Below are 57006 nucleotides of genomic sequence, written 5' to 3'. Positions count from 1 at the left end.
GCGGACGATGTCCTCGTCCAGGCGGTGGCGGTTGTACTGCTGCTTGATCACCGCGCGCGGGTGGATCAGCTGCTTGAGGTTGGCCTTGAGCAGGATGTAGGCGACCTGGAAGCGGAAGATCTTCAGGCCGCCGGCGGTGGAACCGGAGCAGCCGCCGACGAAGCCCAGGTAGAAGAACATCATGCTGGCGAAGGGGCCCCACAGGTGATAGTCGCCGACGGCGAAGCCGGTGGTGGTCATGATCGAGGTGATGTTCACCGCCACATGGCGCAGCGCATCGAGCCAGTGCAGGTCGGTGGAGAGCCATTTCCAGCCGGTCAGCACCAGCCAGCTGCCCAGCAGCAGCACGAGAAAGCCGCGTACCTGCGCATCGCGCGTCAGGGCCCGGTAGTTGCCGCGCAGGGTGGCGACATAGAGCACGAAGGGCAGGCTGCCGAGCACCATCACCAGCACCGCGACCCAGTGCACCGCCGGCTGCTGCCATTTGCCCAGCGAGGCGTCGGAGGTGGAGAAACCGCCGGTGGCGATGGCCGACATGGCATGGTTGATGGCGTCGAACAGGTTCATGCCGGCCAGCCAGAAGGCCAGCACGGCGAAGCTGCTGAGGCCGACATAGGCCAGCACCATGTACTTGGCGACCATGTGCGAGCGCGGCATGACCTTGTCCGAACGGTCCGAGGACTCGGTCTGGAACAGGCGCATGCCACCGATGCGCAGCATCGGCAGGATCGCCACGGCCATGGCGATGAAGCCGATGCCGCCCAGCCAGTGCAGCAGCGAACGCCAGATCAGGGTGCCCGGCGACATGTCGTCCAGGCCGCTGAACACCGTGGCGCCGGTAGCGGTGATGCCGGACATGCTCTCGAAGTAGGCGTCGGTGATGCTGGCGCGTTCGGCGAAGAGGAACGGCAGGGCGGCGAAGATCGACACCATCACCCAGCTCGACACCGTCAGCATGTACATGTCGCGCGGGCGCAGCTGGGTCTGCTGCGGACGCCCCTGGGCGACCATGGCCACGCCGACCAGCGCGGTGATCAGGCTGGACCAGAGGAAGGCATTGATGCCCTGTGGCTGCTCGAACGCCAGCAGGGTGCCGATCGGCACCAGCATGCTGACCGCCAGGGTGATCAGGAAGATGCCGTTGATGAAGGCGAGCATACGCAGGCTGGACAGGGACATCGGCTCAGTGCTTCCAGAAACTGCGGGTGACCAGCACCAGCACGGTGAGGATTTCCAGGCGGCCCAGCAGCATGCCCAGGGTCAGCAGCCACTTGGCCGAGTCTGGCAGGCTGGCGAAGTTGCCGGCCGGGCCGATGGTCGGACCGAGGCCCGGGCCGACGTTGCACACTGCGGTGGCGGCGCCGGTCAGCGCGGTGACCCAGTCCAGGCCGACCAGGGTCAGGGCCAGGGCCAGCACGCCGATGGTGATGGTGAAGAAGAAGGAGAAGGTGATCAGCGAGCGGACGATCTCCTCGTCCAGGTTGTGGTTGTTGTACTGCTGCTTGATCACCGCGCGCGGGTGCACCAGCTGCATCAGGTTGGCCTTGAGCAGCACGTAGGCGACCTGGAAGCGGAAAATCTTCAGACCGCCGGAGGTGGAGCCCGAGCAGCCGCCGACGAAGGTCAGGTAGAAGAACAGCAGCACGGCGAAGCCGCCCCAGGTGGTGTAGTCGCCCAAGGCGTAGCCGGTGGTGGTGACCACCGAGGTGACGTTGACCGCGACGATGCGCACGGCGTCCAGCCAGTTGTGCTCGGAGTGCAGCCACAGCCAGGTGCCGAACACCAGCCAGGTCAGCAGCAGGAAGCCGAGGAAGCCGCGTACCTGATGGTCGCGCAGCAGCGCCTGGCGGTTGCCGCGCACGAAGGCGACGTAGAGCATGAAGGGCAGGCCGCCGAGGATCATCAGCAGCACGGAGGTCCAGTGCACCGCCGGCTGTTGCCAGTTGGCCAGGGACGAGTCGGAGGTGGAATAGCCGCCGGTGGAGATCGAGGTCATCGCGTGGTTGATCGCCTCGAAGGGGTTCATGCCGGCGGCCCAGTAGGCCAGGAAGCCGAGCCCGGTGAGGGCCAGGTAGACCAGCAGGATGTACTTGGCGGCCATGTGCGAGCGCGGCATCACCTTCTCGCCCCAGTCCGAGGACTCGGTCTGGAACAGGCGCATGCCGCCGACCCGCAGCAGCGGCAGGATGGCCACGGCCATGCCGATGAAGCCGATGCCGCCCAGCCACTGCAGCATCGAACGCCAGATCAGGATGCCCGGCGACATGTCGTCCAGGCCGACCAGCACGGTGGAGCCGGTGGTGGTGACGCCGCTCATGGTCTCGAAGAAGGCGTCGGTGTAGCTGATATGGGCGATCATCACCATCGGCAGGGCGGCGAAGCAGCACACCGCCACCCAGCTGCCGGTGGTCAGCAGGTACATGTCGCGCGGGCGCAGCTGGGCGTTCTGCGGGCGCCCGGGAATCACCAGGGCCAGGCCGGCGATCAGGGTGATCAGGCTCGACCAGAGGAAGGCGTCGAGGTCTTCGGGTTGTTCGAAGATCGCCAGGGTGAGCATGGGAATGACCATGCTCACCGCCAGGGTAATGAGAAAGATGCCGATGATGAAACCGATGATGCGCAGCGTCGGCAAGGCCATGGAGTGGGCTCTGGCAGGTTGCAAAAGGCGCCATTCTACCCGCGGACGGGCGGCTGTAAACCGCCGCGGACGGGGCTTTACAAGCGCATGGCGGAGAATAGAATAGCCGCCAGTTGCCGGCGTCCGCCGGTTTCCGAGTCCTCCTCAAATGTCCGACGCTAATCCCTGCCTCACGTGCGGCGCCTGCTGCGCGTTTTTTCGTGTGTCCTTCTTCTGGGGCGAATGCCAATCGGCCGGCGGTAGCGTGCCGGACGAGCAGGTCATCCAGATCAGCCCGCACTACGTCGCCATGCGCGGCACCGAAAGCAAACCGGCGCGCTGCACCCAGCTGCTCGGCGAGGTCGGCTGCGGCGTGCGCTGCACCCTGTACGAACAGCGCTCGAGCAGTTGCCGCGAGTTCGACGCGTCCTGGGAGAACGGCGTGCACAACCCGCGGTGCGACGAGGCGCGCCAGGCCCACGGCCTGCCGCCGCTGACGCCGCCGATCCAGCCGGTGGTGTCGCCCGATCGCGTGGCCTGAGCCGGCGTCGTGCGGCGCGGGCCTGCTAGAATGCCGCCTCTTTGATTCTCGGAGGTGGCCGATGGAGGCTCTCGACGCTCTGCTCAACCGTGTTTCCGTTCCCCGTCTGGTCGACCCGGCGCCGAGCGCGGCGCAGCGCGAGCTGCTGTTTCGCGCGGCCCTGCGCGCGCCGGATCATGGCCAGCTGCGGCCCTGGCGCTTCCTCACCGTCGAAGGCGAGGCCCGCGGGCGCATGGGCGAGCTGTTCGCCGAGGCGCTGCTGGCCGGCGACGCGCAGGCGCCCGCCGAGGCGCTGAGCAAGGCACGCGGCATGCCGTTGCGGGCGCCGCTGCTGGTGGTGGTGATCGCCCGGTTGCAGGCGCATGCCAAGGTGCCGGCGCAGGAGCAGCTGATCGCCGCCGGTTGCGCCGCCCACGGCATATTGCTCGCCGCCCATGCCCAGGGCATCGGCGCGGTCTGGCGCACCGGCGACCTGGCCTACAACGCCCAGGTGGCCAAGGGCCTGGGGCTGGGCGCGGACGAGCGGATCGTCGCCTACCTCTATCTCGGCACCCCGGAGCGCGAGCTGCGCCGGCCGCCGGAGCTGGCGGTCGAGGATTTCGTCAGCGCCTGGAACGGCTGAGCGCGTCCCTGTCCGGCGAGCCTGGCACCAGCCCGGTCGCATCCGGACTACGGGCGATCCTGAGGTTGCAGCGGCAGGCTGAGCGTGGCGACGAAACCGCCCTCCGGGTGGTTGGCCAGCAGCAGTTCGCCGCCATGGCGCTGGGCGGCGCGGCGGGCGATGGCCAGGCCCAGGCCATGGCCGGCGCCGTTCTGCCCCGGCGCGCGAAAGAACGGCTCGCCCAGGCGCTGCAGATGATCGGTCGACACCCCGGGGCCGTGGTCGCGCACGCCGAGTAGCAGACGCTCGCCCTGGCGCCGGACCTCGATCTCGATGGGTTGCCCGCTCGGGTTGAAGCGCAGGGCATTGCGTAGCAGGTTGTCCAGCGCCCGTTCCAGCAGATCCGGCCAGCCGTGCAGCGCAGCGCCGTGCTCGAGGTGGATCTGCAGGCGCTGCTCGGGTGCGATCAGGCTCGCGTCCTCTTGCAGCTTGCCGAGCATTGCGGCGAGGTCGACGGGCTGTGCGGCGCCGAGGTCGGCATCCAGGCGGGCGAGGGCGAGAATCTCGCTGATCAGCGCCTCCAGGCGGTCGCACTCCTGGTTCAGGCGCGGCCACAGCTTGTCGCGCTCGGCCGCCTCCGCGCGTTCGGCCAGGGCCAGGGCGATGCGCAGGCGCGCCAGCGGCGAACGCAATTCGTGGGAGACGTCGCGCAGCAGCTGGCGCTGGCTGCCGATCAGCCCCTGCAGGCGCTCGCCCATGCGGTTGAAGTCCTTGGCCAGCAGGCCCAGTTCGTCGCGACGGGTGGCCAGGCGCGCCAGGCTGTTCTGCTGGTAGGCGGTCTGCCCGAGGTCGTGCACGGCGCCGCGCAGACGATCCAGCGGGCGGGTGATCGACAGCGTCAGCAGCAGGCTGAACAGGGTCAGCACCACCAGGGCGATGCCCAGCGCGCTGAGCGGCCAGAACAGGCTGCCGCGGTGCCAGGCGGCCAGTTCCGGGTGGGGGATGCGGTAGATGAACAGGTAGCTGTCGCCGCTCTCCGGGCTGGTGTACTCGGCGGTCAGGCGACGCCAGGGCAGGCGGCGGGCCTCGCCGTGGCGGGCTTCGAAGGCGGCGGCGCGAGGCGGGAAGGTGCCCTTGACCAGCGGCTGGCCGCTCTCGCCGATTACCTGGGTGTTGATGCGATATTTTTGCTTGCGCTGTTCGAGGAACTGCTGGGCGGCCTGCGGGCCTTGCTGCTCATAGCGTTTCACCCACTTGCGGTCGAGGTCGTCGAGGCCCGGGTGCAGGCTGAGAACCCAGGCGTCCTGGTTCAGCGCGCGGCCGAGCAGCATGGATAACCCGGCGACCAGGGCGATGGCCAGCCAGAAACTGGCGAAGATGCGCCAGAACAGTGAACGCACGGTGATTCCTCATGCGAAAGCCCGCCGCTTCGGGGAAGCGGCGGGCCGTGGGTTGAGTCGGCTCAGTTGCCCTGGCCTTCCTTCTCGGCCTTCCAGGCCTTGAACTCGGCCATTTCGGCGCGGCGCGCCTCCATCTTCTTCTGGTGTTCGTCGAAGGCCTTCTGCTGCTCGGGATTGAGCAGGTCGCGCAGGGCCTTGTGCTGGTCGGCGCGAGCCTTCTCCAGCTCCTTGTGCATGGCCTGCTTGTCGGCCTCCGGCAACTTGTCCAGGTAGCGCTGAGTGATCTCGCGCTTGCTCTTCATCTGTTCGCCCATCAGCTTGCGAAATTCCTGGCGTTGCTCCTGGCTCAGGTTCAGCTCCTTGAACATGCCGTGGCCGCGGTCGTGATGGCGCGGGCCGCCTTCGTGCATGGGCATGGCCATCGCCAGGGTCGGCAGGGTGGCGGCGAGCAGCAGGGCGGTGAGGGTCTTACGCATGGTGGTTCTCCTTGTCTCGAAACCGGTCGTTACCGGATGGGCTCAGTATGCGGCGGTCAAGGTCAAGGGCGGTCAGGCCTGGGTAAAGCTTGGGTAAAGGCATTGTTGCGTGGGCTTTACCGGGGCGCGGCGGTATCGAGTGGCGCTGCAGGTGCCGGGCGGAGCCGCGGGCGGCGCCCTGTTGGGCTTCGCTGCGCTCAGCACCAAGCTACGGCGCGTAGTAGTAGCCACGGCTGCGCAGGGCGAGGATGCGCGGGCGGCCGTCCGGGTGCGGGCCGAGCTTCTTGCGCAGGTTGCTGACGTGCATGTCCAGGCTGCGGTCGTAGAGGGTGAGCTTGCGGCCCAGGGCCAGTTGCGCCAGTGCCTGCTTGTCCAGCGGCTCGCCAGGTTGGCGCAGCAGGGCTTCGAGCAGGCGGCTCTCGGAGACGGTCAGCGGCACGTCGTGCGCGCCGATGCTGACCACGCCGCGGTTGGGGCTGAAGCTCAGGTCGCCCAGCTCCAGCTGGCTGCTGGTCGGCGCCGGCGTGCTACGCCGCAGCACCGCGCGCAGGCGGGCGGTCAGCTCGCGCGGATCGCAGGGCTTGGCCAGGTAGTCGTCGGCGCCCAGCTCCAGGCCGAGGATGCGATCGAGCGGCTCGCCGCGGGCCGAGAGCATCAGCACCGGCAGTTCCGGATGTTCGCCGCGCAGCTGCTTGAGCAGCTCCAGGCCGCTGCCGTCCGGCAGCATCACGTCCAGCACCACGGCGTCTGGCGCCTGCTCGACGAGGGCCTGGCGGGCGCTGCCGGCCTCATGGCAGGCGGTGACCTGGAAGCCTTCCTGGGTCAGCCAACTGGCCAGCAGCTCGCACAGCTCCTGGTCGTCGTCGATCAGCAGTAAGCGGCTCATGGCGCTCAGTTGATCCACTCGCGGCGGGTCTTGCGGCGGCCGCGCAGCAGGGCACCGACCAGCACGGAAAGCAGGCTGAGCCCGGCGCCGAGGGCGAACCAAGTCTGCTCCTCGCTGAGCAGGCCGGGCTGCTGCCGGGCCTGGCTCTCCTTGAGCTGCAGGCGCAGGCGCTGGTTTTCCTGGCGCAGGCGTTGCATCTGCGCGGCGCTGTTGGCCTGCTGTTCGCTACGCAGCTGTTCGCTCTGCGCCAGACGCTGTTCCAGGGTATCGGCCTGCGCCTCGGCCGAGGTGGCCGCGGCGAGCGGCTGGGGAGAGGTTTCCTCGGCTTGCGCCAGGGCGCAGGTCAGCAGCAGGGTGGCCAGCACGGACAGCGGGATCGGGCGCATCGCGATTCCTTGTAAGCGAAAGCAGCGTGGGAGGGATCAGGGCAGCACTTTCTTGAACGGCTTGACCACCACGCTGGCGTACACGCCGGCGGCGCGGTAGGGGTCGGCGTCGGCCCAGCTCTGCGCGGCGGCGAGGGAGTCGAACTCGGCGACGATCAGGCTGCCGCTGAAACCGGCCGGGCCCGGGTCGTTGCTGTCGATCGCCGGGTGCGGGCCGGCCAGCAGCAGGCGGCCTTCCTGCTTGAGCGCCTCGAGGCGGGCGAGGTGGGCGGGGCGAGCGGCCAGACGGTTGTCGAGGGAGTTTTCGACGTCGGTGGCGATGATGGCGTAGAGCATCTCAGTCCTTAGATGGGGTCGATCATGGAGCGGGGGCAGGCTTTTTACTGCGCGGCGGCAGCCAGAAGTCGCATGTGCCGGCATAATAACAAACATCAATCTCAACGAAAGCGCCGCCATGACTGTCGATCTGCACTGCCACAGCACCGCCTCCGACGGCGTCCTGGCCCCCGCCATGCTGGTGAGCCGGGCCTTCGAGCGTGGCGTGCGGCTGCTGGCGCTGACCGATCACGACACCCTGGAGGGGCTGGAGGAGGCGCGCCGCGCCGCCGAGGCCCTGGACATGCAGCTGGTCAACGGCATCGAGCTGTCCTGCACCTGGGGCGGCGCCACCATCCACGTGCTGGGCTACGCCTTCGCCAGCGACGCCCCGGCTTTGCGTGTGGCCATCGAGGCGTTGCACCACGGGCGCTGGCAGCGCGCCGAGGAAATCGACCGGCGCCTGGCGGCCAAGGGCATGCCCGGGGCGTTGCAGGGCGCGCGCGCGGTGCAGCAGGAGTTGGGCGACAGCGGCAATGCGCCGGCGCGGCCGCACTTCGCCGAGTTCCTGGTGCGCGCCGGGCATGTGCGCGACCGCGCCGAGGCCTTTCGCAAGTGGCTCGGTTCGGGCAAGTTGGGCGACGTCAAGCAGCACTGGCCGGCGCTGGAGGACGCGGTCGGCACGTTGCGCGCGGCCAAAGCCTGGATCAGCCTGGCGCATCCGTGGCAATACGACTTTACTCGCAGTAAGCGTCGGCGTTTGGTCGCCGACTTCGTTGCGGCGGGCGGGCATGCCCTGGAAGTGGTCAATGGCATGCAGCCGGCCGAGCAGGTCGGTGGCTTGGCGATTCTGGCGCGCGAATTCGGCTTGATGGCCAGCGTCGGCAGCGACTTCCATGCGCCGGGCGACTGGTCCGAACTGGGCATGTACCGCCCGTTGCCCGACGACCTGACGGCGCTCTGGAAGCGCTTCGAACATGCACAGCCACCCGCTGTCACTTCATGAGCAGGGAGCAAACGTGAGTCAGTTTTTCCAGGTTCACCCGGAGAATCCCCAGGCGCGCCTGATCAAACAGGCGGTGGAGATCATCCGCGGCGGCGGCGTGGTGGTCTATCCGACCGATTCGTCCTATGCGCTGGGTTGCGCCATCGGCGACAAGAACGCGGTGGAGCGCATCCGCCGTCTGCGCCAGCTCGACGACAAGCACAACTTCACCCTGGTGTGCCGTGACCTGTCGCAGATCGGCCTGTTCGCCAAGGTCGATACCGCCGCCTTCCGGCTGCTGAAGAACCACACCCCGGGGCCCTACACCTTCATCCTCAATGCCACCCGCGAAGTGCCGCGCATGCTGCTGCACCCCAAGCGGCGCACCATCGGTCTGCGCGTGCCCGGCCACCCCATCGCCCTGGCGCTGCTGGAGCAGCTCGGCGAACCGCTGATGAGCGTCAGCCTGATCCTGCCGGGCGACGACCTGCCGCTGTCCGATCCCTACGAGATGCGCCAGATCCTCGAGCACCAGGTCGAGCTGATCATCGACGGCGGCTTCGGTGGCCTGGAGGCCTCCACCGTGGTCAACCTGGCCGACGACGAGCCGGAAATCGTCCGCGTCGGCTGTGGCGATCCCTCGCCTTTTCTCAAGCCCTAGAGAATCAGCGCCACCAGTATCGCCACCAGCAAGATGATGATGAAGTCGGTGCCGCTCAGCGCGCCGGCCACCGGCAGGCTGTCGAGGCGCTGCGACAGGCTGGCGATTTCCGCCGGGGTCATGGCGTCGACACGTTCGCGGGCCAGTTGCGGCGGTACGTCCATGGCCTGCAGGGCTTGCTGCACGTCGCTGCGGGCGAGCAGGGCGTCGAGCTTGGCGCGTTCGGCGGCGAGGTTCTGTTCGCTGAGGATTTCCTCGGTACCGATCATCTGCGCCTGGGCCGGCAGGGCCAAGGCGAACAGGCAGGCGAACAGCAGGCTGGCGCAGAGGGAGAGGGCATTGTTGTTCATGGTGTGCTCCCGGTGGGTTGTCGTGAGCCCGGCGCGGCGTGCCGGCGCCGGTATCAGTGATAGGGCCGGAGTTAAGTCGGATCCTCGGTACCCATTTGCTATTTTAGCTCCGAGATATCAAGAGTTGACTCCGTTTGAACGGGCCAGGTCTCTCGTCAACTGGAATCCACAGGTGTGTTCTAAGGGTTTGTAGCGCCGATGGCAGAGATGAGTTGAAAATTTTAGCGGATAGAGCTTTGTTCTTTGCGGAATCGTGGCAGTGCAGAGGCGGGAGGGGCGAGCCGGCAAAACCGGCTCGTACCTACTCAGCTAAAGCGCAAGAGGAAAGTCGCTGTGTTGCTGTTTTTCGGATTGGTGCGCGCGGATGCGTTGGTGGACGCGGCTCAGGAATCCGACCTCGAAGGCCCGTCTCTCCATGGCACAGGGCAGCAGATCGCGCTCGGCAATCATCGTCGCCCAGAGCCAGCCGCTGCGGGCGTTGTCGAGCCAGCTCTGGGCCAGCTTCACGCCCTGGTTGAACGCTTCCCTGCAGTCGGCAGCCCAGATGATCTCGACACCTGGGTGGCCATCGTGAGGTGGCAGGCACGTCATAACGCCCTTGCTCATCTGGCACCTCCTCGCACTTCGGATAGAGCGCGGCGATAGAGCACGACCATCTCATCGAGCAGATCCAGAGCTGAGTAGGCAGCGATCCGTACGCGCAGATCTGCGGGCTGCAGCCCATCAGGTTCAGCCAGTTGATCCAGCAGATTGCCGAGCATTACGCCGCGCAGTTCAGCAGCAGCTTCAGAGGCTAGGGGAGAGCGTTCGGATTCGTGCAGCGGGCTTCGCTGCAGCGGAAAAGGTACAACGCAGGATTCGAACTCAGCCATGGCACACCTCCAGAGCAGAGGTGGACAGCAAGACTTGAAGCCCAAGGCGGAGCTCTTGGGTAAAAAGGGGGTAGCGCATTTTCCTTATGCTCCTTGGACGGGTTAAGGAACCGCCTACCAGCTTTCTCACGAGCATAGGAGGCGGACCGTGCAAGGGTGAGAAACCGGCGTCCAAGGGAACCGGCCAGGCAAAAGCCTGCCTCACACGGCCCGCCATAGGTATGCAGTAGCACAATGGGTGACCATTGGCTTTGCACTATGGCGCTACCGCGCCTTGGGCAACGTCCGGGTTCTCACGCCCGGTCGTGGGATTGACCACGACGGGCGCACTCTAGCCCGAGGGTTTCAGGATGGCAATCAACTGCGGAGTAGTTCTATTGCCGGCTTCTTGCGGTAGCCCCTTGTCAAGCGTATGAATCGTGCGATCCGGTCGCGGTATGGCTCAATATCGATCATGAAGATTCTTTTTGAATGTGTGGCTGGGTGACCTTCGATGATCCAATTGGGCTAGCCGGACGGCGTTCCCATCGGGGTTTTTCCGTTCGGCGCCTGGCTGCCCTATACTTCGCCGCCTTGTCTGTTCGTTTAGGTAAACCGGTTTGAGCCTTATCGACTCCGAGCGGCGCGTGCTGTCGGGCATGCGCCCCAGCGGCCGTCTACACCTCGGGCACTACCATGGCGTGCTGAAAAACTGGGTCAAGCTGCAGCACGAGTACGACTGCTTCTTCTGCATCGTCGACTGGCATGCGCTGACCACCGACTATGCCGAGGTCGGCCAGCTGTCGCAGCACGTCATGGACATGGCGGTGGACTGGCTGGCGGCGGGCGTCAGCCCCAGCTCGGCGACCCTGTTCATCCAGTCGCAGGTGCCCGAGCACGCCGAGCTGCATCTGCTGCTGTCGATGATCTGTCCGCTGAGCTGGCTGGAACGGGTGCCGTCCTACAAGGAGCAGCAGGAGCGCCAGGCCGGCAAGGACCTGTCCACCTACGGCTTTCTCGGCTACCCGCTGCTGCAGGCGGCGGACATCCTGCTGTACCGCGCCGGCGTGGTGCCGGTGGGAGCGGACCAACTGCCGCATATCGAGTTCGCCCGCGAAGTGGCGCGGCGCTTCAACCACCTGTACGGCAGCGAGCCGGATTTCGAACTCAAGGCCGAGGCCGCCATCGGCAAGCTCGGCAAGAAAGCCGGCAAGCTCTACAGCAGCCTGCGCAAGGCCTACCAGGAGCAGGGCGACGGCGAGGCGCTGGAGACCGCGCGGGCGCTGCTCAAGGAGCAGAGCAACATCACTCTGGGCGATCAGGAGCGCCTGTTCGGCTATCTGGAGGGCAGCGCCAAGGTGATCCTCGCCGAACCCCAGCCGCTGCTCGCCGAGCTCGCGCGCATCCCCGGGCTGGACGGGCAGAAGATGGCCAAGTCCAGCGGCAACGCGATCTTCCTGCGCGACGGCGACGCCGAGATCGAGGAAAAACTGCGGCGCATGCCCACCGACCCGGCACGGGTGCACCGCGATGATCCGGGCGAGCCGCAGCGCTGCCCAGTGTGGCCGCTGCACCAGCTGTATTCCAGCGACGAGCAGCTGCATTGGGTGGTCAATGGCTGCCGCAGCGCCGCCATCGGCTGCCTGGACTGCAAGGGCGCGCTGTGCACGGCGCTGCAGAGCGAACTGACGCCGCTGCAGCAGCGCGCCATCGATTACGAGGACAGCCCCGACCTGGTGCGCAGCATTCTCGCCGAGGGTGCCGAGCGCGCCCGCGACGAGGCCCGCGACACCCTGGCCGAGGTGCGCCTGGCCATGGGCCTGAAGTACCGATGAAGGAGCCGCAGCCGATGAGCGAATCCGTCGACAGCCAGGCCGGCGCGCAGCAGGAACTGCCGTTCGCCCTGGTCTACGGCGAGGCGGTCACCGAGCTGCCGCTGGACCTGTATATCCCGCCGGACGCCCTGGAGGTGTTTCTCGAAGCCTTCGAGGGGCCGCTGGACCTGCTGCTGTACCTGATCCGCAAGCAGAACATCGACATCCTCGACATCCCGGTGGCGGAAATCACCCGCCAGTACATGGGCTACGTCGAGCTAATGCACACCGTGCGCCTGGAGCTGGCCGCCGAATACTTGGTGATGGCCGCCATGCTCGCCGAGATCAAGTCGCGCATGCTGCTGCCGCGCTCGGCCGAGGCCGAGGAGGAAGAGGACGATCCACGTGCCGAGCTTATCCGCCGGCTGCAGGAGTACGAGCGCTTCAAGGCCGCCGCCGAGGGCCTCGACGAGCTGCCGCGGGTCGGCCGCGACGTCGTCGTGCCGCGCCTGGACGCCCCCGAGGCGCGGGCGCGCAAGCTGCTACCGGAGGTCAGCCTGGAGGAGCTGCTGCTGTCGATGGCCGAGGTGCTGCACCGCGCCGACATGTTCGAGAGTCACCAGATCACCCGCGAGGCGCTGTCCACCCGCGAGCGCATGAGCGAGGTGCTCGAACGCCTCAAGGGCGGCGCTTTCGTGCCCTTCGTCGAGCTGTTCGCCGCCGAGGAGGGGCGCCTGGGGGTGGTGGTGACCTTTATGGCGGTGCTCGAATTGATCAAGGAATCCCTGGTCGAGCTGGTGCAGAATGAGCCCTTCGCCGCCATCCACGTCCGAGCCCGAGCCGAATGAACCTGACCGACCCCCGCGAACTGGCCCAGTTGCTCGAAGCCTTTCTGCTGGCTTCCGGCAAGCCGCAGTCCCTGGAGCGCTTGTACGAGCTGTTCGAGGAGGGCGAGCGACCGGAGCCGGCGCAGTTCAAGGCGGCGCTGGAGGTGTTGCGCGATTCCTGCGAGGGGCGCGCCTTCGAGCTCAAGGAGGTCGCCTCGGGTTACCGCCTGCAGGTACGCGAGCGTTTCGCCCCCTGGGTCGGCCGGCTGTGGGAGGAACGTCCGCAGCGCTACTCGCGTGCGCTGCTGGAAACCTTGGCGCTGATCGCCTACCGCCAGCCCATCACCCGCGGCGAGATCGAGGACGTGCGCGGCGTGGCGGTCAACAGCAACATCACCAAGACCCTGCTCGAGCGCGAGTGGATTCGCGTGGTCGGCTACCGCGACGTGCCCGGGCGCCCGGCGATGTTCGCCACCACCAAGGGCTTTCTCGACCACTTCAACCTGAAGAGCCTCGACGAGCTGCCGCCGCTGGCCGCCCTGCGCGAGCTGGAGCCGGAGCCCGAGCTGGCCCTGGACGACGACGCCGTGGTGCCGGCAGGGCTGCAGGCGCGCGCTGACCTGGCGTTGCAGGAAGGCGGCGAAGTCGCCGAACCGCGCGAGGAAACCAGCTTCCGTAGCCTGCTGGCCGAACTGGACACCATGGAGCAGGGGTTGAAGACCGATTTCGACGACCTGCGCAATGACATGCCGCAAGAGGTCGTCGCCGAACTGGATAGCGATGAAGTGTCGCCAGGCTCGGCGGACGCTTGAGGCGTCCGCCGAGGTGTTTTCACGGCGCGAAGGCGTTGAGGAACCAGGTGATCGCTGGCAGAGCAACGATGTCGATCAGTACCGCACCGCACAGCGGCACGATGATGAAGGCTTTGTAGGAGAACACCTTGTAGTGTTCGCACACTGCGCCCATGTTCGCCACTGCATTGGGCGTGGCGCCCAGACCATGGCCCATGAAGCCGGCGCAGAGCACCGCCGCGTCGTAGTCCTTTCCCAGCAGGCGGAACAGCACGAACACGGTGAGCAGCAGTATGACTACCACCTGGATCAGGAGCACGCCCAGCAGCGGCAGGCCGAGCTGTTCCAACTCCCAGAATTTCAGGCTCATCATCGCCATGGTCAGGAACAAGCCCAGGCTGACGTCGCCGAGGGTATTGATGGCGTTGTCCGGCAGTTCAATCAGGCGAGCGCGGTCATTGATATTGCGCAGCAGGATGGCGACGAACATGGCGCCCACGTAGCTGGGTAGCACCACCCCGAGATGTTGGTCCAGTGCGCCACCGAGCCAAAAACCGAGCACCATGATCACCAGAATGCAGGTCAGCAGGCGCAGCAGGGTGGCGCTGTCGAGCTGGCCTAGGCTGCCCTGGCCGGCCCGCGCGAGCTGGTTCAGCTCGCTGCTGGCCTGGCTGTCGATGCGCAGTTGGTGGCGGCTGATTAGCCAGCGCGCTACCGGTGTGCCAAGCAGACCGCCGGCAACCATGCCGAAGGTTGCTGCGGCCAGCGCGGCGGTTGTTGCGCCCTGAGCGCCCAGGCTTTCAGCCACCGGGCCGAAGGCAGCAGCGGCGCCGAATCCCCCTTCCAGCGATACGGCACCGGCCATCAGGCCCAGCAACGGGTCCAGGTCGAATAGCCCGGCAGCGCCGACGCCCACGAGGTTCTGCAGGATCGCCAGTGCCCAGCACGCGCCGAGATAGACGAACAGTGCCTTGCCGCCATGACGCAGTAGCGCGAGGCTGCCGCCGAGACCGATGGTAGTGAAGAAGGCAACCATCAGCGGGCCTTGCAGGGCGGTATCCAGGGTCAGTTCGAGTACTCCGAGCTTGCGCAGCAGCCACACGATGAGGGCAAAGCTGAAGCCGGCGACGACCGGGGCCGGCACGCAAAGAAAGGTCAGTACGCGGCTGCGCCGCTTGATCACGACGCCGCCGGCAAGAAGGAGCAGGGCAAGCGCCGTGGTGGTCAGGGCGTCCAGGTTCAGGGTGATCATTATCATTGTTCTCTAGGTTGGGACGGTGGCTGGGGTTGCTGATTACTCGAGCAGGCACGCCACCAGGCGTGCCGCACAGCGAGCGGTGTGGGAGTCGATGTCGAGGCGTGGATTGAGTTCGGCGATGTCGGCCAGGCGCAACTTGCTGCTCGTTTTGATCCGCCGCAACAGGTGCTCAACCAGTGCCAACTCGACGCCATGCGCGGCTGGGGCGCTGACCCCGGGGGCCTGGGCCGCGGGCAGCACGTCCAGGCAGAGGGTCAGATAAAGGTGGTCGATCTCATCGAGGAAGGCGTCGAGCGTCCGTTCGATCAGTGGCAGGTTGCCAGTGTGCATCTGGTGATCGAGCAGGTAGCGCACCTGCAATCGTTCGGCCGCATCGAACAGGGCGGCGGTATTGTTTGCTCGACTCACGCCCAGGCAGCAGTAGTTGAACGGACGGTCTTCACGGGAGCAGCGTTCGGCGATCTGCCTAAATGGCGTGCCGGAGGAGGCGAGTGCGGCGTGGCGTAGATCGAAGTGGGCGTCGAAGTTGAGGATGCCGATGCGCGCCTCGGGTTGCTGACTGGCCAGGTGATCGGCAAGGCCGTTGTAACTGGCGAAAGCGATTTCATGGCCGCCACCCAGGCCGATAGGGAAATGACCGGCGTCGAGCAGGTTCTGGATATCTGCAGCGAAGCGCTGTTGCGCGCCTTCCAGGTCGCCGTCGCGGCAGGCGACGTCGCCGCCATCGTACAGCGTCCGCTGGCCATGCCAGGCCAGGTTGCTCAGGGCGCGGCGCAGAGCCAGCGGGCCTTCGCAGGCGCCAACACGGCCCTGGTTGCGCTGTACGCCCTCATCGCTGGCGAAACCCAGCAGGACTGCGCTAGGTTCTTGGGCGCTGGTCACGGGGCGAACCCATTGGTGCCAGCGCCGCGCACGCTCCCCTTCATCGGCGTCGATACGGCCTTGCCAGGGTGTCAGATCGAGTAGGGCGTGCATGGTGGGCTCCTGTCGGTTAGTCGAGGCGGGCGCTGAGTCTGGCGGCGCTTTCCTGGGTCCAGCGTTGCAGTTGTTCTGCTCTAGGCTGCACTCGGCTGCTCGGCCCCATTAGGCTCAGGGCCCCGTGCAGGCGGCCGCGGCTGTCGATCAGGGCGGCGCTGACGCCCCATACGCCTTCGTCGATCTCGCCCTGGCTGGAGGCGTGGCCACGCTTGCGTATGGCTGCCAGCTCCTCCAGCAGTGCGGCGCGTTGCTGTTCATCAAGGCCATGCTCGGCGAGCAGAGCGTCGCGCTCGGCTGCGGCAAGGTGGGCAAGCAGCGCTTTGGCAGAAGCGCCATGCAGTAGCGGCTGGGCCAGGCCTTTCTGGTAGCAGCAGCGCAACGGCTGAGGGCTGTCGATCAGTTCGACGCAGATCACCTGGCCGTTGCTTGGCACCATCAGGCCAACGCTTTCCTTGCTCAGTTCGGCGAGGCGACGCAGTTCGGGTTTGGCCAGGCTGACCAGGGTCGAGTCGCGGTCGAAGCGTTTGGCCAGCAGCAGGCAGGCCGGACCCGGCAGGTAGCGCCCGTGCCCTTGTTCCTCGGCCAGCCCCCAGCGCAGCAGCGTATTGAGGTGCCGGTAGGTGCTGCTCAAGGGCTGACCAAGGCTGCTCGATAGCGCCTTGGCCGACAGGGCGTGGGGTGCCTGGCCGAGGGCGACGAGGATTTGCAGCAGGCGATCGGTAGGGTTTGGATAGTGCATGGTGACATCCTTGATGATTTTTTTCGTCTGGTGAAATTACCTTCTCATTTAGTGGGAATTATTGAGCATTTTTATTGGAACAGTCCGGCATTGCTAAAGCAGTGCACCGTGCGGCCAGGTCACGGCATTGAGTGCATTTAACGGCGGCATCGAATCCTTCAATCTCTTTACCGCTCAACAGGCCTATATGCTTGGGCGCATCCGATCCTTCCTGATCTAGGAGATCAAATGAGCAAGAGTCCCTGCATCAAGGTCTGCGAATTCGAGCAGGATATCTGCCTGGGCTGCGGTCGCAGCCGCCAGGAAATCAAGGGCTGGAAGCGTCTGGACAAGGCCGGGCGGCGGGTGCTGCTGGCCGAGGCCGACATGCGCCTGCTGGCGCTGCAGGCGACCGGCCGGCGCAAGTTGTAACTCTCGGCTACCCTAAGAGTCCTGCCGCGCGTATGATTCGCGCCCCTTCGATCATCCGTTACTACACCGGGAGGTGCCCAAGATGACAGAGCACGAACAACCGCGTCCTGCAGGCGAGAAACTGCAGAAAGTCCTGGCTCGTCTGGGCCTGGCCTCGCGTCGCGAGATCGAGACCTGGATCGGCGAAGGTCGGGTCAAGGTCAATGGCGCCACCGCCAGCCTCGGCCAGCGCGTCGACAGCCATGACGCCATCGCCCTCGACGGCCGCCTGCTCAAGCGCGAAGAGATCGCCGGCTCGGTGCGCCGCGTGCTGATCTACAACAAGCCGGACGGCGAAATCTGCACCCGCGATGACCCGGAAGGCCGGCCTACCGTGTTCGACCGCCTGCCGCGGCCGAAAGAGGGGCGCTGGATCAATATCGGTCGCCTTGACATCAACACCACCGGCCTGCTGCTGTTCACCACCGACGGCGAACTGGCCAACCGCCTGATGCACCCCTCCTACCAGATGGACCGCGAGTACGCCGTGCGCGTACGCGGCGAAGTCACCGAGGAGATGCTGGAGAACCTCAAGCGCGGCGTCATGCTCGAGGATGGCCCGGCCAAGTTCACCGACATCAAGGAAGCGCCCGGCGGCGAGGGCTTCAACCACTGGTACCACTGCGTGGTAATGGAAGGCCGCAACCGCGAGGTGCGTCGTCTGTGGGAGTCCCAGGGGCTGGTGGTCAGTCGCCTGAAGCGGGTGCGCTTCGGTCCGGTATTCCTCACCTCCGAGCTGACCATGGGCCGCTGGCGCGAGATGGACCAGCGCGAGGTGGACATCCTCAGCGCCGAGGTCGGCCTGACCCCGCAGGCGCTGCCGGCGATGAAGGAGAAGGTGCGCGAGAAGCTCGATCGTCTGCAGCGCAAGTCGGCCAAGCCGGTGGACCCGCGGGCCAAGCGCGTGCTGCGCCCGGCCGCGGACGAGGCGGCCGGAGAAGGCGCCCGTCCGGCCCGTGCGCCGCGTTCGCAGGGCGGTGAACAACGTCCGCAGCGCGCGCCACGCAAGGACAGCGGCGAGCGTCGCGAGGGTGGTCGCGGCACGCCGGTGGCCGAGCGACCGAGCGACGTGAAGAAACGCCAGCCGCGCCCGGCGGTGGAGCTGGCCGAGCGTCCCGCGCGCAAACCGCGCCCGGCTGCGCCGAGCAAGCGTCCGCCGGCCGGCGACGGCCAGCGTCCGGGCTTCGGCCGCAAGCGCTAAGCGTCAGCCAGAAAAAAGGGGCCTCCGTATGGGGCCCCTTTTTTTGTCCTGCCATTCGTGTTTGTCACCCTTGGGGCTACGAACCTGCAGCTTGCCGCGGCCTCTATCCCGCCATGGTCAGGCGATTGCGTCCCTCGCGTTTGGCGATATACAGGGCGCCGTCGGCGCGGCGCAGCAGGCTTTCGCTGGACTCGCCCGGCAGCAGGCTGGCGCAACCGAGGCTGATGGACACCTCGATCGGCCGGCCGCCGTCCAGGCACTGCAGTTCCAGCACGGCGTAGCGCAAGCGCTCGCCGACCAGCGCCGCGGCCTCGCGGCAGGTGTTGGAGAGCACCACGAGAAACTCCTCGCCGCCGTAGCGGAACACCATGTCGATATTGCGCAGCTGGTTCTTCAGGGTCTGCGCCACGGCCTTGAGTACCTCGTCGCCGAGGGCGTGGCCGTGGCTGTCGTTGATCTGCTTGAAGTGATCGATATCCAGCATCAGCAGCGACAGCGGCTGCAGGTTGCGCCGGGCCAGGTCCACCTCGCGCTGCAGTACCTGGTCCATGGCGATGCGGTTGCCGGTGTCGGTCAGCGGGTCGCGCAGCGCGTTCTGCAGCGCGGTACGGTAGAGCAGGGCGTTGCGCAGCGGAAACAGCAGGCAGGCCAGCAGCGATTCCAGTTGCGCCAGTTCGTCGTCGGCAAAGCGCAGCTTGCGGCGGAAGATCAGTTCGCCCAGGTACTCGCCCTCGTGGCTCAGGCGGTAGCCGGCCGAGTGCGGCGCCCGTTCGCCCAGCTCCAGGCGCAGGTCGTGGGTCGGATGGGCGAAGGCCAGGGCATCGAGCGGCACCAGGCGCTGCACTTCGCGGAAGAACAGGCTGACGATGCGCTCGGCGTCCAGGCTGGTCTGCAGCTGCAGGCCCAGCTGCTGGCGCAGCTCGACCAGGCTGGCGGGCTTGAGCGGCAGGTTGCGGTTGCCGGTGAAGCCCAGACGCTGCAGCTTGGCCGCGTCGAAATCGATGGTGTTGGTCTGGTTGGGGGGAACCATGGAGCTGATCCTCTGGCGCGATGTAGCGACGACGAGAGGGTTAGAGCGAATTTCATGCCAGCTGGTTCAAATGCGGTGAAAGCCCTGTGAAGTCAGTCACTTATGTATCGTGAAAGGTGGCCAATGGCCGGCTTTTGCCGGTTGTCCGGCGGGGAGGTGGCAATCTGATGCCGCTTGCGCCGGCGGGCGGCGGATTTCTGTCGCGGCGTAACCCGGCGGCGGGCGCCGGGTCTGCCTTGGCTTTACTGGGCGTCGAAGGCCTGGCCGTTGACGCCGCTGCTGTCCGGGCCCATCAGGTAGAGGTAGACCGGCATGATCTCCTCCGGCAGCGGACGGCTGGCCGGGTTCTCGCCCGGATAGGCCTGGGCGCGCATGGCGGTGCGGGTGGCGCCGGGGTTGACGCTGTTGGCGCGCACGTTGCCGATGCCGTCCAGTTCGTCGGCCATCACCTGCATCAGGCCCTCGGTAGCGAACTTGGATACCGCGTAGGCGCCCCAGTAGGCGCGGCCCTTGCGCCCGACGCTGCTGGAGGTGAACAGCACCGAGGCGTCGTCCGACAGCTTGAGCAGCGGCAGCAGGGTGCTGCTGAGCATGAACATGGCGTTGACGTTGACGTGCATCACGCGCACGAAGTTGTCGCCGGAGAGCTGCTCCAGCGGCGTGCGCGGGCCGAGGATCGAGGCATTGTGCAGCAGGCCGTCGAGGCGGCCGAATTCGTTCTCGATCATCACCGCCAGTTCGTCGTACTGGTGCGGCAGGGCGGTTTCCAGATTGAAGGGAATCACCACCGGCTGCGGATGGCCGGCGGCCTCGATCTCGTCGTAGACCTGGCTGAGGTTGGCTTCGGTCTTGCCCAGCAGCAGCACGGTGGCGCCATGGGCGGCGAAGCTCTTGGCCGCCGCCGCGCCGATGCCGCGACCGGCGCCGGTGATCAGGATCACCCGATCCTTGAGCAGGTTGGGGCGGGCTTGATAGTCGAACATGGATCGTATCTCGTGATGGCGTAGGTTGGGTTGAGCGCAGCGAAGCCCAACGAGTCAGCAGCTGCAGAGCGCGCGGTCGAGCACGGCGCGCAGTTCCAGCGGGTGGTCGACCACCACGTCGGCGCCCCAGTGGCGTGGGTTGTCGTCGGGGTGGATATAGCCGTAGGTGACCGCCGCGGTCTTGCAGCCGGCGGCGCGGCCAGACTCGATGTCCCGCGCATCGTCGCCGATGAACAGCACTTCGCCGGGCTGCACGCCGAGCTGCTCGCAGGCCAGCAGCAGCATGTCCGGCGCCGGCTTGCTCTGTTCGACGTGATCCGGGCAGACCAGCACGGCCGAGCGCTGGGCCAGGCCCAGGCGCTGCATGATCGGCTCGGCGTAGCGCAGCGGCTTGTTGGTGGCCACGCCCCACAGCAGGCGCGCCTGCTCGATGTCGCCGAGCAGGGCGTCGATGCCGTCGAAGGGGCGGGTCAGCACCGCGCAGTGCTCCTGGTAGCGTTCGAGGAATTCCTGGCGCAGGGCCTCGAAGGCGGCCGAGTCCGGGTCGTCGGCGAAGGCGCAGGCGACCATGGCGCGGGCGCCGCCGGAGACCTGGTCGCGAATCGCCTTGTCCGCCAGCGGCGGCAGGCCGCGGGCGGCGCGCATGGCCTGGGTGATGGCGATGAAGTCCGGCGCCGAGTCGAGCAGGGTGCCGTCCATGTCGAAGAGAACCGCGCGCAGGCGCATCAGGCCTCCTTCAGGGTCTGGATCATGTAGTTGACGTCGACGTCGGCTTCCAGCTTGTAGTGCTTGGTCAGCGGGTTGTAGGTCAGGCCGACGATATCCTTGACCTCCAGGCCGGCGGCGCGGCTCCAGGCGCCCAGCTCGGAGGGGCGGATGAATTTCTTGAAATCGTGGGTGCCGCGCGGCAGCAGGCGCAGCAGGTACTCGGCACCGATCACCGCGAACAGGTAGGCCTTGGGATTGCGGTTGATGGTGGAGAAGAACACCTGGCCGCCGGGCTTGACCAGCTTGTGGCAGGCGCGGATCACCGAGGACGGGTCGGGCACGTGTTCGAGCATCTCCAGGCAGGTGACCACGTCGAACTGGCCGGGCAGTTCCTCGGCCAGGGCTTCGGCGGTGCTCTGCCGGTACTCCACCTCGACGCCGGACTCCAGCTGGTGCAGCTGGGCCACCGACAGCGGCGCCTCGCCCATGTCGATGCCCATCACCGTGGCGCCGCGCTGGGCCATTGCCTCGCTGAGAATGCCGCCGCCGCAGCCGACGTCCAGCACGCGCTTGCCGGCCAGGCCGACGCGTTCGTCGATCCAGTTGACCCGCAGCGGGTTGATGTCGTGCAGGGGTTTGAACTCGCTCTGAAGGTCCCACCAGCGATGGGCCAGGGCCTCGAATTTGGCGATTTCGGCGCGGTCGACGTTGCTCATAGGGTTCTCTGCAAAAGCCTTGAATTCGGTGTGCCGCCCATGTTGCCAGTTTCGGCGGCGGCATTGGGCGACGCGGGGACTCTCAATGTATGTCAGTTTGTCGCAGTCGTATCGGCGTTGTGGCCTGGGCGGACCGCTATTTTCCGGATTTCATCCGGACTACCGCTTGGCGATCCGCTCGCCCCAGGCCCTGGCCCGGGCGATCAGCTCGTCTTCGTCCATGCGCGTCAGGCGGCGCTCGTCGAGCAGCTGCTTGCCGCCGATCCACAGGTGCTTCACGCAGTCGCGGCCGCTGGCGTAGATCAGCTGCGACACCGGGTCGTAGATCGGCTGCTGGGCCAGCCCCGAGAGGTCGAAGGCGACCAGGTCGGCCAGCTTGCCGACCTCCAGCGAGCCGATCTGGGCGTCCAGGCCGAGCGCGCGGGCGCCGCCCAGGGTGGCCATGCGCAGCGCGCTGTGGGCGTTCAGGGCGGTGGCCGAGCCGGCCACCGCCTTGGCCAGCAGCGCGGCAGTGCGGGTCTCGCCGAGCAGGTCGAGGTCGTTGTTGCTCGCCGCGCCGTCGGTGCCGATGGCGACGTTGACCCCGGCCTGCCACAGGCGCTCGACCGGGCAGAAGCCGCTGGCCAGCTTGAGGTTGGATTCCGGGCAGTGGATCACGCTGCAGTTGTGCTCCACCAGCAGCGCCAGGTCGGCGTCGTCGATCTGGGTCATGTGCACGGCCTGGAAGCGCGGGCCGAGCAGGCCGAGCCGGGCCAGGCGGGCCAGCGGCCGCTCGCCGCGCTGGGCCAGGGCCTCGGTCACTTCCTGGGCGGTCTCGTGCACGTGCATATGGATGCCGGCGTCCAGCTCGTCGGCCAGCACGCGGATTTGCTCGAGCTTGTCGTCGCTCACCGTGTAGGGGGCGTGCGGGCCGAAAGCGATGCGGATGCGCGGGTGCTGCTTGAGGTCGTCGAACAGCTGCAGGCCCTTGCGCAGCGCCTCGGCGGCGTCGCGTGCGCCGGGGATGGCGAAGTCCAGCACGGGAATGGTGATCTGCGCGCGCATGCCGGCGTTGTGCACCCGCTCGGCGGCGACCTGCGGGTAGAAGTACATGTCGGAGAAACAGCTGATGCCGCCCTTGAGCTGCTCGGCGATGGCCAGGTCGGTGCCGTCGCGGACGAAGGCCTCGTCGACCCACTTGGCCTCGGCCGGCCAGATGTGCTCGTGCAGCCAGGTCATCAGCGGCAGGTCGTCGGCGATGCCGCGCAGCAGGCTCATGGCGGCATGGCCGTGGGCGTTGACCAGGCCGGGGGCGAGCAGGCAGTCCGGCAGTTCGCGCACCTCGCGGGCGGGCTGGCGCAGGGCCTCGGCGCGCGGCGCGAGCAGGACGATGCGGCCGTCGCGGATGCCCAGGGCATGCTCGCGCAGCACCACGCCGGCCGGCTCCACGGGCACCAGCCAGGTGGGCAGGAGCAGCAGGTCGAGAGGGGCGTCGGGCATGGTCGGCGGTCCGCTTGGCGTGAAGGTTGCGTGTGGAGGTCGCCAGTGTATAGAGGAATATCCGGCGCTTGAAGTCGAAGGCCGGCGCGGCGCGGCTGGATTCTTCGGTCGGCAGCTGCTTGTCTGCGTATAATCCGCGATTTTTTGGCGGCGAAGGGCGAGGTGTGCGATGCGCGAGCAATTGCTGGCGGCGGAGAAGGTTCAGGCAATCGACTGGCGCGACGGCGCCCTGTACCTGCTCGATCAGCGTCGGTTGCCGCAGCGCCAGACCTGGCTGCGCTTCGATTCGGCGGCAGCGGTGGCCGAGGCGATCACCGACATGGTGGTGCGCGGTGCGCCGGCCATCGGCATCGCCGTCGCCTATGGTCTGGTGCTGGCGGCGCGTGCGCGGCTGCAGGCCGGCGGCGACTGGCGCGCGGCGCTGGAGGCCGACTTCGCCCGGCTCGGCGAGTCGCGGCCGACCGCGGTCAACCTGTCCTGGGCGCTGCAGCGCATGCGCGAGCGCCTGCAGCGGCTCAAGGACGGCGAAGAGGTGCTGGCCCAGCTCGAAGCCGAGGCCGTCGCCATCCACACCAGCGACCGCGAAGCCAACCTGACCATGGCCCAGCTGGGCATGGAGCTGATCCGCAAGCATCAGGGCAATCCGCAGGTGCTGCTGACCCACTGCAACGCCGGCGCCCTGGCCACCGGCGGCTTCGGCACCGCTCTGGGGGTGATCCGTGCGGCTCATCTGGAGGGCCTGGTCGAGCGCGTGCATGTCGACGAGACCCGGCCCTGGCTGCAGGGTGCGCGCCTGACCGCCTGGGAGCTGGCCGGCGACGGCGTGCCGGTGAGCCTGAACGCCGACGCCGCGGCGGCGCACCTGATGAAGACCAAGGGCATCAGCTGGGTGATAGTCGGCGCCGACCGCATCACCGCCAACGGCGACGTGGCCAACAAGATCGGCACCTATCAGCTGGCGGTCAACGCCATGCACCACGGCGTGCGCTTCATGGTGGTGGCGCCCAGCTCGACCATCGACATGGCGCTGGAAAGCGGCGAGGACATCGTCCTGGAGGAGCGTGACGGCGCCGAGCTGCTGGAAGTCGCCGGGCAGCGGGTGGCAGCGGAGGTGTCGGTGGTCAATCCGGTGTTCGACGTGACGCCTGCCGATCTGATCGATTACATCGTGACCGAGAAAGGTGTGGTCGAGCGCCCGGACAGCGCCAAGATGGCCCAGTTGATGTGTCGCAAGCGTCTGCACTGAGCTGGCTGTGCTGCTTCGCACCAGGTGAGGCGGTGTCGTTCGCGGCGTCCATCGGCGCTCGACCCTCGCCATTCGCGGTGGGCTGGCCCGCCGTCCTCTCGTCCCGCCCTGGGCCGGTTCCGGGGTAGGTGTGCGGCACGCTTTGTGGTAATCTCCGGCAGTTTTCAAGGGGGCTGCTCGCGGCCGCCTTCACTGCATCGAATCGTGGCATAACTCGTTGATTTGTCGTGAGTCGCTGATGGCCTGAGGCCATGGCGACGTACTCCATGGCGTTCAGGAAGAATGACGCGGAGTTTCACCAGAAAAAGGAACCAGGCTTCTCATGGGCGAACTGGCCAAAGAAATCCTCCCGGTCAATATCGAAGACGAGCTGAAACAGTCCTACCTCGACTACGCGATGAGCGTGATCGTCGGGCGTGCACTGCCGGACGCGCGCGACGGCTTGAAGCCGGTGCACCGTCGCGTGCTGTTCGCGATGAGCGAGCTGGGCAACGACTGGAACAAGCCATACAAGAAGTCCGCCCGTGTGGTCGGTGACGTGATCGGTAAGTACCACCCGCACGGCGACACCGCCGTGTACGACACCATCGTGCGCATGGCCCAGGACTTCTCCCTGCGCTACATGCTGGTGGACGGCCAGGGCAACTTCGGTTCGGTGGACGGCGACAACGCCGCGGCCATGCGTTACACCGAGGTGCGCATGGCCAAGCTGGCGCATGAGCTGCTGGCCGACCTGGACAAGGAAACCGTCGACTGGGTGCCCAACTACGACGGCACCGAACAGATTCCTGCGGTGATGCCGACCAAGGTGCCGAACCTGCTGGTCAACGGCTCGTCCGGTATCGCCGTGGGCATGGCCACCAACATCCCGCCGCACAACCTCGGTGAAGTGATCGACGGCTGCCTGGCGCTGATCGACAACGCCGACCTGACCGTCGACGACCTGATGCAGTACATCCCGGGTCCCGACTTTCCCACCGCCGGCATCATCAATGGCCGTGCCGGTATCATCGAGGCCTATCGCACCGGTCGCGGGCGCATCTATATCCGCGCCCGCGTCGAGGTCGAGGACATCGACAAGGTCGGCGGCCGCCAGCAGCTGGTGGTCACCGAGCTGCCGTACCAGCTGAACAAGGCGCGTCTGATCGAGAAGATCGCCGAGCTGGTCAAAGAGAAGAAGATCGAAGGCATCACCGAGCTGCGCGACGAGTCCGACAAGGACGGCATGCGCGTGGTGATCGAGCTGCGTCGTGGTGAAGTGCCGGACGTGGTGCTGAACAACCTGTACGCCCAGACCCAGATGCAGAGCGTGTTCGGCATCAACGTGGTGGCGCTGGTCGACGGCCAGCCGAAGACGCTGAACCTCAAGGACATGCTCGAAGTGTTCGTCCGTCACCGCCGCGAAGTGGTGACCCGGCGTACCGTCTACGAGCTGCGCAAGGCGCGCGAGCGCGGCCATATCCTCGAAGGCCAGGCGGTCGCCCTGTCCAACATCGACCCGGTGATCGAGCTGATCAAGGCCTCGCCGACCCCGGCCGAAGCCAAGGAGCGCCTGATCGCCACCGCTTGGGAATCGTCTGCCGTGGAGGCCATGGTCGAGCGCGCCGGCGCCGACTCCTGCCGCCCGGAAGGCCTGGATGCGCAATACGGCCTGCGCGACGGCAAGTACTACCTGTCGCCGGAGCAGGCCCAGGCCATCCTCGAGCTGCGCCTGCACCGCCTGACCGGCCTGGAGCATGAGAAGCTGCTGGCCGAGTACCAGGAAATCCTCCAGCTGATCGGCGAGCTGATCCACATCCTGACCAGCCCCGAGCGGCTGATGGAAGTGATTCGCGAGGAGCTGGAGAAGGTCAAGGCCGAGTTCGGCGACGCCCGCCGTACCGAAATCGTCGCTTCGCGCATGGATCTGACCATCGCCGACCTGATCACCGAAGAAGAGCGCGTGGTCACCATCTCCCACGGCGGCTACGCCAAGAGCCAGCCGCTGGCCGCCTACGAGGCGCAGCGCCGCGGCGGCAAGGGCAAGTCGGCCACCGGGGTGAAGGACGAGGACTACGTCGAACACCTGCTGGTCGCCAACAGCCACGCCACCCTGCTGCTGTTCTCCAGCAAGGGCAAGGTCTACTGGCTGCGCACCTTCGAGATTCCCGAGGCCTCGCGTACCGCGCGCGGTCGTCCGCTGGTCAACCTGTTGCCGCTGGACGAGGGCGAGCGCATCACCGCGATGCTGCAGATCGACCTGGAAGCCCTGCAGCAGAGCGCCGGTGCTGACGAAGACCTGGACGACGAAGGCGTGCTGATCGAAGGCGAAGTGGTCGAGGCCGAAGCGCCTGCCGCCGAGCCGGCCGAAGACGGCGAGACCGAACTGGCCAACGACGAGCCGACCGGCGCCTACATCTTTATGGCCACCGCCTTCGGTACCGTGAAGAAGACCCCGCTGGTGCAGTTCAGTCGTCCGCGCAGCGCCGGTCTGATCGCGCTGAAGCTGGAGGAAGGCGACACCCTGATCGCCGCGGCCATCACCGACGGCGCCAAGGAAGTCATGCTGTTCTCCGACGGCGGCAAGGTCATCCGCTTCCAGGAAAAACACGTGCGTATCATGGGCCGTATTTCCCGTGGCGTGCGCGGCATGCGCCTGCCGGAAGGCCAGCGCCTGATCTCCATGCTGATCCCCGAAGCCGGCGCGCAGATCCTCACCGCCTCCGAGCGCGGCTATGGCAAGCGTACCCACCTGGGCGACTTCCCCCGTCGCGGTCGCGGCGGCCAGGGCGTGATCGCCATGGTCAGCAACGAACGTAACGGCAAGCTGGTCGGCGCCATCCAGGTGCAGGACGGCGAGGAAATCATGCTGATCTCCGACCAGGGTACCCTGGTGCGTACCCGCGTCGACGAGGTCTCCAGCTCCGGCCGCAACACCCAGGGCGTGACCCTGATCAAGCTGGCCAAGGACGAGACCCTGGTCGGCCTGGAGCGGGTGCAGGAACCGACCGTGGTCGAGGACGAGGAGCTGGTCGAAGGCGAGGAGGGCGCCGAAGTCGCCGAATCCGCCGAGGCGCCGGTCGCCGACGCCGAGGACGGCAGCGAGGAGTGAAATCGGGCTCCGTGGGGGCTTTAGCCGCGATTGTCGCCGCTGAAGCGCCCCCACAGGCGCGGTGACAGTGTGGACATGCCATCGCCTGGTGGTGGCGTTCTGTGAATCTGAGAGAGACAGACGTGAGCAAGCGAGCTTTTAACTTCTGCGCCGGCCCGGCCGCGCTGCCGACCGCCGTACTGGAACGCGCCCAGGCCGAGATGCTCGACTGGCAGGGCAAGGGCCTGTCGGTGATGGAAATGAGCCACCGCAGCGACGAGTACGTGGCCATCGCCAGCCAGGCCGAACAGGACCTGCGCGACCTGCTCGCCGTGCCCAACGACTACAAGGTGCTGTTCCTCCAGGGCGGCGCCAGCCAGCAATTCGCCGAGATTCCGCTGAACCTGCTGCCGGAAGAGGGCGTGGCCGATTACGTCGAGACCGGCATCTGGTCGAAGAAGGCCATCGAGGAAGCGCGTCGCTACGGGCGCATCAACGTCGCCGCCAGCGCCAAGGCGCACGACTACTTCGCCATCCCGGGGCAGAACGACTGGCAGCTGTCCAAGGGCGCGGCCTACCTGCACTACTGCAGCAACGAGACCATCGGTGGCCTGCAGTTCGACTGGGTGCCGCAGACCGGCGATACCCCGCTGGTGGCGGACATGTCCTCGGACATCCTCTCGCGCCCGCTCGACGTCTCGCAGTTCGGCCTGATCTACGCCGGCGCGCAGAAGAACATCGGCCCCAGCGGCCTGGTGGTGGTGATAGTGCGCGAGGACCTGCTCGGCCGCGCCCGCTCCAGCTGCCCGACCATGCTCGACTACAAGGTCTCGGCCGACAACGGCTCGATGTACAACACCCCGGCCACTTATTCCTGGTACCTGTCCGGCCTGGTGTTCCAGTGGCTCAAGGAGCAGGGCGGCGTCGAGGCCATGGAGCGTATCAACCGCGCCAAGAAGGACCTGCTGTACAAGGCCATCGACGGCAGCGATTTCTACAGCAACCCCATCGCCCACAACGCCCGTTCCTGGATGAACGTGCCGTTCCGCCTGGCCGACGAGAAGCTGGACAAGGTCTTCCTCGCCGGCGCCGACGCGCGCGGCCTGCTCAATCTCAAGGGCCATCGCTCGGTGGGCGGCATGCGTGCCTCCATCTACAACGCGGTCGGGATGGATGCGGTCGAGGCGCTGGTGGCCTATATGGCCGAGTTCGAGAAGGAGCATGGCTGAGATGTCCGAGCAGGAACTGCAGGCCCTGCGCCTGCGCATCGACAACCTCGACGAACGCATCCTCGAGCTGATCAGCGACCGCGCGCGCTGCGCCGAAGAAGTGGCGCGGGTGAAGATGAAGGAACTCAAGGAAGGCGAGTCGCCGGTGTTCTACCGCCCCGAGCGCGAGGCCCAGGTGCTCAAGCGCATCATGGAGCGCAACCAGGGCCCGCTGGGCAACGAGGAAATGGCGCGGCTGTTCCGCGAGATCATGTCCTCCTGCCTGGCCCTGGAGAACCCGCTGAAAGTCGCCTATCTCGGTCCCGAAGGCACCTTCAGCCAGGCCGCGGCGATGAAGCATTTCGGTCACGCGGTGATCAGCGTGCCGATGGCGGCCATCGACGAGGTGTTCCGCGAAGTGGCCGCCGGTGCGGTGAACTTCGGCGTGGTGCCGGTGGAGAACTCCACCGAGGGTGCGATCAACCACACCCTCGACAGCTTCCTCGAGCACGACATGGTGATCTGCGGCGAAGTCGAGCTGCGCATCCACCATCACCTGCTGGTCGGCGAGACCACCAAGACCGACAAGATCACCCGTATCTATTCCCACGCCCAGTCCCTGGCGCAGTGCCGCAAGTGGCTGGATGCGCACTACCCGAATGTCGAGCGCGTGGCGGTCTCCAGCAACGCCGACGCCGCCAAGCGGGTCAAGAGCGAGTGGAACAGCGCGGCCATCGCCGGCGACATGGCGGCCAATCTGTATGGCCTGACCAAGCTGGCCGAGAAGATCGAGGACCGTCCGGACAACTCCACGCGCTTTCTCATCATCGGCAGCCAGGAAGTGCCGCCGACCGGCGACGACAAGACCTCGATCATCGTCTCCATGCGCAACAAGCCGGGTGCGCTGCACGAGCTCCTGGTGCCGTTCCACAACAACGGCATCGACCTGACCCGCATCGAGACTCGTCCTTCGCGCAGCGGCAAGTGGACCTACGTGTTCTTCATCGACTTCGTCGGCCACCACCGCGACCCGCTGATCAAGGACGTGCTGGAGAAGATCGGCCAGGAGGCCGTGGCGCTCAAGGTGCTGGGTTCCTATCCGAAGGCGGTGCTGTAACCCGCGTCCTCGTAGGAGCGGCTTTAGTCGCGATGTTCGCGACTGAAGTCGCTCCTGCGAGGCCTGTGGCGCTCGGTCGAGACAATGAGGTTTGTGATGAGTTGCGATTTCCTAGCCCTGGCCCAGCCGGGCGTGCAGAAGCTGTCCCCCTATGTGCCGGGCAAGCCGGTCGACGAACTGGCCCGCGAGCTGGGCCTGGATCCGGCCGGCATCGTCAAGCTGGCCAGCAACGAGAACCCGCTCGGCCCCAGCGCCAAGGTGCTGGCGGCGATCCGTGCCGAACTGGACGAGCTGACCCGTTATCCGGATGGCAATGGCTTCACCCTCAAGACCGCGCTGGCCGCCCGCTACGGCGTGGGCGCGGCGCAGGTCACCCTGGGCAACGGCTCCAACGACATTCTCGAGCTGGTCGCCCGCGCCTACCTGGCGCCGGGGCTTAACGCCGTGTTCAGCGACTACGCCTTCGCCGTCTACCCCATCGCCACCCAGGCGGTCGGCGCGCAGGGCAAGGTGGTGCCGGCCAGGGACTACGGCCACGACCTGGACGCCATGCTCGCGGCCATCGACGCCAATACCCGCGTGGTGTTCATCGCCAACCCCAACAACCCGACCGGCACCTGGTTCGGCCCAGCGGCGCTAGACGCTTTCCTGGCCAAGGTGCCGGAGTCGGTGCTGGTGGTGCTGGACGAGGCCTATATCGAATACGCCGAAGGCGATGAGCTGCCGGATGGCCTCGATTACCTGGCCCGCTACCCGAACTTGCTGGTTTCGCGCACCTTCTCCAAGGCCTATGGCCTGGCGGCGTTGCGCGTGGGCTATGCGATCAGCTCGCCGGCCATCGCCGATGTGCTCAACCGCGTGCGCCAGCCGTTCAACGTCAACAGCCTGGCCCTGGCCGCCGCCTGCGCGGCGCTCGCCGATACCGAGTACCTGGCCGAGAGCCGTCGCCTCAACGATGCCGGCATGCATCAGTTGCAGGACGGCCTGCGCGCGCTGGGTCTGAGCTGGATTGCCTCGAAGGGCAACTTTATTGCCGTCGACTTCGGTCGCGACACCGCGTCGATCAACCAGGCGCTGCTGCGCGAGGGCGTGATAGTGCGGCCGATGGCCGGCTATCGCATGCCCCATTTCCTGCGCGTATCCATCGGCCTGCCGCAGGAGAACGCGCGCTTCCTCGAGGCCCTGGCCAAGGTGTTGTCGGCGTGACTGTCACCGCAGTGCAATCGAGCGCCCCTAAGATCGGCCGCCTGGTGGTGGTCGGCCTCGGCCTGATTGGCGGCTCCTTCGCCAAGGGCCTGCGCGAGAGTGGCCTGTGTCGCGAGGTGGTGGGCGTCGATCTGGATGCCGAGTCGCGGCGCCTGGCGGTGCAGCTGGGCGTGGTCGATCGCTGCGAGACCGATCTGGCCGCCGCCTGTCAGGGGGCCGATGTGATCCAGCTGGCGGTGCCTATCCTGGCCATGGAGAAGCTGCTGGCCGAGCTGGCCAAGCTCGATCTCGGCGATGCGGTGCTGACCGACGTCGGCAGTGCCAAGGGCAATGTGCTACGCGCCGCGCGCCTGGCCTTCGCCGGCAAGAGGGTGCGGCTGGTGCCGGGCCACCCCATCGCCGGCTCCGAGCAGAGCGGGGTGGAGGCGGCCAAGGCGGCGCTGTTCCGCCGCCACAAGGTCATCCTGACGCCTTGCGAGCACAGCGACGAGGCGGCCCTGGCGCTGGTGGAAGGCCTGTGGCGCGAGCTGGGTGCGGATGTCGAGTCGATGGAGGTGGAGCACCACGATCAGGTGCTTGCCGCCACCAGCCACCTGCCGCACCTGTTGGCCTTCACTCTGGTCGACTCGCTGGCCAAGCGCAGCGAGAACCTGGAGATTTTCCGTTACGCCGCCGGCGGCTTTCGCGACTTCACGCGGATCGCCGGCAGCGATCCGGTGATGTGGCACGATATCTTCCTCGCCAACCGCGAGGCCGTGCTGCGCACCCTGGACACCTTTCGCGACGACCTCGACGCCCTGCGCGACGCGGTCGACGCCGGGGATGGGCATCAACTGCTGGGCGTGTTCACCCGCGCCCGCGTGGCCCGCGAACATTTCAGCAAAATTCTGGCCCGCAGGGCCTATGTGGACGCTATGCACTCGACCGATCTGATTTTCCTGGCAAAACCCGGTAGCAGCCTGTCCGGACGCATTCGCGTGCCCGGCGACAAGTCCATCTCGCACCGCTCGATCATGCTCGGCTCGCTGGCCGAAGGCACCACCGAGGTCGAGGGCTTCCTCGAAGGCGAAGACGCCCTGGCCACCCTGCAGGCCTTCCGCGACATGGGCGTGGTGATCGAAGGCCCGCACCACGGTCGCGTCACCATTCATGGTGTCGGCCTCAATGGCCTGAAGGCGCCGGCCGGCCCGCTGTACATGGGCAACTCCGGCACCTCTATGCGCCTGCTCTCCGGCCTGCTCGCCGCGCAGCCGTTCGACACCACCCTGACCGGCGACGCCTCGCTGTCCAGGCGTCCGATGAACCGTGTGGCCAAGCCGCTGCGTGAAATGGGCGCGGTGATCGAGACTGGTCCGGAAGGGCGTCCGCCGCTGACCATCAAGGGCGGCCAGCGCCTGACCGGCATGGACTACGAGATGCCGATGGCCAGCGCCCAGGTCAAGTCCTGCCTGCTGCTGGCCGGCCTGTACGCCGCCGGCAAGACCTCGGTGACCGAGCCGGCGCCGACCCGCGACCACACCGAGCGCATGCTGCGCGGCTTCGGCTACCCGGTCAGCGTGGAGGGCAGCACCGCCACCGTCGAATCCGGGCACAAGCTCAGCGCCACCCGTATCGAAGTGCCGGCCGATATTTCCTCGGCGGCCTTCTTCCTGGTGGCGGCGAGCATTGCCGAAGGTTCCGAGCTGGTGCTCGAGCACGTCGGCATCAACCCGACCCGCACCGGGGTGATCGATATCCTCAAGCTGATGGGCGGCGATATCAGCCTGGAAAACCAGCGCGAGGTGGGCGGCGAGCCGGTGGCCGATATCCGCGTGCGCTCGGCCAAGCTCAAGGGCATCGATATTCCCGAAGACCTGGTGCCGCTGGCCATCGACGAATTCCCGGTGCTGTTCATCGCTGCCGCCGCTGCCTCCGGCCGCACCGTGCTGCGCGGCGCCGAGGAGCTGCGGGTCAAGGAGTCCGACCGTATCCAGGTCATGGCTGACGGTCTGGTCGCCCTGGGCGTGAAGGCCGAGCCGACTCCGGACGGCATCGTCATCGAAGGTGGCGCCATCGGCGGCGGCGAAGTCTGGGCGCACGGCGACCACCGTATCGCCATGTCCTTCAGCGTCGCCTCGCTGCGCGCCAGCGCGCCGATCCGCATTCACGATTGTGCCAACGTCGCCACCTCCTTCCCCAACTTCCTCGCCCTGGCGGCCGAAGTCGGCATCCAGGTGGCCGAAGAGGGCAAGGCATGAACGCCCCGGTGATCACGGTCGACGGGCCGAGCGGTTCCGGCAAGGGCACGCTTTGTGCCCTGCTGGCCAAGCAACTGGGCTGGAACCTGCTCGACTCCGGTGCGCTGTACCGCCTGCTGGCCTTCGCCGCCGGCAACCACGGCATCGACCTGACCAACGAGGAGGCGCTCAAGCAACTGGCCGCCCACCTCGACGTGCAGTTCACCGGCAAACGCATCGTCCTCGAAGGCGAGGAAGTGACCGACGCCATCCGCAACGAACAGATCGGCGCCGGCGCGTCCATGGTCGCCTCGCTGCCGGCGGTGCGCGAAGCGCTGCTGCAGCGCCAGCGCGCCTTCCAGGAGGCGCCGGGGCTGGTGGCCGATGGCCGCGACATGGGCACCGTGGTATTTCCCGATGCGCCGTTGAAGGTCTTCCTCACCGCCAGCGCCGAGGAGCGTGCGCGTCGCCGCTACTTGCAGTTGAAGGCCAAGGGCGATGATGTTAATCTCGCGAGTCTTCTCGACGAGATTCGGGCGCGCGACGAGCGCGATACCCAGCGCGCGGTGGCGCCGCTCAAGCCGGCTGCTGACGCAATCCTGCTGGATTCCACCGAGCTGTCCATCGAGCAAGTGTTAGAGCGCATTCTGCGCGAGGTCGCCGATCGCGATCTCGCCGGGTAAGAGCCACAGCTGCCTAAGCTGACCGGCTCGCAAGGAGGCATGCGGGAGACCAGTCCTAGTCCCGCAGGCCTCTTTTTACATGAACGAACCCACATTGTCTGGAGTGTGGTTTGGGCGAATCCCCGCCCTTGACAACAGGAATCAACATGAGCGAAAGCTTTGCAGAACTTTTTGAAGAAAGCCTGAAATCCCTCGACATGCAGCCGGGCGCCATCATCACCGGCATCGTCGTCGACATCGACGGTGACTGGGTTACCGTCCATGCCGGTCTGAAGTCCGAGGGCGTCATCCCGCTCGACCAGTTCTTCAACGAACAAGGCGAGCTGACCATCAAGGTCGGTGACGAAGTCCACGTTGCGCTGGACGCGGTTGAAGATGGCTTCGGTGAAACCAAGCTGTCCCGCGAGAAAGCCAAGCGCGCTGAGTCCTGGCTGGTTCTGGAAGCTGCGTTCAACGCTGAAGAAGTGGTCAAGGGCGTTATCAACGGTAAGGTCAAAGGCGGCTTCACCGTTGACGTCAACGGCATCCGCGCGTTCCTGCCGGGTTCCCTGGTCGATGTCCGTCCGGTGCGTGACACCACTCACCTGGAAGGCAAAGAGCTCGAGTTCAAGGTCATCAAGCTGGACCAGAAGCGCAACAACGTTGTCGTTTCCCGCCGCAGCGTGCTGGAAGCCGAGAACAGCGCCGAGCGCGAAGCCCTGCTGGAATCCCTGCAGGAAGGTCAGCAGGTCAAAGGTATCGTCAAGAACCTCACCGACTACGGCGCCTTCGTGGACCTGGGCGGCGTAGACGGCCTGCTGCACATCACCGACATGGCCTGGAAGCGCATCAAGCACCCGTCCGAGATCGTCAACGTTGGCGACGAGATCGACGTCAAGGTCCTGAAGTACGACCGCGAGCGCAACCGTGTCTCCCTGGGTCTGAAGCAGCTGGGCGAAGATCCGTGGGTTGCCATCAAGGCCCGTTACCCGGAAAACACCCGCGTCATGGCGCGCGTCACCAACCTGACCGACTACGGCTGCTTCGCTGAGCTGGAAGAAGGCGTTGAAGGTCTGGTACACGTTTCCGAAATGGACTGGACCAACAAGAACATCCACCCGTCGAAAGTCGTTAACGTCGGCGACGAAGTGGAAGTCATGGTTCTGGACATCGACGAAGAGCGTCGTCGTATCTCCCTGGGTATCAAGCAGTGCAAGACCAACCCGTGGGAAGACTTCTCCGGTCAGTTCAACAAGGGTGACAAGATCTCCGGCACCATCAAGTCGATCACCGATTTCGGTATCTTCATTGGTCTGGACGGCGGCATCGACGGCCTGGTTCACCTGTCCGACATCTCCTGGAACGAAGCCGGCGAAGAGGCCGTGCGTCGCTTCAAGAAGGGCGACGAGCTGGAAACCGTCATCCTGTCGGTTGACCCGGAGCGCGAGCGCATCTCCCTGGGCATCAAGCAGCTGGAAGACGATCCGTTCAGCAACTACGTCTCGATCAACGACAAGGGCACCATCGTCCGTGGCGTCGTGAAGGAAGTGGATGCCAAGGGCGCCATCATCGACTTGGGCAACGAGATCGAAGCTACCCTGAAAGCCTCCGAAATCAGCCGTGACCGCGTTGAAGACGCGCGCAACGTTCTGAAGGAAGGCGACGAAGTCGAAGCCAAGATCATCAGCGTCGACCGCAAGTCCCGCGTTATCAGCCTGTCCATCAAGTCGAAAGACGTCGAGGACGAGAAGGACGCGATGAAGGAACTGCGTAACAAGCAAGACGTTGAAAGCACCGGCCCGACCACCATCGGTGATCTGATCCGTGCTCAGATGGAAAACCAGAACTAAGTTCGGGTAACTCCATCAAGAAAAGGGCGACCCTCGGGTCGCCCTTTTTGTTTCTCGCCTTCCTGAATCTCGCCACTGTCGAGATGGATTTACCCGCAAACCTCGAGCGTGAAGCGCCATGGCTATGGGGTAGGGTGGAAGCGTTTTCCGCCGGCATGCGTACAAAGGTGCGGTAGATGCCCGATGCCGCCATGGCCTGCGCGGCGTTGCCGGGCTAGGGCTTGCGCGCATGCGCTCGGCGATATAAGGCGATCACTCCCCAGATTGCGCTAACACCTTGTTTTTTAGGCTGTTCAAATGCTGATCAGCATGCTAAAACCACTCTATCGAGTGATCTAGCCGCTTGAAAAAGAAGGGAAAACCATGACCAAGTCGGAGTTGATCGAAAGAATTGTCACCCACCAAGGTCAGCTGTCCTCCAAGGATGTCGAGCTGGCTATCAAGACCATGCTGGAACAAATGTCCCAGGCATTGGCCACTGGCGACCGCATCGAAATTCGCGGCTTCGGCAGTTTCTCCCTCCACTACCGCGCCCCGCGCGTGGGTCGCAACCCGAAAACCGGCCAGTCGGTGCGCCTGGACGGCAAGTTCGTGCCGCATTTCAAACCGGGCAAAGAGCTGCGCGATCGGGTTAACGAAGACGAGTAGTACCGCTGGGCGAGGCCGTTCGCTGACCGACTGGTTTCGTGGCGTCAAACCTTCGTCTTGCTTGCGAAAAAATAAAAAGCATGCAAAATGTGCGGGCTATCACATCGCCACATAGCTAGCACCGTCTTTGATTCGTCGGCACCTCCTCTGCCGAGCTAAGTGATCCGCACCTTGGGGCTGAGTCCCTGTAGTTTTCGTCAGCGTTAAGGGATTGACTCGTGCGGTACCCCAACATTCTTCATCATGGCGCCGTTTCCGGCGTGACGGGCTCCTGTCACCAGTTGCAGATGGATGCCGAGCACGCGCTTCTGGTCGATTGTGGCTTGTTTCAGGGGGCTGAGACCTCGCCCGAAGGTCGGGCCGGAGCCGGTCGTCTCGATATCGATTTCTCCCTGGCGGGTATCAGGGCGCTGATCGCCACTCACGTGCATATCGATCACGTCGGGCGCATTCCCTATCTGTTGGCCGCAGGATTCAAGGGCCCCATCCTCTGCAGCGAGCCTTCGGCGAAACTCCTGCCCATCGTGCTGGAGGACGCCTTCAAGCTCGGCTTCAGCCGCGATCAGGCCAAGGTGGCGCGTTACCTCAAGCTGATCGAACAACGCATCGTCGCCTTGCCATACAAAACCTGGTTCAACCTGGTTGATAGCGAGCAACTGACGGCGCGGATTCGCCTGCAGCGCGCCGGCCACATCCTCGGCTCGGCCTATGTCGAAGTAGACCTGCACTACCCCGTGACGGGCGAGCGCAAGCGCGTAGTGTTCTCCGGCGACCTCGGTGCGCCCCACGCACCGATACTGCCGGCGCCGAAGGCGCCCCAGCGTGCCGATATCCTGGTCATCGAAAGTACCTATGGCGATCGTCTACACGAAGACCGCCGCAATCGCCGCAAGCGTCTCGAGCAGGTGCTCGAACAAGCCCTGGCCGACCAAGGCACGGTGCTGATTCCGGCCTTCAGCATCGGCCGTACCCAGGAGCTGCTCTACGAACTGGAAGATATCCTGCATCGCAGGGCGTCCAGCAAGCGAGCGCCTGTGAATGGCATCGACTGGAGCAACTTGCCAATCATTCTCGACTCTCCCCTGGCGAGCCGTTTCACCCGTGTCTACCGGGAACTTGAACCCTTTTGGGATGCCGAAGCGCTGGCACGAGTCAGAAGTGGGCGCAAACCGCTGGCCTTCGACAACCTGCTGACGGTGGACAGTCATCAGGCTCACTTGGCCATGGTCAACCGCCTGGCCCGAACGGCGCAGCCGGCCATCGTCATCGCCGGTAACGGCATGTGCTCCAGCGGCCGCATCGTCAACTACCTCAAGGCCATGCTCGGCGATGCCCGGCACAATCTGCTGTTCGTCGGTTACCAGGCCGAGGGTACTCCAGGTAGGCATATCCAGCGCTTCGCGCCGAAGGGCGGATTCGTGGAAATGGACGGGCAGCGCTATGCCATAAGGGCGCAAGTCCATACCATAGGCGGCTATTCGGCGCATGCCGACCAAAATGGGTTGGTCGGATTCGTTACTCGGATGCGCCGCTGGCCGTCGGAGGTGCGGATCGTGCATGGCGAGGTCAGTGCCAAGCAGCAGCTGCGGCACGAATCCAGGAGCGCTATGAGCAGGCCCAGCGTCAGGTGGAGATTGTCATTTAAGCAAAGGAGTGCATTGGTTCAACGCTTTCGCCCCTCATGACTCATTACCGTGAGCGACCTAAATAAGAATCTGAGGGCAGTTAGCTGTGGTGAATGATTTTAGTTCTTGTTATTCCGTGAGCAGGCAGGTGCGTGCTCAGCAGAAGAACCAGCGTCCCATGTGTATCTGGCTGACGGGGTTGTCCGGTTCTGGAAAGTCCACGTTGTCGACGCAGCTCGAGCAGGTGCTGCATGCGCGCGGGTTGCACACAATGGTTCTGGATGGCGACATCGTGCGCCAAGGCTTATGTCGCGATCTCGGTATGAGTGACGCGGATCGCAGTGAAAACATCAGGCGAGTGGCCGAAGTGGCCAGGCTGATGGTCGAGGCGGGTTTGATAGTGATAGTGGCGCTGATATCGCCATTTCGTAAGGATCGTCAGGCAGCGCGTGAGCTGTTTGCCGAGGGGGAGTTTCTTGAAGTCTTCGTAGACGCCCCACTGGAGACATGCTCGGCACGTGACCCCAAAGGACTGTATGCAAAAGTGAGAAGTGGACAGATCAAGAACTTTACCGGCGTCGATAGCCCTTACGAAGCTCCAGAACATCCGGATGTCCATATTCGCAGCGCCGAGAACGACGTTGTCGCGTGCGTTCAGTCGATTCTGGGCCGCATGGGCCTGCGCGATGTGCAGTGATATGAGGTTACGTGTTTTGTTGAACTGCTGGCCATGAAGCTCAAGTGTCTAAGTATCTTCGGGACGCGGCCGGAGGCGATCAAAATGGCGCCGCTGGTGCGTGCCCTGCAGGCTTGTGCCTGGGCAGAGGCGCGCGTTTGCGTCACGGCCCAGCACCGAGAAATGCTCGATCAAGTGCTCGATTGCTTCGATCTTGCAGCGGATTTCGATCTGGACATCATGCTGCCCGGGCAGGATGCCGGCTCCGTCGCGAGCAGTGTCCTGCTGCAGCTGCGTAGTGTGCTGCGCGAATTTAAGCCGGATCTGGTGCTGGTTCATGGCGACACCGTTACCACGCTTGGTGCCGCCCTTGCCGCGTACTTCGAGCGTATTCCTGTTGCCCATGTAGAGGCGGGTTTGCGCACTGCGGATATCTATTCGCCCTGGCCGGAAGAGGGTATGCGCAGGATGGTCGGGCCGATTGCCGGATTGCATTTCGCGCCCACTGCGCGTGCGCGACAGAATCTGCTCGACGAAGGCGTCGATTCCGACACGGTACATGTCACGGGCAATACCGTGGTGGACGCTTTGCTGGGCTGCGTCGCGACGATCCAGGCGGACAAAGCGGCGGAGCAGCAGTTGGCCGCAAGCTTCCCATTTCTCGCCACCGAGCGGCGCATCGTGCTCGTCACCGGGCATCGTCGGGAGAATTTCGGCATGGCCATGGAGCGTATCTGCGCTGCGCTACGCCAGATTGCCGAAGCCTTTCCCGGTGTGGATGTCGTCTATCCGGTGCACCCCAACCCGAACGTGCGCGAGCCGGTCAATCGTCTGCTGGCGGGAATCCCGAATATCCACTTGATCGAGCCCCTGGATTACCGGACTTTCGTCCACCTCATGGCGCGTGCCTACCTGATCCTCACCGACTCCGGCGGTATTCAGGAGGAGGCGCCCTCGCTGGGTAAGCCCGTGCTGGTCATGCGCGACACCACCGAGCGCCCCGAAGCCATTGAGGCCGGTACGGTCAAGCTGGTGGGCACTGAGGTTGCCGGTCTGTTCGACGCTGTGCGCGAACTGCTGGAGGACGAGGCGGCATATCGGCACATGAGCCAGGCGGTCAATCCCTATGGCGACGGCAAGGCGAGCGAGCGAATCGTGCGCGTTTTAGAGCAATGGGCCAAGGCTAAACAATATGTTTAATACGGTTTCAGTGATCGGGCTTGGCTACATCGGTTTGCCGACTGCGGCAGTTTTTGCCTCACGGAAAAAGCGGGTGATCGGCGTCGACGTCAACGACGAAGCGGTGCAGATCATCAATCGCGGAGAGATTCATATCGTCGAGCCTGAACTCGACATGCTAGTCCATGCCGCCGTCAAGGAAGGCTACTTGCGTGCAACGACCCGCCCCGAGCCGGCCGATGCTTTCCTGATTGCGGTTCCAACGCCCTTCACGGAGGGCCATAAGCCCGATCTCGCCTACATCGAGCAGGCCTGCAAGTCAATTGCTCCCGTGCTCGCCAAGGGCAACCTGATCGTGCTCGAGTCGACTTCGCCGGTGGGCACTACCGAACGAGTCGCCGGCTGGCTTGCTGCGCTGCGCCCCGACCTGAGTTTTCCGCAGCAGGCGGGAGAGGCCTCGGATATCCGGGTCGCCCACTGTCCGGAGCGCGTGCTGCCTGGCAGAGTGCTGCGCGAACTGGTGGAGAACGACCGGGTCATCGGCGGTATGACCAACGCCTGCTCGCACGCGGCCGAGCGCCTGTACCGGGCCTTCGTGCAGGGCGAGTGCGTGCTCACCGACGCGCGCACGGCGGAAATGTGCAAGTTGGCGGAGAACAGCTTCCGCGATGTCAACATCGCCTTCGCCAACGAACTGGCCGCCATCTGCGAGAGGCTGGGAATCAACCCCTGGGAACTGATCGCTCTGGCCAACCGTCACCCGCGCGTCAACATCCTTCAGCCCGGTCCGGGCGTCGGTGGCCACTGCATCGCCATCGATCCCTGGTTCATCGTCGATGCAGCTCCCGAACAGGCGCGCATTATCCGCCAGGCGCGTACGGTCAACGACGAGCGTCCACTGCAGGTGGTGAGCCAGGTGGAGGGAGTGCTGGCACAGTGGCAGGTCCAGCATGGCCAGCGCCAGGCGAAAGTGGCGTTCCTCGGTTTGAGCTACAAGGCCAACATCGACGATGTGCGTTCCAGCCCGGCACTGACTATCGTCAATGCGGTCGCGGCGAAGTACCCCGACGTGGTGCTTGCCGTCGAGCCGCACCTAGCGGCCGCACCTGCCGAGCTGCACCCCAATGCGCAGTTCGTGGAGCTGCAGGAGGCCCTGCAAAGGGCCGATATTCTCGTACTGCTGGTGGCCCACAAGGACTTCCAGTCGGTACAGCTAGGCAATAACGCCAACCAGGCGGTATTGGATACATGCGGTGCCTGGAAAGGTATTGCGATCTAAACGAAGTAAGCCCCCCAGGCGAGCAAATTACAGGAAATCGACATGACGATGTTTTTCGAAGACAAGAAGGTGCTGGTCACCGGCGGTTGCGGCACGGTTGGCAAGGAACTGGTCAACCAGCTGGTGCACAAGTATGGCGTCAAGGAACTTGTCGTTCTGGATAACAACGAAAGCGAGTTGTTCTACCAGACCGAGGCCTATCGCGATCATCACAACGTGCACTTCTACCTGTGTGACATCCGTGACGAAGGCGCGTTGACCCGCAAGATGGAAGGCGTCGATATCGTCTTCCACACCGCGGCATTCAAGCACGTCATTCTCTGCGAGCAGGTGCCGCACGAGGCGGTGCAGACCAACATCCTCGGTGTCGACAACATCGTTCGCGCTGCGGTCAACTCTGGCGTAAGCAAGGTCATCTTCACCAGCTCCGACAAGGCGGTGAACCCCACCAACGTGATGGGCACCTCCAAGCTGATGGGCGAGCGTCTGATCACCGCCGCCAACGTCGAGTTCAAGAAGTCCGGCTGCATCTTCGCCTCCACCCGTTTCGGCAACGTGCTCGGCTCGCGTGGCTCGGTCATCCCGATCTTCCGCGAGCAGCTGCGCAAGGGCGGCCCGCTGACCCTGACCCACCGCGAAATGACCCGTTTCATCATGAGCGTCGAAGAGTCGGTCCAGCTGATCGTCGACTCCGCCATGCTGGCCAAGGGCGGCGAAGTGTTCGTCACCAAGATGCCGGTCATCGCGATCAAGGATCTCGCCGAAGTGATGATCCGCAAGCTGGCCCCCGAGTACGGCCAGGACCCGGCGAAGATCGAGATCAAGGAAATCGGCGTCAAGCCGGGCGAGAAGCTCTACGAAGAGCTGATGACCGGCGAAGAAACCGGTCGCGCGCTGGAGCTCGAACGTTACTTCGTCGTCAAGCCGGCGATCATGAAGCGTTTCACCGATATCGACTACAGCTACCAGGGCGTGGTCTCCGAACAGGTGGAGAACCCCTACAACTCGGCGAACGAGCCCAAACTGAGTCAGGACGAACTGGCGGTGTTCCTCGTCGAAAACAACCTGATCTGAAGAAGATCGCAGCAACCGCCGGCGGGCAGCGCTCGCCGGAAACTTTTCAGGAGTGAAACATGCACGTATTGATTCTCGGCGGCGACGGCTACTTGGGTTGGCCCTCCGCCATGTACTTCTCGGCCCGCGGCTATCAAGTCACCGTGGTCGACAACTACCTGCGCCGCAACAACTGCCAGGACCTGGACGTCGGCATGCTCTACCCGATCCCCACCCTGATGGAGCGGGCCAAGATCTGGCACGAAAAGACCGGCTACGAAATCAAGGTGGTGATCGGTGACCTGGCCGAGCCGCAGGTCATGCGCTCGCTGTTCGATGGCAGCGTCAAGTACAACTGGTGCGTCAACCCGGCATTCACCGGCATTCCGGAAACCGTCGTGCACTACGCCGAGCAGCCTTCCGCGCCGTACTCACTGATCGACTACGCACACGCCGACCAGACCATCGTCAACAACCTGCGCGTGACCAACAACCTGATGTTCGCCGTGCGCGACTTCTCCCGTGATACCCACATCATCAAGCTGGGCACCATGGGCGAATACGGCACCCCGAACATCGACATCGAAGAAGGCTGGCTTGAGATCGAGCACAAGGGCCGCAAGGGCAAGTTCCTGTTCCCGCGTGCCGCCGGCTCCATCTACCACACCACCAAGGTGATGGACACCGACCTGATGTGGTTCGGCGTGCGCATGTGGGACCTGCGCGTCACCGACCTGATGCAGGGCCCGGTCTACGGCATCGAAACCGACGAAGCCGCCATCGACCCGCGCCTGAACACCATCTTCAACTACGACGAAGTGTTCGGCACCATCGTCAACCGCTTCATCGTCCAGGCCGTGGTCGACTACCCGCTGACCGTATACGGCAAAGGCGGCCAGACCCGTGGCTACCTCAATATCAAGGACACCCTGCAGTGCGTGCACCACTCCGAGAAGGCCCCGGCCGCCAAGGGTGAGCTGCGCATCTTCAACCAGATCATGGAAACCTTCTCGGCCAACCAGCTGGCCGACATGGTGCAGCGCGTCGGCCAGTCCCTGGGCTACGACGTCAAGGTCAACCACCTGGAGAACCCGCGCAAGGAAGCCGAAGAGCACTACTACAACCCGACTTACCAGGGCCTGATCGACCTGGGCGTGCAGCCGCACTACCTCACCGACGAGGTCATGGCCGGGATGTTCCAGGTAGTCGGCAAGTTCAAGGAAAACATCCGCAAGGATGTGATCTTCAAAGGCATCAAGTGGTAAGTGGAATCGAGGACTGAGTAAATGGCCTGGAGCGGCTTGGAACTAAAGAACGCAAGGTTTTGGATCGAGCCGCTTCAGGTGCGCGAGGTGCCTCATAGAAAGACCCAGCCCGGCCTCAAGGTCGGGTTCGTGGGTAGCCGACGTCTACGGACCAACCTGGAATTCGACTGCTCGATCTACCTGCTGACGCAGGAAAACTATCGAGCGGTGATCGCAACGGCGGGGCTGGACTTCATCCTGTTCGAGCCCACGTTGCATGCTACGCGCGACGAGTGGGACGTAGCCGCCCGCGGCTATCTGGACAATCTGTCCGCGCTGAGTCGACTGGCTGAGCAGCAGGGCGTTCCGCTGGTGTATTGGGACACCCTGGGCGCCGGTTACGACTCGGTGTTTTCGCCGGTATGGCCGTTGTTCACTCATCGCTACAGTGCAGACCCTGCGCGTGCCAGCGACTGGCGCCAGCTGCCGCCAGCTATTCAGCCGGCGCTGCACAACCCCTTCCGCCATCGTGGCGATGTAGCGCTGTTCTCCGCACCGCTGCTGTTTGACGGGATGGTGGATATTTCCCGCAGGGCCGCGGACTTCGAGTTTCTCGATCAATTGGAAGACTTGGGGCTCGGCATATTCGATTCGCGCTACACCTTCTTCGTGAACAAGCTTCGCGACCTGGATCATCGTTTTGCCCGCGTCCACGGCCATCTGCCGGTTGAAATGGCGTACAAGGCGTACAAGTTTTCGCGTCATTACCTGACGGTATCGACTACGCAGAAAAGCAGCGTGGCGCGCCTGTTCGACTGTATCGAAGCGGCGGCCTGCGGTGCCTTGATTCTGGACGCTGGGCCGGAATACATCGAAGGCGTGTTTGCCGAGCTGTTCCAGCGCGTCCCGAAGGAGGAACTGCCCGCCTGGCTGGAGAATGCCTGCGAGGAGGACTGGAGCATCCGGCGTCAGCTGAACCTGCGCACGCTGGTGCTCAACCACAGCTATGCCCAGCGCCTGGCTACCCTCTGTCGGGACCTGGGTATCGAGCATGCGGAAGAACAGTTACCGCGGATTTCCATTTTTACTCCCAGCAACCGTCCACAATTGGCCGAGAAGGTGGTCGAGCAATTCGTCAAGCAGACCTATCCCAACAAGGAACTGGTCTACGTCTACAACGCCGCTCACCCGGAGTCTTTGCCCGAGGTCGTGCGCAATACGCCAGATCTGCAGTTCTTCAGCCTGCCGCCTGAAATGAATATCGGCAGTTGCATGAATTTTGCCGTCGGCAAGGCCACCGGAGAGTTCTCCGTCAAGATGGACGATGACGATTTCTATGGCGAAAACTATTTGCTGGATATCCTTGTCGCGCTGAAATGTGTGGCAGCGGATTTCTGGGGCAAACCGCCAAGTTATGTCTATTTCGAGTCCACGGAAGAGTTCTACTTCAGGGCGGACGCCAACAGGCGTGCGTCGCCCTATAGCTTTTGCTTTGCAGAAGAGCTTGATGTCAATTCGTTTAATATCGCCGGCAATACCCTGGGCGGGCGGCGATCTGCAATGGCGGAGCATGCTTTTTCTTCATCGAATGTCGGCGCGGTGGATACCATCTTTCACGATATGTCGGCTTGCCATCAGTCAGTCGTTGCAATGCTGGATTCGGGCAATATGGCGGTGTTCCGAGGCTCCGATCTGGCCGCGCATAACTGGCGCATCGAAGATGACGCATTGAAGAAGAATGCCAAGTTGATTGGGGTGGGAATGTGCCATGAAAAAGTCTTTTATTGAGCTGGTGGTGTAATGGCTGAGATGATTTTTGTCATCGGTTCGGGGCGCTCCGGCACTTCGCTTGCGGCGCAGATGTTGGGCAAGTTGGGCGGGCGTGTTTCCGATGATCTGGTGCCGGTGGGCGAGCAGAATCCGGACGGCGCCTACGAGGATAAGTTCGTTTTTGAAGCGATCAGCAAATTGATGCTCGAATTAGGCGCGACGCCTAATATGCCGATGCCGCAGGGATGGTTGGAGACGCCTGCTGCGCGTGCCTGTATCAATGCCCTGATCGAGAAGGTCGATGCTGAGTTGCAGCGTGACGGCGGCCCCTGGGTACTGAAGGAGCCACGTTCGGCGCTGTTGATCCCGTTGTGGCGGAAAGTATTCAACCGCACCAGGGTGGCGCCGAAGTACGTACTGACCCTGCGTGATCCGAAGAATGTCTGTGTGTCTTCTTTGAAACAATACGGCCAGTCAATAGATATCACGGAGTTGATGTGGCTGAACAAGAACGTGTCCGCTTTGAGTGAGTTGGGCGGTAGCAGTTATTTGCTGCATTACGAATCCTGGTTTGCCAACCCCGTCGAGACGGCGCGCGGTCTGGCCGATTTTGCCGGCTTGCCGATCGATGAAACCACCCTGCAGGCGGTTGTCGGCGAAGCGGTCAAGCCTCGCCTCAACCGCTCCGATTTCCTCGACGTCGAGTTGAAGAACCCTAGCGTGGCCACCCTGTATCAAGCCCTGCAGGCCTGCAACGGCCTGGATTATGGGCGCGACCAGTTGAAGGTCGCGCTGCAGCAGGCGATGGCTGCGATGGATGCCTTCTCCGGCTGGGTACAGCTTTATCACGCCAAGAAGTCTCCGGCCCAACCCGCCGAGGCCGCAAAAAAGGATCAGGAGAAGCTGGTTCGGCAGAACCGGGAGTCAACCGCACTGCTTGAGCAGGTGAAGCAGGAACTCACCGAGGTTCTTCAGAGGGAGTCGCAGATCAAGGAGGACCTTGCGCAGCAGAATCAGGCGCTCAGCGAGCAGCTTCAGCAGACCAAGAATGAATTGGCCGAGGTGCTGCTACGAGAGTCCCAATTGCTTGGGCAACTCGAAAGTGGACGCCTTAATCAGCAAAGCCTCAATCTAGTTGCGGTAAAATTGGTCGAAGCCACTCAGACAGTACAGAAGATCGAGCAGACTCTGGCAGGCAAAGAGGAAAAGCTGGAAGTCTTTCGCACTCGTATGGATGAGTTGCAGAAGCAAATTGCTCAGAAGAATGAACGTATAGCCCGCGAGGTGGTTGAAGCCAATACACAGCGAGCCCGACTTGAGCAGCTTGTACGTACCAATAGGCGCTTGAAGAAACGTAATGGCGCCATTTTGGCATCGACCTCTTACCAGCTGAGTTTGGTGTTTGCGCATACGATGCGCTCGCCATTGAAAGGATTTTTCCTGTTGCCGGTAAATCTATTTTCCGTTCTGAAGAAGTGGCGCGCACGTGGCGAGTAATATCAAAGTTTCCGTTATTGTGCCGCTCTACAATACAGCGGACTATATTGCCGAATGTCTCGATTCGGTGCTGACACAGACATTGAAGGAAATCGAGGTTATCGTCGTCGACGATGGCTCTATGGATGGTGGCGATAAACTGGTTGAGCAATATTGCGCGCGATATCCGCAGGTCAAATTGCTGCGTCAGGAGCGCAAGCGGCAGGGCGCAGCAAGGAATCTGGCACTGACCCATGCCAATGGCGAATATGTTTCTTTTCTGGACTCCGACGACACTATTCCTGCCGATGCCTACGAGAAAATGGTGGCAGTCGCCAAGCAATATGGCAGCGACATGGTCTGCGGCATTCAGCAGTCTTTTAGTCAATGGCGCAAATGGATTGGAGTTCCTGTCCATCAGCGTGAGTTCAATCGACTGATCGACTGCACCACCATAGAAGAGATGCCTACGCTGATACAGGACATCAGTGCCTGCAATCGCCTGATCCGTCGGGAAAGCATTGAGAAACACGCGATGCGTTTCCCTGAGGGTACGGCTGGCGAAGACCTGGATTTCATGGCCAGGATGTATCTGAAGTGCGATGTGATCACCATTTTGCCCGAGGTGGTTTACAACTATCGCGGGCGTGATGATTCGCGTACCAGTCGAATCTCTCCGCAGTTCTTCGAGGATCGCGTAGCAGTCACCGAATGCCTTGAGCGGGCTTTTGCCGAGAAAGACGCGTTGGATATCTACCAGCGCTTGCTGCGTTCCGAAGTCAGGAAACTGGTGGGCAATCGCTTCTTGAAAGTGATCAAGCAGTCTGCATACGACGAGCAACTGCAGATATTTGGCATCATCGGCCGTCTGGTGAAAAAGTTGTCACCGGAAGATATGCGCTCCGCGGAAGACTATGCGCTGCGTGAGCAGGTGCGCATCATCATGCTCAGCGCTCAGGAGTACGACGCGCTGGTGGCCTATGAAAACGCCCCGCGCTCACCGCGTTACTTGACCCTGCTCAAGTCCGATGCCGCCAAGGCGCAGCTTTTCGAACCCATGATGCGTATGCAGTTCCAGGGCCTGGCCCGTTTCGAGCGGGTGCAGAAAATCCAGAACTCCCGGGTATTTGCCGTGGCCTCGCGTATCAGCCTGTTGGCGGCGAAATGTCTGAAGCTGGCGTCGACGGTCAAGGGCCTGCCGATGCTCAAGTACTTCGCGGCGGCGCCGGTGGCCAAGCTGGCCGGGGCGTTGCAGCCGAACAAGGCCATCTGGCTGATGGACGAGCGGATTGCCAGCAGTGCCGAGGACAACGGCTACTTCTTGTTCAAGTACCTGCGCGAAACCTACCCGCAGCTGCCGGTGTTCTACGTGCTCAAGCGCAATTCGCCGCACTGGGGCATCGTGGCGCCGCTGGGCAACGTGGTGGCGCAGTACTCCTGGAAGCACGCCTATCTGCTGTGGCGCGCGCGGGTGATGCTGTCCACCGACAGTTTCCGTGGCCTGGACTATCCGAGCGAGTCACTGCCGCGCCTGCGTCGCAAGACTCTGAACGTGTTCCTGCAGCATGGCGTGGCCGGCAACAAGACCATGACCTACACACGGAAGAACTATCCCTACTTCTCGCAGGTGATCGTTTCCAACGGCATCGAACAGGCGTTTTTCAGTGGTCACTATGGCTTTACGCCAAAGCAGGTGAAGCTCACCGGTATCGCCCGGCTGGATGCCCTGGCGCCTCGGCGCGGCCCCGAGCGTTCGCGCAAGATTCTGGTGGCGCCCACCTGGCGGCGCTGGCTCAAAGGGCAGGGGCAGATTCAGGCAAGTCGCTACTACCACGCCTGGAACAGCTTCCTCACCAGCGCGCGCCTGGCCGAACTGCTGGAGCGGCACCAGATGGAGCTGTATTTCCGTCCGCATTTCAACATGATGCATTTCATCGACGAGTTCGAGAAAGGTTCGCCGCGGGTGCATGTGATCCGCGATCTCGATCAGCCGCTGCATCATCTGATTCGCGAGGCGGATTTGCTGATCACCGATTATTCCAGCGTGATGTACGACTTCTTCTATCAGGAGAAGCCGGTGCTGGGCTATATGTTCGACCGCCACGAGTGGGAGGTGCAGCCACCGGGGCCGCCGCACCTGGACTACGAGCGCGATCTGGCGCTGGAACTGGTCACCACCGAGGACGCCTTGTTGCAGCAACTGCAGCAGTGCCTGGAGGGCGGCTGCGAGATGTCTGCCGACAAGCGCGGTCGTCTAGACAAACTGTTCAGCCACCGCGACGACGGCAATTGCGAGCGCATCTACCGGGCCGTGGTCGAGGAACTGACTCAGCCATGAACAGCATACTTAGAAAGGGCAGGGGCCGCTGATGCTGCAACTGCTCAAGGATCTGCGGCACTACCACCATGCCCTGGTAACGCTGTTCTCGGTCAACGTGAAGACCACCGTAGCCTCGGCCCGTCTGGGCTGGCTGTGGTGGTTTCTCGACCCGTTGATCATGATGGCGATCTACTACTTCATCATCCGCGTGGTGTTTCAGCGCGGGGGCGAGAACTACCACCTGTTCGTACTGTGCGGCATCGTCGCCTGGCAGTTCTTCGCGCGCTCCCTGACCGCTGCGGTCACGGCGATCAGCAAGAACCGCGGCATCATCCGCCAGACCAGCACGCCGATGGGCCTGTTGATCGCGGTGCCCTGTGCGGTGCAGCTGTTTTTCGCGTCGGTGGGCATGCTGATTGTCATGTGCTGGTCTTATGCGACCCTCGGCGTGCAATCGCTGGCGGTGCTGCCGCTGTTGTTGCTGGTGTTCTTTATCGCCTATGCGGTCAGCCTGTTCGTGGCGGTGACCCAGGTGTTCTTCGCGGATACCGCGAAACTGGTGGCGTATGGCATCCGTGCGGGGTTCTTCCTCAGCCCGGTGTTGTACCCCACTTCACGGGTGCTGGATGCGGATAACATTCCCGCCTTTGCCAAGCTGCTGTTCGAGCTCAACCCCATTGGCTGGATCATCGAGGCGTTTCGCCGGGTGATCCTCGACGGTAGGATGTTCGACTGGCTCCACTACGCAGTGCTTTTGGCTGTGGCGTTGATACTGGTACAGCTAGGCCTGATGTACCTGAGGCTGTGCAGCAATCGAATCGTGAAGATGCTCTAGAGGTTTATGTGGCACGTTTGGTTCTTTCGCTGCATTCGGAATTCGACAACAAGTCGGCTATCGGTGTGTTCGATAGCGAGCAGGGGCTGCAGTACCTGCAGATCGAGGATCTCTCCAATTCATTGAGCCAACCCCAGCTACGCGGCCTGTGCTGCGTGGGGAACCGGCTGTATGTGACGACGCCGTCGAGCCTGCGTATCTACGCCATCGAGCCTAGCCCGGGGCCGGGCCAGGCCTGGTTCCGCTTGCAGCGCGAGGTGGTGCTGCCGGAATGGGTGCTGGACAAGCGCCCCGACGCCGGGCTGCTGGCGGTGCACTACGCGGCCGGCAAGGGGCGTTTGCTGGTGGCCTGCAATGCTCTGGCGAGCATCGAGGAGTTTGACCTGGAGGGCGAGTTCCTCGGTCGTCGCCACCTCTGGCAGATCGCCCCGAAGCACTTTCAGGTGCCGGCCCAGGCCTCGGGCAAGAGCGGTTTCGGGCATATTCGCGGTATCTGCGAGAACCCCAGCGGGGAGCTGTTCCTGACTGTGGCCTTTCGCAACTGGTCGGACGCCGGCAGCGTGATCGGCTACGACTCCGGCGAGCTGCTGCTGGATCAACTGGAGACGCCGCATTCCGGCCTGTTCCTCGATGGTCGCTACTTCGTCCTGGACGTGCAGCGCGGCAGCCTGCTGGGCCTGCCGCTGGCCGCCGACGGCGAGGCATTGCAGGCCAAGGCGACGAGCCAGAGCTTCGCCGCGCGCGGGCTGAAGATCAATCTGCGCGGGCTGGCCGGCGACAGCGAAGGCCTGTACGCCGGGTTCTTCAACTTCGAGAAGGACGAGAAGAAGAAGGTCGCCTCGCAGATCGTCCGCTTCGATCCGCGCAGCGGCACGCAGGACAAACTCTATCTGCTGCCGGAGGTGGCGGGTTTCCGGTTCCCGGCGCCGTTCTACCTGAGCCCCTTTGCGACGGATATCGGCCGCGTCGTCGGCGACTCGCCGCTGCTGGTCGATGCCACCCGGCCGCAGCCTTGCCCGGCCTCGCCGGTCGCCGAGGCGCCGCGCGCAGAGCCTGCGCCGCCCGTGGTCAAGGCTGCGGTCGTCGCGGTGCAGAAGCCGGCAGCGGTGCGCAAGGAGCAGCCGCTCGGCAAGCCGGTGATCGAGGTTGCCGACGTCAGCCTGTCCTATCGGCGCGGGGTGCGTCTGCATACCTGGCTGCGCCAGCGCCAGGACCGCGACTTCCGGGCGCTCAAGGGCGTGTCGCTGACGCTGCGCGAGGGCGAGGTGCTGGGGCTCGTCGGGCGTAACGGTTCGGGCAAGAGCACCATGGGCATGCTGCTGGCCGGTATCTTGCAGCCCGACCTGGGCACTATCGAGCGACATGGGCGGATTCAGTTGCTGTCGCTCGGCATCGGCTTCAACAACGAGTTGTCTGGACGCGACAACGTGTTCGTCAATGCGGCATTGCTGGGCCTGTCGCGGCGCGAAGTGCTGCAGCACCTAGACGAGATCATCGAGTTTTCCGAGATCGGCGAGTTCATCGACGAGCCGATCCGCACTTACTCGGCTGGCATGCGCAGCCGCTTGGCGTTCGCCATCGCCACGGTGATCCAGCCCGATGTGCTGATTCTCGACGAGGTGCTCTCCACCGGGGACGACTCCTTCCGGCACAAGGCCGAGGCGCGCATGCGCGAGATGAAGGGCAAGGCGAAATGCGTGGTGATGGTTTCCCATAGCGCCAACCAGATCAAGAAGCTCTGCAGCCGGGTGGTCTGGCTGGAGCGGGGGCATCTGATACTCGATGGCCGGCCGAAGCAGGTTATGCCCGAGTACGAGGCGTTTTGCCAGAGCCCTGAGAAGTGGCTGCGGCGTCACCCCAATGTCGCGGCGAGGCTGCAGGAGTGAGTCACGAACCGCCGAGCGTGCTGATGCTTGCCCCGGTCCATCGGGCCTGGGGCAATCGGGTGGTGCGCGAATGCGTATCCCTGGCCGAGGCGGGCTACCGGGTCAGGGCACTGATGCGCTGCGAGCAGGAGCATGTCGCCGAGGGTGTGACCTTCCTGCCGGCCCCGGCTTATCGCAACCGCCTGCAGCGCTTTCTCAATCTGCCGCGGGTGTTGCGCATGGCGCTGGCGCAGCGCGCCGACATCTATCATCTGCACAACCCCGATATGATTCCGCTGGCCCTGGTGCTCAAGCTGCTGGGCAAGACGGTGATCTACGACACCCATGAGGATTATTCGCAGCGGCTGCTGCTGCGCAGTTGGCTGCCGAAACCGCTGCGGCGGCCGCTGGGGTATCTGCTGTCGCTGGCCGAGCGCGGGCTCAGCCATTGGCTGGATGCCACGCTGGTCACGCAAGAGCGCCAGCTGCCGCGGTTTTCCAAACGCTGCCGGCTGCTGCGCAATGCCCCGGTGCTGTCCGAGGTGCTGATGGCGCGCGTGCGCGTTCAGGCAGCGGCCCTGGCGCGCGAGGCTCGGCCCTATCGCCTGATCTATGCCGGCGGCCTGTCGCGGGCTCGCGGGCTGTTCAATGCGCTGGATGCGCTGCAGGGCCTCAATGCGCGGGGCCTGGCCACTCGCCTGTGGTTGCTGGGCCCGGAGCTGGAGCCCTGCCTTGATCAGGCGATGGGTCATCCGGCCTGGGCGCATGTGGACTATCTGGGCCTGCAGCCGCATGAAACCGTATTGGCGCATATGATGCGTGCCGACGTAGGTCTGGCGGTGCTCGCCGATGAGGGCGATCATGCAGCGGCCAGGCCCACCAAGTTGTTCGAGTACATGGCCTGCGGCTTGCCGTTCGTGGCCAGCGACTTTCCCTTGTGGCGCGAGTTTGTCGGTGACCGCGGCGGTATCTGGGTTCGAGCGGATGACCCGGAGGGGTTGCTCGAGGCGTTATGCGCGCTCCTCGGCGACGAGGTGTGGCGACGAGAGCTGGCCGCGCAGGGAGGCGAGTTCGTCGCAAATTTCAACTGGGACGAGGAAAAGCAGAGTCTGCTGTCGGTATACGAGTATTTGAGTCGATGAGCTGTCTGGCGGTCGACGTGATTTCAGTTGCGGTGGAATGAATGAAAAGGCACTACAGGCCGGATATTGACGGCATTCGCGCTATTGCTGTGATGAGCGTGCTGCTCTTTCACGCGGGGTTCGCGTCGTTTTCCGGCGGCTATGTCGGGGTGGACGTATTCTTCGTGATCAGTGGTTTTCTGATTACGCGCCTGATCAAGGATGAGATCGAGGAGGGGCGTTTCAGCTTCGGCGAGTTCTACGCGCGACGTGCCCGCAGGCTGTTCCCGGCGCTGTTCGTGACCGTTGCCGCGACTTTTCTCCTCGCCGTGCTGATGTTCTCGCCGGAGCATATGCGGCGTTTCGCCGGCGAGCTGATTTATGCGGTCACCAGCCTGTCGAATTTCTATTTCTGGGGCGAGAGTGGTTATTTCGATGCCGATGCGCACTTCAAACCTCTGCTGCATACCTGGTCGCTGAGCGTCGAAGAGCAGTTCTATCTGTTCTGGCCGCTGCTGCTGGTGTTCTTGCTGACGCGTTTGCGTGGCTTGTCGGCGGCGCTGGCGATACTGGCGTTGGGCGGCATCAGCTTTGCACTGAATCTGCTGTTCCAGGGCGGAGGCGATGTTTTCAAGGGCGTTTCTTCGACGCTGGCGCGGGCGTTTGCGGACGGTGGCGCGACCATCTACTTTCTGACGCCATTCCGGATTTTCGAGTTCGCCATCGGCGCGGTACTGGTCTGGCTGATGGGCTTGCGGCCCAGAAGCAATTGGCCGCTGGAGCTATTGCTGCTAGTCGGGCTGGTGCTGGCGATTGCGCCAGTGTTCCTCTACGACGAGACCCTGCTGTTTCCCAGTTACTACGCGCTGGCGCCCTGTCTTGGCGCCGCCTTGCTGATCTACGCCGGCGAGGCTCGTTATCTGGGCCGAATTCTGCGCAATCCCCTGTCCGTGCGGATTGGCCTTATCAGCTATTCCCTGTACCTGGTGCATTGGCCTGTATATGTGTTCTATCGCTACTACGTTTACGGCGAGCTCACCACGGTCGAGAAATATGGGGTGTTGCTCACGTCCTTTGCCTTGGCATTGGTGCTGTATCACTTCGTGGAGCAGCGCTACCGCAAGCCTAAGCAAAGAGCTAGAAAGGGTTCGCGGGTTGCATTCGGACTAAGTTGTGTCCTATTGGCATTATTTCTGATTGTTCCTGCCGCTATGGCTTGGTTCGGCGATGGTTGGGCGTGGCGCGCGGAACGGTATGTGGTGCAACCCAATGAGATTCGCTGCGAGAGCCCCTCGCTTTGCAAACTCCAAGATGGCAGTCGCGGGCGTGTGCTTCTGGTAGGTGATTCGCACCTTGGGCATCACATGAAAACTTTGTTGGAGAAGTTTTCGGGATATCAAGTAGACGCTTTCAATGTGTCGGCTTGTTTCTTTGGTGAAGCGCTCAGAACTCAAGATCACAAGGTATGGCGTAAAAAGATATGCGCTAGGGCAAATGCTAATTTGCGAAAATACCTTCATGAAAATGGTGGTGAGTTGGCCTATGTAGTACATGCGCAGCGTTGGCATATGCAAAGGGTCGCCTCTCTAGTAACGGGCAAGCCGCTGCAAGGTACGGTTAAACAGAAGTATAAATTTTTACTTGATGATGTCATGGCGTTATATGCAGCTGTCCCGGCTCGGAAAATTGTTCTTGGGGCAGCGCCTAATACGGCTTTAGGGTGCGTGGAACGCGCGCGGTTTATATCTATGCCGTGCCGGGATGCGCTATTGAATGATACTGTGCAGAGAACTCGTATGTTTAAGAATGTGGCCAAGCAGTATGAGGCCGATGCCATATTCATCCACCCAGTGGATAGTTTGTGCCGTGGCAATGTGTGTCGTGAGCTTAGCGGCAACAAGAAGCTGTACCGGGATGTGCATCACCTGACGCGCGAGGGCAGCAATCTGGTGCTGAGAAAGTTGCAGGTAGAAGGGTGACTTGGTGCATATCGCTGCGGTAGTGCCGGCATTCAACGAAGCGCAACGTATTGGCGCGGTGGTTGCTGCGCTGGTGCCCAGAGTCGACGAGGTGATCGTGGTCGACGATGGCAGCCGCGACGATACGGCCGCTATCGCGGAAGCGGCTGGCGCAAGGGTGCTGAGGCAGGCGTCGAACCAGGGCTATATCGCGGCGTTGCGCCGAGGCATTGCCGCTGCTCGCGCGGAGGTTATCGTCACCCTGGATGCAGACGGCGAGATGCCGCTGGACAGTATTGCCGCACTGGTCGCGCCGATTCGCGAGGGGCGGGCGGATATGGTGCAGGGCCGCCGTAACCGAGTGCCCAGGCCGTCCGAGCGCCTGCTGACCTGGCTGGCTGCGCTGAGGGGCGCGGTAGGGGACTCCGGCACCGGCATGCGCGCCATCCGCAGGGATCTAGCGCAGCGCCTGGAACTGAGGGGCGCCTGCATCTGTGGTACGTTGGCTCTCGAGGTTCTGGCTAAGGGCGGACGCATCGCTGAAGTTCCCATCCACCTGCACAGGGTGAATAAGCCTCGTCGCATCGCCTGGTTCCATCTGCGGCAGTTCTTCTATCTGCTGCCCTGGTTATTGCGTACCCATAAGAATTCATCCAACGAGCGGGTTTGATGTCGCGCAAGGTTCTTTTTCTGACTCTGTATTACCCGCCCGATCTCTGTGCGGGCTCATTCCGCGCCGCGGCTTTGAGCAAGGCGCTGCTGGCGCACGCCGGCGAAGATGTTCAGGTGGATGTCATTACCGGGCAGCCGTCGCGTTACGCGTCCTTTTCGCCCGACGCGCCCGAGATAGAAACTCGGGGTGCGCTGACGATCCGGCGCGTATTGCTGCCGGCCAGGGGCAATGGTTTCCTGGCTCAGGCCTGGCTGTTTCTGTGTTTTGCCTTTGCCGTGCTGAGAGTGGTGCGGGGGCAACACTACGACTTGGTCGTAGCCACGTCGTCGCGCCTTATGACCGCTTGCCTGGGTAGCCTGATTGCCTGGCGCAAGGGGGCGCGGCTGTATCTGGATATTCGCGACATCCTGGTGGAAACCCTGGAGGGGATATTCGCCAGCCCGCTATGGCGGCCGGCCATTGGCGTCTTTGCCCTACTGGAACGCTTGGCCATGGCGCGCGCGGACAGGGTCAACCTGGTTTCGCGGGGGTTCTTGCCTTATTTCCAGTCCCGCTACCCGCAAGGGCGTTTTTCCTTCTTTTCCAACGGGGTGGACAGCGAGTTCCTGCAGGCGCCGGCAGCGGCTGCATTACCGGCCGGCGAGCCGCTGAAAGTGCTCTATGCCGGCAATATCGGCGATGGTCAGGGGCTGCACAATATTTTGCCGGGGCTTGCCCCGCGCTTGAGTGGGCGGGCCTGTTTCCAGGTTATCGGCGACGGCGGCCGTGCCTGCCTGTTGGGCGATGCGCTGGCCGGCATCGACAATGTGCAACTGCTGGCGCCGATGCCACGTAAGCACCTGCAGGCCTATTACGAGCAAGCCGATGTGCTGTTCCTGCACCTCAACGACATGCCGGCCTTCAGGCGAGTGCTGCCTTCCAAGCTGTTCGAGTATGCCGCGACCGGTAAACCCATCTGGGCCGGTGTCGCGGGCTATGCGGCGGAGTTCATCGCCGCCGAGCTGACCAATACCGCGGTGTTTGCGCCCTGCGACGCCGAGGCTGCGCTTGAAAGTTTCGAGCGACTGGAGCTCGGGCTGTCCGATCGCGCGGCGTTCGTCCAGCGCTATGCCCGCGAGCGAATCATGGACGAGATGGCGCAGGACATCCTGCAATTGCTGGAGCCGGTCTGATGCGGGTGTTGGTCACAGGAGCTAGTGGTCTGGTCGGCATGGCCGTTCTGCGCCGTTTGGGGCGCGAGAGTGGTCTGCAGGCGATTGCAGGCGTGCGTGTGCTGACGGCGGGCAATGTTGATTGCGAGCAACGGGCGCTGGGCGATCTAGCCAAGGGGCCGGTCGGTGCCGAGCTGCTGAGTGGGATCGACGTGGTGGTGCACGCCGCGGCGCGGGTGCATGTGATGCAGGAGCGTGCGCAGGATCCGCTGGCGGCTTTCAGGGTGGTCAACGTGGAGGGTACGCGAGCCCTGCTCGAGGCCTCGGCCCAGGCCGGTGTCCGGCGCTTCGTCTTGGTCAGTTCGATCAAGGTCAACGGCGAGGCCAACGCGCCGGGCAGACCTTTTTCCGAGGCTGATGAGGCCAGCCCTCAGGACGCCTATGCGTGCTCCAAATGGGAGGCGGAGCAACTGGTGCAGGCATTCTGCGAGCAGCATGGCATGGAGTGGGTGGTG

Annotated in this window: 52 protein-coding genes (2 of these 52 only partly in view); 34 read left to right on the top strand and 18 right to left on the bottom strand. The window is 64.1% G+C overall.

The window, feature by feature from the left end; all coding sequences use genetic code 11:
- Both EA796_RS10200 and EA796_RS10195 read right to left on the bottom strand, forming a co-directional pair.
- Positions 1 to 1179, bottom strand: the 5' portion of a protein-coding gene (locus EA796_RS10200) for a TrkH family potassium uptake protein (RefSeq protein WP_122108533.1). It extends 276 nt beyond the left edge of the window; 1179 of the gene's 1455 nt are visible here — the first part of the coding sequence; the start codon lies at positions 1177 to 1179; its stop codon lies beyond the left edge, outside the window.
- Positions 1180 to 1183: 4 nt separating this feature from the next.
- A complete protein-coding gene (locus EA796_RS10195) occupies positions 1184 to 2638 on the bottom strand; it encodes a TrkH family potassium uptake protein (protein ID WP_122108532.1) in 1455 nt (484 codons plus the stop codon).
- Positions 2639 to 2786: 148 nt separating this feature from the next.
- Between EA796_RS10195 and EA796_RS10190 the strand changes: the two genes are divergently transcribed.
- Together EA796_RS10190 and EA796_RS10185 are read left to right on the top strand one after the other, a co-directional pair.
- Positions 2787 to 3158, top strand: a complete 372-nt coding sequence (locus EA796_RS10190; protein ID WP_122108531.1) for a YkgJ family cysteine cluster protein — start codon at positions 2787 to 2789, stop codon at positions 3156 to 3158.
- A gap of 61 nt (positions 3159 to 3219) precedes the next feature.
- The gene (locus EA796_RS10185; protein ID WP_122108530.1) at positions 3220 to 3780 is read left to right on the top strand and encodes a nitroreductase; all 561 of its coding nucleotides are present in this window, start codon (positions 3220 to 3222) and stop codon (positions 3778 to 3780) included.
- Between the two features lie 47 nt (positions 3781 to 3827).
- Here the strand turns inward: EA796_RS10185 and EA796_RS10180 are convergent, their stop codons facing one another.
- The 5 genes from EA796_RS10180 to EA796_RS10160 all read right to left on the bottom strand — a co-directional run bounded on the left by EA796_RS10180 (position 3828) and on the right by EA796_RS10160 (position 7243).
- Entirely contained in the window at positions 3828 to 5159 is a 1332-nt protein-coding gene (locus tag EA796_RS10180; RefSeq protein ID WP_122108529.1) for a HAMP domain-containing sensor histidine kinase, read from the bottom strand.
- Between the two features lie 62 nt (positions 5160 to 5221).
- Complete coding sequence (locus tag EA796_RS10175; protein WP_122108528.1) at positions 5222 to 5635, bottom strand: Spy/CpxP family protein refolding chaperone; 414 nt, start codon at positions 5633 to 5635, stop codon at positions 5222 to 5224.
- A 208-nt stretch (positions 5636 to 5843) separates the two neighbouring features.
- Positions 5844 to 6521 (bottom strand): response regulator transcription factor, encoded by a 678-nt coding sequence (locus EA796_RS10170; protein ID WP_122108527.1) that lies wholly within the window; start codon positions 6519 to 6521, stop codon positions 5844 to 5846.
- Between the two features lie 5 nt (positions 6522 to 6526).
- Positions 6527 to 6907 (bottom strand): translation initiation factor 2 (IF-2, GTPase), encoded by a 381-nt coding sequence (locus EA796_RS10165; protein ID WP_122108526.1) that lies wholly within the window; start codon positions 6905 to 6907, stop codon positions 6527 to 6529.
- Between the two features lie 36 nt (positions 6908 to 6943).
- The gene (locus EA796_RS10160; RefSeq protein ID WP_021442454.1) at positions 6944 to 7243 is read right to left on the bottom strand and encodes a YciI family protein; all 300 of its coding nucleotides are present in this window, start codon (positions 7241 to 7243) and stop codon (positions 6944 to 6946) included.
- Between the two features lie 118 nt (positions 7244 to 7361).
- On the opposite strand from EA796_RS10160, the gene EA796_RS10155 reads away from it, so the two are divergent.
- Positions 7362 to 8228: a PHP domain-containing protein gene (locus tag EA796_RS10155; protein ID WP_122108525.1), complete on the top strand. Its 867-nt coding sequence runs from the start codon at positions 7362 to 7364 to the stop codon at positions 8226 to 8228.
- Positions 8229 to 8241: 13 nt separating this feature from the next.
- The gene (locus EA796_RS10150; protein WP_021442452.1) at positions 8242 to 8868 is read left to right on the top strand and encodes an L-threonylcarbamoyladenylate synthase; all 627 of its coding nucleotides are present in this window, start codon (positions 8242 to 8244) and stop codon (positions 8866 to 8868) included.
- On the opposite strand, the gene EA796_RS10145 is transcribed toward EA796_RS10150, so the two are convergent.
- From EA796_RS10145 to EA796_RS10135, 3 genes are all read right to left on the bottom strand, one after another.
- Complete coding sequence (locus tag EA796_RS10145; protein ID WP_021442451.1) at positions 8865 to 9218, bottom strand: PA2779 family protein; 354 nt, start codon at positions 9216 to 9218, stop codon at positions 8865 to 8867. The genes EA796_RS10150 and EA796_RS10145 overlap by 4 nt on opposite strands.
- 309 nt (positions 9219 to 9527) lie before the next feature.
- Complete coding sequence (locus EA796_RS10140; RefSeq protein WP_122108524.1) at positions 9528 to 9824, bottom strand: LasR-specific antiactivator QslA; 297 nt, start codon at positions 9822 to 9824, stop codon at positions 9528 to 9530.
- Complete coding sequence (locus tag EA796_RS10135) at positions 9821 to 10090, bottom strand: hypothetical protein (RefSeq protein ID WP_122108523.1); 270 nt, start codon at positions 10088 to 10090, stop codon at positions 9821 to 9823. Before EA796_RS10135 ends, EA796_RS10140 begins: the two co-directional genes overlap by 4 nt.
- 599 nt (positions 10091 to 10689) lie before the next feature.
- Here EA796_RS10135 and EA796_RS10130 point away from each other — a divergent pair.
- The 3 genes from EA796_RS10130 (at position 10690) to scpB (ending at position 13522) form a co-directional block, all read left to right on the top strand.
- Positions 10690 to 11904 carry a tryptophan--tRNA ligase gene (locus tag EA796_RS10130; protein ID WP_122108522.1) on the top strand — a complete coding sequence of 405 codons (1215 nt, stop codon included), beginning with the start codon at positions 10690 to 10692 and terminating at the stop codon, positions 11902 to 11904.
- 128 nt (positions 11905 to 12032) lie between these two features.
- The gene (locus EA796_RS10125; RefSeq protein WP_177342873.1) at positions 12033 to 12731 is read left to right on the top strand and encodes a ScpA family protein; all 699 of its coding nucleotides are present in this window, start codon (positions 12033 to 12035) and stop codon (positions 12729 to 12731) included.
- Positions 12728 to 13522, top strand: coding sequence for an SMC-Scp complex subunit ScpB (gene scpB / locus EA796_RS10120; protein WP_122108520.1), 795 nt, complete (start codon positions 12728 to 12730; stop codon positions 13520 to 13522). The genes EA796_RS10125 and scpB overlap by 4 nt, the downstream gene beginning before the upstream one ends.
- 19 nt (positions 13523 to 13541) lie before the next feature.
- Here scpB and gltS read toward each other — a convergent pair whose 3' ends face one another.
- Genes gltS through EA796_RS10105 form a run of 3 tightly spaced genes read right to left on the bottom strand, consistent with a single transcriptional unit; the run spans position 13542 to position 16476 of the window.
- On the bottom strand, positions 13542 to 14753 hold the full coding sequence (gene gltS, locus EA796_RS10115) for a sodium/glutamate symporter (protein ID WP_122108519.1): 1212 nt from the start codon (positions 14751 to 14753) through the stop codon (positions 13542 to 13544).
- Between the two features lie 42 nt (positions 14754 to 14795).
- Positions 14796 to 15734 (bottom strand): formimidoylglutamase, encoded by a 939-nt coding sequence (gene hutG, locus EA796_RS10110; RefSeq protein WP_122108518.1) that lies wholly within the window; start codon positions 15732 to 15734, stop codon positions 14796 to 14798.
- Between the two features lie 16 nt (positions 15735 to 15750).
- Positions 15751 to 16476, bottom strand: coding sequence for an IclR family transcriptional regulator (locus EA796_RS10105; RefSeq protein WP_122108517.1), 726 nt, complete (start codon positions 16474 to 16476; stop codon positions 15751 to 15753).
- A gap of 228 nt (positions 16477 to 16704) precedes the next feature.
- On the opposite strand from EA796_RS10105, the gene EA796_RS10100 reads away from it, so the two are divergent.
- A complete protein-coding gene (locus EA796_RS10100; RefSeq protein WP_122108516.1) occupies positions 16705 to 16887 on the top strand; it encodes a DUF1289 domain-containing protein in 183 nt (60 codons plus the stop codon).
- 82 nt (positions 16888 to 16969) lie between these two features.
- Positions 16970 to 18127: a 23S rRNA pseudouridine(2605) synthase RluB gene (gene rluB / locus EA796_RS10095; protein WP_122108515.1), complete on the top strand. Its 1158-nt coding sequence runs from the start codon at positions 16970 to 16972 to the stop codon at positions 18125 to 18127.
- Between the two features lie 103 nt (positions 18128 to 18230).
- On the opposite strand, the gene EA796_RS10090 is transcribed toward rluB, so the two are convergent.
- The 5 genes from EA796_RS10090 to EA796_RS10070 form a co-directional block, all read right to left on the bottom strand.
- Positions 18231 to 19157 carry a GGDEF domain-containing protein gene (locus EA796_RS10090; protein ID WP_021444341.1) on the bottom strand — a complete coding sequence of 309 codons (927 nt, stop codon included), beginning with the start codon at positions 19155 to 19157 and terminating at the stop codon, positions 18231 to 18233.
- A 242-nt stretch (positions 19158 to 19399) separates the two neighbouring features.
- Positions 19400 to 20140: a YciK family oxidoreductase gene (locus EA796_RS10085; protein ID WP_122108514.1), complete on the bottom strand. Its 741-nt coding sequence runs from the start codon at positions 20138 to 20140 to the stop codon at positions 19400 to 19402.
- 54 nt (positions 20141 to 20194) lie between these two features.
- Positions 20195 to 20866, bottom strand: coding sequence for an N-acetylmuramic acid 6-phosphate phosphatase MupP (gene mupP / locus EA796_RS10080; protein ID WP_122108513.1), 672 nt, complete (start codon positions 20864 to 20866; stop codon positions 20195 to 20197).
- A complete protein-coding gene (gene ubiG, locus EA796_RS10075; protein ID WP_122108512.1) occupies positions 20866 to 21564 on the bottom strand; it encodes a bifunctional 2-polyprenyl-6-hydroxyphenol methylase/3-demethylubiquinol 3-O-methyltransferase UbiG in 699 nt (232 codons plus the stop codon). The genes mupP and ubiG overlap by 1 nt, the downstream gene beginning before the upstream one ends.
- A 159-nt stretch (positions 21565 to 21723) precedes the next feature.
- Positions 21724 to 23043, bottom strand: coding sequence for a TRZ/ATZ family hydrolase (locus tag EA796_RS10070; protein WP_122108511.1), 1320 nt, complete (start codon positions 23041 to 23043; stop codon positions 21724 to 21726).
- Positions 23044 to 23212: 169 nt separating this feature from the next.
- Between EA796_RS10070 and mtnA the strand changes: the two genes are divergently transcribed.
- The 25 genes from mtnA to EA796_RS09945 form a co-directional block, all read left to right on the top strand.
- Positions 23213 to 24289, top strand: coding sequence for an S-methyl-5-thioribose-1-phosphate isomerase (gene mtnA / locus EA796_RS10065; RefSeq protein ID WP_122108510.1), 1077 nt, complete (start codon positions 23213 to 23215; stop codon positions 24287 to 24289).
- Positions 24290 to 24611: 322 nt separating this feature from the next.
- Positions 24612 to 27380, top strand: a complete 2769-nt coding sequence (gene gyrA, locus EA796_RS10060) for a DNA gyrase subunit A (RefSeq protein WP_021445088.1) — start codon at positions 24612 to 24614, stop codon at positions 27378 to 27380.
- A 122-nt stretch (positions 27381 to 27502) separates the two neighbouring features.
- Positions 27503 to 28588: a 3-phosphoserine/phosphohydroxythreonine transaminase gene (gene serC, locus EA796_RS10055; RefSeq protein WP_122108509.1), complete on the top strand. Its 1086-nt coding sequence runs from the start codon at positions 27503 to 27505 to the stop codon at positions 28586 to 28588.
- A gap of 1 nt (position 28589) precedes the next feature.
- Positions 28590 to 29684, top strand: coding sequence for a prephenate dehydratase (pheA, locus tag EA796_RS10050; protein ID WP_021445090.1), 1095 nt, complete (start codon positions 28590 to 28592; stop codon positions 29682 to 29684).
- A 96-nt stretch (positions 29685 to 29780) separates the two neighbouring features.
- Positions 29781 to 30890, top strand: a complete 1110-nt coding sequence (gene hisC / locus EA796_RS10045) for a histidinol-phosphate transaminase (RefSeq protein ID WP_122108508.1) — start codon at positions 29781 to 29783, stop codon at positions 30888 to 30890.
- Positions 30887 to 33127, top strand: a complete 2241-nt coding sequence (locus tag EA796_RS10040; RefSeq protein ID WP_122108507.1) for a bifunctional prephenate dehydrogenase/3-phosphoshikimate 1-carboxyvinyltransferase — start codon at positions 30887 to 30889, stop codon at positions 33125 to 33127. Before hisC ends, EA796_RS10040 begins: the two co-directional genes overlap by 4 nt.
- Entirely contained in the window at positions 33124 to 33789 is a 666-nt protein-coding gene (cmk, locus tag EA796_RS10035; RefSeq protein WP_021445093.1) for a (d)CMP kinase, read from the top strand. The genes EA796_RS10040 and cmk overlap by 4 nt, the downstream gene beginning before the upstream one ends.
- A 146-nt stretch (positions 33790 to 33935) precedes the next feature.
- Complete coding sequence (rpsA, locus tag EA796_RS10030) at positions 33936 to 35618, top strand: 30S ribosomal protein S1 (RefSeq protein WP_021445094.1); 1683 nt, start codon at positions 33936 to 33938, stop codon at positions 35616 to 35618.
- A gap of 363 nt (positions 35619 to 35981) precedes the next feature.
- Positions 35982 to 36266: an integration host factor subunit beta gene (gene ihfB / locus EA796_RS10025; RefSeq protein ID WP_003243558.1), complete on the top strand. Its 285-nt coding sequence runs from the start codon at positions 35982 to 35984 to the stop codon at positions 36264 to 36266.
- 218 nt (positions 36267 to 36484) lie between these two features.
- Complete coding sequence (locus EA796_RS10020) at positions 36485 to 37951, top strand: MBL fold metallo-hydrolase (RefSeq protein ID WP_218567630.1); 1467 nt, start codon at positions 36485 to 36487, stop codon at positions 37949 to 37951.
- A 46-nt stretch (positions 37952 to 37997) separates the two neighbouring features.
- The gene (gene cysC / locus EA796_RS10015) at positions 37998 to 38588 is read left to right on the top strand and encodes an adenylyl-sulfate kinase (RefSeq protein WP_256679199.1); all 591 of its coding nucleotides are present in this window, start codon (positions 37998 to 38000) and stop codon (positions 38586 to 38588) included.
- 33 nt (positions 38589 to 38621) lie between these two features.
- A complete protein-coding gene (gene wecB, locus EA796_RS10010) occupies positions 38622 to 39767 on the top strand; it encodes a non-hydrolyzing UDP-N-acetylglucosamine 2-epimerase (protein ID WP_122108505.1) in 1146 nt (381 codons plus the stop codon).
- Positions 39760 to 41025 carry a UDP-N-acetyl-D-mannosamine dehydrogenase gene (gene wecC / locus EA796_RS10005; RefSeq protein ID WP_122108504.1) on the top strand — a complete coding sequence of 422 codons (1266 nt, stop codon included), beginning with the start codon at positions 39760 to 39762 and terminating at the stop codon, positions 41023 to 41025. The genes wecB and wecC overlap by 8 nt, the downstream gene beginning before the upstream one ends.
- A gap of 42 nt (positions 41026 to 41067) precedes the next feature.
- On the top strand, positions 41068 to 42099 hold the full coding sequence (locus EA796_RS10000; RefSeq protein ID WP_122108503.1) for an SDR family NAD(P)-dependent oxidoreductase: 1032 nt from the start codon (positions 41068 to 41070) through the stop codon (positions 42097 to 42099).
- Between the two features lie 59 nt (positions 42100 to 42158).
- Positions 42159 to 43343, top strand: a complete 1185-nt coding sequence (locus EA796_RS09995; protein ID WP_102840244.1) for an NAD-dependent epimerase/dehydratase family protein — start codon at positions 42159 to 42161, stop codon at positions 43341 to 43343.
- Positions 43344 to 43364: 21 nt separating this feature from the next.
- Entirely contained in the window at positions 43365 to 45110 is a 1746-nt protein-coding gene (locus tag EA796_RS09990; protein ID WP_122108502.1) for a glycosyltransferase, read from the top strand.
- Between the two features lie 12 nt (positions 45111 to 45122).
- On the top strand, positions 45123 to 46589 hold the full coding sequence (locus tag EA796_RS09985) for a sulfotransferase family protein (RefSeq protein WP_122108501.1): 1467 nt from the start codon (positions 45123 to 45125) through the stop codon (positions 46587 to 46589).
- On the top strand, positions 46579 to 48906 hold the full coding sequence (locus EA796_RS09980) for a glycosyltransferase (protein WP_122108500.1): 2328 nt from the start codon (positions 46579 to 46581) through the stop codon (positions 48904 to 48906). Before EA796_RS09985 ends, EA796_RS09980 begins: the two co-directional genes overlap by 11 nt.
- 31 nt (positions 48907 to 48937) lie before the next feature.
- Complete coding sequence (locus EA796_RS09975; protein ID WP_122108499.1) at positions 48938 to 49723, top strand: ABC transporter permease; 786 nt, start codon at positions 48938 to 48940, stop codon at positions 49721 to 49723.
- An 8-nt stretch (positions 49724 to 49731) separates the two neighbouring features.
- On the top strand, positions 49732 to 51609 hold the full coding sequence (locus EA796_RS09970) for an ABC transporter ATP-binding protein (protein ID WP_122108498.1): 1878 nt from the start codon (positions 49732 to 49734) through the stop codon (positions 51607 to 51609).
- Between the two features lie 23 nt (positions 51610 to 51632).
- Complete coding sequence (locus EA796_RS09965; RefSeq protein WP_122108497.1) at positions 51633 to 52730, top strand: glycosyltransferase; 1098 nt, start codon at positions 51633 to 51635, stop codon at positions 52728 to 52730.
- 41 nt (positions 52731 to 52771) lie between these two features.
- Positions 52772 to 54688, top strand: coding sequence for an acyltransferase family protein (locus EA796_RS09960; RefSeq protein ID WP_122108496.1), 1917 nt, complete (start codon positions 52772 to 52774; stop codon positions 54686 to 54688).
- Between the two features lie 4 nt (positions 54689 to 54692).
- Complete coding sequence (locus EA796_RS09955) at positions 54693 to 55337, top strand: glycosyltransferase family 2 protein (protein WP_218567629.1); 645 nt, start codon at positions 54693 to 54695, stop codon at positions 55335 to 55337.
- Positions 55337 to 56512 carry a glycosyltransferase family 4 protein gene (locus EA796_RS09950; protein ID WP_122108494.1) on the top strand — a complete coding sequence of 392 codons (1176 nt, stop codon included), beginning with the start codon at positions 55337 to 55339 and terminating at the stop codon, positions 56510 to 56512. Before EA796_RS09955 ends, EA796_RS09950 begins: the two co-directional genes overlap by 1 nt.
- Positions 56512 to 57006, top strand: the 5' portion of a protein-coding gene (locus EA796_RS09945; RefSeq protein ID WP_122108493.1) for an NAD-dependent epimerase/dehydratase family protein. 465 nt of this gene lie beyond the right edge of the window; only the first 495 of its 960 coding nucleotides appear in the window; it begins with the start codon at positions 56512 to 56514; its stop codon lies beyond the right edge, outside the window. The genes EA796_RS09950 and EA796_RS09945 overlap by 1 nt, the downstream gene beginning before the upstream one ends.

Origin of the sequence: Pseudomonas sp. AOB-7, assembly GCF_003696305.1 — a bacterium.
In the GTDB taxonomy this organism is placed as follows: Bacteria; Pseudomonadota; Gammaproteobacteria; order Pseudomonadales; family Pseudomonadaceae; genus Aquipseudomonas.
This window is presented reverse-complemented; position numbering and strand designations above follow the sequence as displayed.

What these genes read in the sequence shown, in the direction of transcription:
- EA796_RS10195 (WP_122108532.1), bottom strand. Translation starts at nt 2,638, where the DNA reads ATGGCCTTGCCGACGCTGCGCATCATCGGTTTCATCATCGGCATCTTT.
- EA796_RS10190 (WP_122108531.1), top strand. Translation starts at nt 2,787, where the DNA reads ATGTCCGACGCTAATCCCTGCCTCACGTGCGGCGCCTGCTGCGCGTTT.
- EA796_RS10185 (WP_122108530.1), top strand. Translation starts at nt 3,220, where the DNA reads ATGGAGGCTCTCGACGCTCTGCTCAACCGTGTTTCCGTTCCCCGTCTG.
- EA796_RS10175 (WP_122108528.1), bottom strand. Translation starts at nt 5,635, where the DNA reads ATGCGTAAGACCCTCACCGCCCTGCTGCTCGCCGCCACCCTGCCGACC.
- EA796_RS10170 (WP_122108527.1), bottom strand. Translation starts at nt 6,521, where the DNA reads ATGAGCCGCTTACTGCTGATCGACGACGACCAGGAGCTGTGCGAGCTG.
- EA796_RS10165 (WP_122108526.1), bottom strand. Translation starts at nt 6,907, where the DNA reads ATGCGCCCGATCCCGCTGTCCGTGCTGGCCACCCTGCTGCTGACCTGC.
- EA796_RS10160 (WP_021442454.1), bottom strand. Translation starts at nt 7,243, where the DNA reads ATGCTCTACGCCATCATCGCCACCGACGTCGAAAACTCCCTCGACAAC.
- EA796_RS10155 (WP_122108525.1), top strand. Translation starts at nt 7,362, where the DNA reads ATGACTGTCGATCTGCACTGCCACAGCACCGCCTCCGACGGCGTCCTG.
- EA796_RS10145 (WP_021442451.1), bottom strand. Translation starts at nt 9,218, where the DNA reads ATGAACAACAATGCCCTCTCCCTCTGCGCCAGCCTGCTGTTCGCCTGC.
- EA796_RS10140 (WP_122108524.1), bottom strand. Translation starts at nt 9,824, where the DNA reads ATGAGCAAGGGCGTTATGACGTGCCTGCCACCTCACGATGGCCACCCA.
- EA796_RS10135 (WP_122108523.1), bottom strand. Translation starts at nt 10,090, where the DNA reads ATGGCTGAGTTCGAATCCTGCGTTGTACCTTTTCCGCTGCAGCGAAGC.
- scpB (WP_122108520.1), top strand. Translation starts at nt 12,728, where the DNA reads ATGAACCTGACCGACCCCCGCGAACTGGCCCAGTTGCTCGAAGCCTTT.
- gltS (WP_122108519.1), bottom strand. Translation starts at nt 14,753, where the DNA reads ATGATCACCCTGAACCTGGACGCCCTGACCACCACGGCGCTTGCCCTG.
- hutG (WP_122108518.1), bottom strand. Translation starts at nt 15,734, where the DNA reads ATGCACGCCCTACTCGATCTGACACCCTGGCAAGGCCGTATCGACGCC.
- EA796_RS10105 (WP_122108517.1), bottom strand. Translation starts at nt 16,476, where the DNA reads ATGCACTATCCAAACCCTACCGATCGCCTGCTGCAAATCCTCGTCGCC.
- EA796_RS10100 (WP_122108516.1), top strand. Translation starts at nt 16,705, where the DNA reads ATGAGCAAGAGTCCCTGCATCAAGGTCTGCGAATTCGAGCAGGATATC.
- rluB (WP_122108515.1), top strand. Translation starts at nt 16,970, where the DNA reads ATGACAGAGCACGAACAACCGCGTCCTGCAGGCGAGAAACTGCAGAAA.
- EA796_RS10090 (WP_021444341.1), bottom strand. Translation starts at nt 19,157, where the DNA reads ATGGTTCCCCCCAACCAGACCAACACCATCGATTTCGACGCGGCCAAG.
- EA796_RS10085 (WP_122108514.1), bottom strand. Translation starts at nt 20,140, where the DNA reads ATGTTCGACTATCAAGCCCGCCCCAACCTGCTCAAGGATCGGGTGATC.
- mupP (WP_122108513.1), bottom strand. Translation starts at nt 20,866, where the DNA reads ATGCGCCTGCGCGCGGTTCTCTTCGACATGGACGGCACCCTGCTCGAC.
- ubiG (WP_122108512.1), bottom strand. Translation starts at nt 21,564, where the DNA reads ATGAGCAACGTCGACCGCGCCGAAATCGCCAAATTCGAGGCCCTGGCC.
- EA796_RS10070 (WP_122108511.1), bottom strand. Translation starts at nt 23,043, where the DNA reads ATGCCCGACGCCCCTCTCGACCTGCTGCTCCTGCCCACCTGGCTGGTG.
- mtnA (WP_122108510.1), top strand. Translation starts at nt 23,213, where the DNA reads ATGCGCGAGCAATTGCTGGCGGCGGAGAAGGTTCAGGCAATCGACTGG.
- gyrA (WP_021445088.1), top strand. Translation starts at nt 24,612, where the DNA reads ATGGGCGAACTGGCCAAAGAAATCCTCCCGGTCAATATCGAAGACGAG.
- pheA (WP_021445090.1), top strand. Translation starts at nt 28,590, where the DNA reads ATGTCCGAGCAGGAACTGCAGGCCCTGCGCCTGCGCATCGACAACCTC.
- hisC (WP_122108508.1), top strand. Translation starts at nt 29,781, where the DNA reads ATGAGTTGCGATTTCCTAGCCCTGGCCCAGCCGGGCGTGCAGAAGCTG.
- cmk (WP_021445093.1), top strand. Translation starts at nt 33,124, where the DNA reads ATGAACGCCCCGGTGATCACGGTCGACGGGCCGAGCGGTTCCGGCAAG.
- rpsA (WP_021445094.1), top strand. Translation starts at nt 33,936, where the DNA reads ATGAGCGAAAGCTTTGCAGAACTTTTTGAAGAAAGCCTGAAATCCCTC.
- ihfB (WP_003243558.1), top strand. Translation starts at nt 35,982, where the DNA reads ATGACCAAGTCGGAGTTGATCGAAAGAATTGTCACCCACCAAGGTCAG.
- wecB (WP_122108505.1), top strand. Translation starts at nt 38,622, where the DNA reads ATGAAGCTCAAGTGTCTAAGTATCTTCGGGACGCGGCCGGAGGCGATC.
- wecC (WP_122108504.1), top strand. Translation starts at nt 39,760, where the DNA reads ATGTTTAATACGGTTTCAGTGATCGGGCTTGGCTACATCGGTTTGCCG.
- EA796_RS10000 (WP_122108503.1), top strand. Translation starts at nt 41,068, where the DNA reads ATGACGATGTTTTTCGAAGACAAGAAGGTGCTGGTCACCGGCGGTTGC.
- EA796_RS09995 (WP_102840244.1), top strand. Translation starts at nt 42,159, where the DNA reads ATGCACGTATTGATTCTCGGCGGCGACGGCTACTTGGGTTGGCCCTCC.
- EA796_RS09990 (WP_122108502.1), top strand. Translation starts at nt 43,365, where the DNA reads ATGGCCTGGAGCGGCTTGGAACTAAAGAACGCAAGGTTTTGGATCGAG.
- EA796_RS09985 (WP_122108501.1), top strand. Translation starts at nt 45,123, where the DNA reads ATGGCTGAGATGATTTTTGTCATCGGTTCGGGGCGCTCCGGCACTTCG.
- EA796_RS09975 (WP_122108499.1), top strand. Translation starts at nt 48,938, where the DNA reads ATGCTGCAACTGCTCAAGGATCTGCGGCACTACCACCATGCCCTGGTA.
- EA796_RS09965 (WP_122108497.1), top strand. Translation starts at nt 51,633, where the DNA reads ATGCTTGCCCCGGTCCATCGGGCCTGGGGCAATCGGGTGGTGCGCGAA.
- EA796_RS09960 (WP_122108496.1), top strand. Translation starts at nt 52,772, where the DNA reads ATGAAAAGGCACTACAGGCCGGATATTGACGGCATTCGCGCTATTGCT.
- EA796_RS09950 (WP_122108494.1), top strand. Translation starts at nt 55,337, where the DNA reads ATGTCGCGCAAGGTTCTTTTTCTGACTCTGTATTACCCGCCCGATCTC.